A 56,454-nucleotide genomic window follows, 5' to 3' on the forward strand; every position below is an offset into this window, starting at 1 on the left:
GCCGCGTGGCGGGTGAACTGCCTGAAGAGGAATTCCTGCCGCTGCGCCTGCAGAACGGCCTGTACATGCAGCGCCATGCCTACATGCTGCGCGTGGCCATTCCCTACGGCCTGCTGGCATCGAAGCAGATGCGCATGCTGGCCCATATCGCGCGTGAGTACGACCGCGGCTATGGTCACTTCTCCACGCGCCAGAACATCCAGTACAACTGGATGGAACTGGAGCGCGTGCCCGATGTACTGGCCGATCTCGCCAGCGTGGAAATGCACGGCATCCAGACCTCGGGCAACTGCGTGCGCAACATCACGACCGACCAGTTTGCCGGTGTGACGCCGGACGAATCGGTGGACCCGCGCGTGCTGGCCGAACTGCTGCGCCAGTGGAGCACGTTCCAGCCGGAATTCGCCTTCCTGCCGCGCAAGTTCAAGATTGCGATCTCGGCCACGAAGGATGACCGCGCCGTGGTGCAGATGCACGACATCGGCATCTACGCGTACAAGAACGAACAGGGCGAGACGCGCCTGCGCATCCTGGCCGGTGGCGGCCTGGGCCGCACGCCGATCCTGGGCACGATCATCAAGGAAGACCTGCCGTGGCAGCACATGCTGACCTACGTGGAATCCGCGATCCGCGTGTACAACCGCTATGGTCGCCGCGATAACAAGTACAAGGCACGTATCAAGATTCTCGTGAAGGCTATCGGCGCCGAGAAGTTTGCGGCCGAGGTCGAGGAAGAGTGGCAATTCAGCAAGGATGGTCCCGGCACGCTGACGCAGGTCGAGTTCGACCGCGTGGCGCAGTACTTCCAGCCGCCCGCCTATGAAAAGCTGGCCGATACCGATGCCTCGTACGAGAAGCACCTGCTGGAAAGCAAGGCGTTTGCGCGCTGGGTGAGCCGTAACGTGCGCGCGCACAAGGTGCCGGGTTACGCGTCGGTGACGCTGTCGACCAAGCCGGGTCCGGTCTCGCCTCCGGGCGATGCGACGGATGCCCAGATGGACGCCGTGGCCGATCTGGCCGACCGCTACGGGTTTGGCGAACTGCGCGTGGCGCACGAGCAGAACCTCGTGCTGCCGGACGTGCGCAAGAAGGACCTGTTCGCGCTGTGGGAAGAAGCCAAGCTGGCCGGTCTGGCGACGGCCAACATCGGGCTGCTGACGGACATCATCGCCTGCCCGGGTGGTGACTTCTGCTCGCTGGCGAATGCCAAGTCGATCCCGATTGCGCTGGCCATCCAGGAGCGTTTCGACAATCTCGATTTCGTGTACGACCTCGGCGAAGTCTCGCTGAACATCTCCGGTTGCATCAACGCCTGCGGTCACCACCACGTTGGCAACATCGGCGTGCTGGGCGTGGATAAGGATGGCTCGGAGTGGTACCAGGTCACGCTGGGCGGTGCACAGGGCAATGACTCGGCCATCGGCAAGGTCATCGGCCCGTCGTTCAGCGCGGAAGAAATGCCTGAAGTGGTGTCGCGCATCATCGACACGTTCGTGGCCCATCGCGCCGAGGACGAGCGCTTTATCGACACGTTCGCACGCATCGGCATCGCGCCGTTCAAGGAACGCGTGTACGCCGACAAGCAGCGCGAAGAGCGCGCCACGGCCTGACGAACGGGAGAGACTGAACATGGCGAAGATCATTCAACTGCAACGCGATGACGCGGCCCAATTCCGTCCGGTCATCGTGGAAGACAACTGGACCGTGCTGCGCGCCACCGAAGAGCAGCCGCTCGACGATGCCCGCATCGCCGCCGCCGCACAGAGCGGTGACGCCGTGCTGTTCCCGCTGGCCGTGTGGAAGGCCAACGAGGCACTGCTGGCTGGCCGCGATACCGCCATCACCGGCGTGTGGCTGGCCCCGGAAGACGAACCCGGCGATGCCGAGGCGCTGTTCGACCGCGTGTCGCTGGTAGCGGTGGACTTCCCGGTGTTCCGCGATGGCCGCGGCTTCTCGTCGGCCTACCTGCTGCGCACGCGCTATCACTGGAAGGGCCAGCTGCGCGCCATCGGCGACGTGCTGCGCGACCAATTGAACTTCATGAAGCGCTGCGGCTTCGACGCGTTCGCCGTGCGTGCGGATCGCAACATCGATGACGCCATCAAGGGCTTCACCGAATTCACGGTGGCGTATCAGGCTTCGGTCGACGAGCCGCTGCCGTTGTTCCGCCGTGCCCGCGCAGACGTGACCGCGCAAGGTTCGGCATGAGCACGATTTCCGAGATCCCCGTGATCGAGGCCGACGCTGTGCCTCAGGTCTCGTCGCTGCGCCCCCCAGCGCTGTGGACGATGCCGCTGTACACCGGTTCGATCGAAGCCCTCGACGCCAAGGAGCTTGCGCTGGCCGAACGGCTGGCCGGCATCGCCGCGCGGTTCTACCGTGCGCGCTTTGCCACGAGCCTGGCTGCCGAGGACATGGTGCTGACCGACGCGATCCTGCGCGGCAGCGACGCCGTGCGCGCGGGCATTCGCGTGTTCACGCTGAACACGGGTCGCCTGCACGCCGAGACACTGGCTGTGCTGGATGACGTGCAAGAGCACTACGGCTACACCGTGGAACAGTTCACTCCGGACCCGGAAGTCGTGGAGAAGTACGTGCGCGACCATGGCCTGAACGCGATCTACGACAGCGTGGACTTGCGCAAGAGCTGCTGCGGCATTCGCAAGGTGGAGCCGCTGAACCGTGCGCTTTCGCACGCCGATGCCTGGATGACGGGCCAGCGCCGCGAGCAGGCTGTGACGCGCGCCGAGCTGCCGTATGAGGAAATGGACGAGGCACGCGGCATTCCCAAGTTCAATCCGCTTGCGGACTGGACCGAAGCCGAAGTGTGGGCCTACCTGACGCGCCATAACGTGCCCGTCAACGCGCTGCACGCCAAGGGCTACCCGAGCATCGGCTGCGAGCCGTGTACGCGGGCCGTCAAAGCCGGTGAAGACGTGCGAGCCGGACGGTGGTGGTGGGAGAGCAAGGACTCGAAAGAGTGCGGGCTCCACGAGCAGAACATCAAGCATTGAACGAATGACAAGAGGCCGATAACGACATGGGCATCATGAACGACATCGCAGAAGCAGGCGTGGCCGCCAACGTGGATCACTTGCTGCAGGTCCAGAACGACCATCTCGACCGGCTCGAAGCCGAATCGATCTACATCATCCGCGAGGTGGTGGCCGAGTGCCGCAACCCGGCGCTGCTGTTCTCGGGCGGCAAGGACTCGATCGTCATGCTGCACCTGGCGCTGAAGGCGTTCCGCCTGGGCGACCGCAAGGTGGAGCTGCCGTTTCCGCTGGTCCATATCGATACCGGCCACAACTATCCCGAAGTCATCGCGTTCCGCGACCAACGCGTGGCCGAACTCGGCGCGCGCCTGGTGGTAGGCCATGTGGAAGATTCGATCAAGCGCGGCACCGTGCGCCTGCGCAAGGAAACCGATTCGCGCAACGCCGCACAGGCCGTGACGCTGCTGGAGACCATCGAGGCGCACAAGTACGACGCGCTGATGGGCGGTGCCCGCCGTGACGAAGAGAAGGCCCGCGCCAAGGAGCGCATCTTCTCCTTCCGCGACGAGTTCGGCCAGTGGGACCCGAAGGCCCAGCGTCCGGAGCTCTGGAGCCTGTACAACGCACGCATGGCGCAAGGCGAACAGATGCGCGTGTTCCCGATCTCGAACTGGACCGAGCTCGACGTGTGGCAATACATCGCCCGCGAGAACCTGGCCCTGCCGCCGATCTACTACGCGCATCAACGCGAAGTGGTGCGCAAGAACGGCCTGCTGGTGCCGGTGACCCCGATCACGCCGAAGCAGGATGGCGACGTCAGCGAAGTGATGTCGGTCCGCTTCCGTACCGTCGGCGATATCAGCTGCACGTGCCCGGTGGCCAGCGTCGCCGCCTCGCCGGTGGAGATCATCGCCGAGACGGCCGTGACGGAAATCACCGAACGCGGCGCCACGCGCATGGACGACCAGACGAGCGAAGCGTCGATGGAACGCCGTAAAAAGGAAGGCTACTTCTAAGCCGACGCAGCCAAGGAAACCGAATATGTCACACCAATCCGCACACCAGGGCCTGCTGCGTTTCATCACCGCAGGTTCCGTCGATGATGGCAAGAGCACGCTGATCGGCCGTCTGCTGTTCGACAGCAAGGCCGTGCTGTCCGACCAGTTGACCGCGCTGGCCAACGCCAAGAACAAGCGCACGGCGGGCGAGCAGATCGACTTCTCGCTGCTGACCGATGGTCTGGAAGCCGAGCGCGAGCAGGGCATCACGATCGACGTGGCGTATCGCTATTTCTCCACGGCGAGCCGCAAGTTCATCATCGCCGATACGCCGGGCCACGAGCAGTACACGCGCAACATGGTCACAGGTGCGTCGACCGCCCACGCCGCCATCGTGCTGGTGGATGCCACGCGCGTGACGGTCACCAATGGCCGCGCCGAACTGCTGGCCCAGACCAAGCGCCACTCGGCGATCCTCAAGCTGCTGGAAATCCAGCACGTGATCGTTGCCGTGAACAAGATGGACCTCGTCGACTACAGCGAAGAGCGCTTCAACGAGATCCGCACTGCCTACGCCGAACTGGCCACGCAACTGGGCTTGAAGGACGTGCTGTACGTACCGGTCTCCGCGCTGCGCGGCGACAACATCGTGCACGCCAGCGATGCCATGCCGTGGTATCAGGGCGAGTCGCTGCTGCCGGTGCTGGAGTCGCTGCCCGTCGAGGACGTGGCGCCGGAAGGTGATGACGCACTGCGTTTCCCGGTGCAATTGGTCGTGCGCCAGGACGGTTCCGCTGCCGACGATTTCCGCGGCTATGCCGGCCGCGTGGAAGCGGGTACGGTCCGCGTGGGCCAGAAGCTGCGCGTGTTGCCGGCCAACCGCGAAGCCGTGGTGGCTGAAGTGCTGACGCCGAATGGTGCGGCGGATTCGGCCAGCGCTGGTGACACCATCACGGTGCGCCTGGCGGAAGACGTCGATGTATCACGCGGTGATATGTTTGTGGCAGCGGACGCCACGGCAGCTTCGGCCAAGAAGCTGACCGCCGACCTGTGCTGGTTCGACGACGAATCGCTGAACCCGGCACGCAAGTACGTGCTGAAGCACACTACGGCGAGCGTGTTCGCGAAGGTGTCGGCGGTGGATCGCGTGCTCGACGTGCATACGCTTTCGCAAGAGACCGGCCGCCACGAGATCAACCTGAACGATATCGGCTCGGTGCAGATCTCGCTGCAAAAGCCGATCGTTTGCGACACCTATGGCGATAACCCGGCAACGGGCGCATTCGTGCTGATCGACGAAGCCACCAACCACACGGTGGCGGCGGGCATGATCCGTGCGTATGCCTGATATCGTCCTGGACGAACAGCGAGCGTGACGGAAATGGAAATGAACAGGCAGCAGGGCAAGCGTGCGGGCAAGGTGTACCTGATTGGTGCAGGGCCCGGTGCAGCGGACCTCATTACGGTGCGTGGTGCACGACTGCTGGGCGAAGCCCAGGTCGTGCTGCACGATGCGCTGGTGTCCCCCGAGATGCTGGCCTGGTGTCCCCAGGCCGAGCTGATCGAGGTGGGCAAGCGCTGTGGGCAGCGCTCCACGGCCCAACTGTTCATCAACCGCCAGATCGTGGATCTGGCGACCAAGCACGAGCGGGTAGTACGCCTGAAAGGCGGCGACCCGATGCTGTTCGGCCGCGCCGACGAGGAACTGCAGGCGCTGGAAGCTGCCGGTATCGAGTATGAAGTGGTGCCCGGCATCACGGCGGCTCTTGCTGCTGCCAGCGCCATCGGTCGCCCGCTGACGAAGCGCGGTGTGTCACGCAGCGTGGCGTTTGCGACGCAGGCCAAGGCCGCAGACGCCATTGATGTGGAAGCCGACGTCAAGGCCGACACCATCGTCTACTACATGGGCCGCGACCAGGCTGCCGTTATCGCCGCACAACTGATTGCACGCGGCAAGCCCGCTTCGACACCGGCATGGGTGGTGGAAGCCGCCACGACGCCGAAGCAGCGCAGCCATCAGTTCACGCTGAGCCAGATGGCTGCCGGCGAGGCCGCACGCTGGATGGACCCCGTGCAACCGAGTTTGCTGATGATCGGCGAGGCGCTGGGAACGCGGGTGACGGAAGTCGTGGAGTCGGAACGGGCGGCTTGAGGCGGACAGGTTGAATGAAAAAAGCCAGAGGTGACTCTGGCTTTTTTTTCTGGCGATGACGAAATTCCCGCCGCTGGTTTGCTCCCCTCTCCCGCAACGCGGGAGAGGGGCTGGGGGAGAGGGCCGGCGGTGGAATCGCTAACACGTCGCAAATTGCACCTCAGGCCCTCTCCCTAACCCTCTCCCGCAGGCGGGAGAGGGGACCGGCCCGGAAACTGGATAGCATCCACACAAAACCCCGCAATCGCATCCAGCACGCTATCCACTTCGCCCACGGCTGACGTCGCCACGATCTCCACCCCCGGATGCTTCTCCCGGCATTCCTCCACCAACACCGGAAAGTCCCGACGCAGATGGCCGCCCTGGCCGAAGAACACCGGCACCACGGTAATCCGCGCGATACCTGCACCCGCCAGTTCGTCGATCGCATTACTCAGCGACGGCGTCATCAATTCCAGAAACGCGACGCGCACCGCAACGTCAGGCTGTTGCGCCGCCAGCCGGCCCTGCAGCCGGTCGAACGGCTCGCGCCAGCGCGCATCGCGTGCGCCGTGGCCGAAGAGGATGATCCCCTGGGTAGCGCCCATGTTCAGTGCCGATCCACCCAGCGCAGCGCCACCAGCGCCAGCGTCAGGTACAGCGTGCCGGGCACCAGTGCCGAGACAATCGGCGGCCACGTATGCAGCAGGCCAACGTGCGAGAACAGCGTGTTGGACAAGTGGAACGACAGCCCCAGCATGATGCCGCCGAACACCTTCACACCCACCGCGCCGGCGCGTGCATGCAGGTAGGCGAAAGGCAGCGCCAGCGCCACCATCACGAACAGCGTCAGCGGATAGACCACCTTCTTCCAGAAAGCGATTTCGTAGCGCTGCGTGTCCTGCTTGTTGTCACGCAAGTGGCGGATATAGCGGAACAGGTCAAGCGTCGACATCCGCTCCGGCGTCACCAGCAGCACCGACAGGATCTGCGGCGTCAGTTCCGAATGCATCACCATGCTCGGGAACAAGAGCTGTTCGGCACGGAAGTCAGGGGCCAGTGCGTCCTGCTGCTTCGGCGCCATGCCGTCGCGTAGTTCGATGAAGCGCGTCTCGTTCACGTCATTGAGCTGCCACGCCTGGTTGCCCTGGTAACGGCCTTCCTTGGCCACGCGAATCACGCGCAGCCGGTAATCCTTATCGAACTCGTAGATCGTGATGCCATTGATCGTCTGGTCCGGCTTCAGGCCCTGCACGTTGATGAATCGCGTGATTTCGCCAGCGCCATTCGCGGCGGTGTCGCGGTCCCGGTCCTTGACCCAGACGCCAGAGCGGAAGCCCGAAGACACCGTGGCGCCCACGGCCTCCAGCTTGATCTTCTGCGCGTACTGCTCGCCCGCCGGGCTGATGAACTCGCCGAACAGGAAGGTGACGATCACCAGCGGTATCGCCAGCTTGAACAGCGAGAACAGCGCCTGACGCGTATTCAGCCCGGCCACCCGGAAAATCGTGTATTCCGACTGGCTGGCCAGCTGGGAGAACACATAGATCGCACTGATCAGCAGGGCGATTGGCAAGACCTCGTAGATCCGGGTCGGTGCCTGCAGCATCACGTGGATAAACGCGATCAGCGACGTGTAGCCGCCTTGCACGCTCTCCAGCTCGTTGAGCATGTCGAAGAACACGAACAGCGCCAGCACCGCGAACAGAATGAACGCGAACACGCCATAGATCAGTCGAGCGAAATAGCGCTCGTAGACGGCCAGCACCCTCATGCCTTGCCTCCGCCATTCGACTTGCGTTTCAGGCCGAACACGGCGCGCCAGCCTCCCAGGCTACGGTTCTGGCGATAGCGGAACAGCATCAATGCGCAACAGAAGACAAAGACGTGAATCGGAATCAGCGCGGTCCAGAAGCTCAGGGAGCCGGAGCGCACCCAGGCCTGGGCCAGGTTGATCGTGTTGCTGTAGGTGAGATAGATCAGCACGGCGAACACCAGCGGCGTGTAGCGGCCCAGGCGCGGGTTCACGTACGCCAGCGGGATGGCAATCATCACGAAGTTGAACGCCAGGATCGGCAGCGATACCCGCCACAGCAATTCGGCGAGGTTGTCGCGGGTCGGGTCGCGCAGCAGGTCGATGGTGTCGCGGCTCTTGGCCGGCAGACTGGCTTCGGTTTCGGGTGGAGAATTATCCACTTTCACCGCGTATTTATCGAATTCGAGAATCCGATAGTCCAACTGCCCGGGCACGCCCGCATAACGGCGGCCGTTTTCCATGACCACCAGGCGGTCGCCGTTGGGCTGGGTTTCGAACTGGCCCTGATGGGACAGCGCCACGCCGATCTTGCCGGCTTCGGCGTTGGCTACGAAGACATTGCGTGCGTGCTTCATGTCGGCGTCGATGCCTTCGATGAACAGCACGTAGTTGCCATTGGCGGGTTCGATGAAGCGGCCCGAGGCGATCATCGACAGCACGCCGCGTTGCTGGAAGCGGTCGCGGAATGCCGCGCTCTGCTGGTTGGCCCAGGGCCACGCGAACATGCCGAGCAGCAGCGCCATGACAAAGAACGGCGTGGCGAACTGCAGCACCGGCTTGACGAGGTCGCGAAGGGAGATGCCGGCCGAGAACCAGACTACCATCTCCGAGTCCTTGTACCAGCGGGTCAGGACGATCAGCGTGGAGATGAACAGCGTGGCCGACAGCAGGATCGACAGGTAGCCGATAGTGGCCAGGCCAATCAGCATCAGCACGTCGTTGGGGCTGGCCTTGCCATTGGCAGCCATACCCAGAATGCGGATCACGAGCGACGTGAGCATGAACGTCAGCATCACCAGGAACACTGCGCCGGCAGTGTAGGCGAGTTCGCGTCGCAGGGCTTGTTGGAAGATCATGCGGAATCGCTTCCGGCTTCCGGCCGGAACGGGCGATGTACCGGGGGCCGAAGGACTGGCAGGACCGCGTACTGTCAGCTTGCAGGATCGGCGGCGGCAGATCGCGGATGAAAATCGCGGATAATGGGGACTTTCTTTTCGACGAGCCCCTTGAAGGAAGCGCGATGGAATTTAGCACAAAAGCCCTGGATCTGAGCAAAGCCGGCCAAAATGGTTTCCTGGCCACGAAGTCCGACTGTCTCGTGGTTGGCCTGTTCGAGGGGCAGAACCTGGCCGGCGTGGCCAAGGCACTGGACGTCGCCACCAAGGGGCTGGTGGCACGCCTGGTCAAGCTGGGCGACTTTGACGGCAAGCGCGGCACGCACCTGATGCTGCATGAAGTCGCCGGTATCGGCGCCGCCCGCGTCCTGCTGGTGGGCCTGGGCAAGGAAGCCGAGTTCGGTGACCGCGCCTTTGCCGAATCGGTGCGCACGGCCATGCGTGCCCTGGGCGGCACGCGCGCGGCATCGGCGCTGTGGTGCCTGACCCAGCCGCCGCAGCAGCGCGACGTGGCATGGGCCGTGATCACCACGATCACCATCGTGCGCGACGCCGGCTACCGCCTGCTGGAGCGCCATCCCGAACTCAAGCGCGCCCCGCGTGGCGCTGCGGCCGAGAAGCCGGCGCTGCGCAAGATCGTGCTGGCCGTGGAGTCCGGCGACGCCAAGGCCGCCACGCAGGGCGTGGTGCGCGGCATCGCCATCGCCAACGGCATGGAACTCTCGCGCGACCTGGGCAACCTGCCGTCGAACATCTGCACGCCGACGTACCTGGCCAATGCCGCGCGCGGCATTGCCAAGCGCCACAAGCTCAAGGCCGAGATCCTGGGCCGCAAGCAGATCGAGGCGCTGAACATGGGCGCCTTCCTGGCCGTGACCAAGGGCAGCGTGGAGCCGCCGCAGTTCATCGTGCTGCACTACAACGGCGCCGCCGCCAAGGCCGCGCCGGTAGTGCTGGTGGGCAAGGGCATCACGTTCGATACGGGTGGCATCTCGCTGAAGCCGGGCGAGGGCATGGACGAGATGAAGTACGACATGTGCGGCGCCGCCTCGGTGCTCGGCACCATCCAGGCCGTGGCCGAGATGGGCCTGAAGCTGAACGTGATCGCCGTGGTGCCCACCTGCGAGAACATGCCCGCCGGCAACGCCACCAAGCCGGGCGACGTGGTGGTCAGCATGTCCGGCCAGACCATCGAGATCCTGAACACCGATGCCGAAGGGCGACTGATCCTGTGCGACGCGCTGACCTATGTCGAGCGCTTCAAGCCGGCCGCGGTGGTGGACGTGGCCACGCTGACCGGCGCCTGCATCATCGCGCTCGGCCACGTGAACTCGGGCCTCTATGCACGCAGCGACCTGCTGGCGGACCAACTCCTCGACGCCGGCCGCAAGGCCATGGACACCGCATGGCGCATGCCACTGGACGAGGACTACCAGGACCAGCTCAAGTCGAACTTTGCCGACATGGCAAACATTGGTGGCCGTCCGGCTGGCAGCGTGACGGCGGCCTGCTTCCTGGCGCGCTACACCGAGAAGTACGACTGGGCCCACCTGGATATCGCGGGCACGGCATGGAAGAGCGGCGCGGCCAAGGGTGCCACGGGTCGTCCGGTGCCGCTGCTGACGCAGTTCCTGATGGATCGCGCAGGTTAAGCGCACCGTCATCGCAACAAGGCAGCCGGAATGACGCGCATCGATTTTCACAGCAACGTGCCTGACACACTGGCCTATGTCTGCCGCCTGGTCCGCAAGGCCTATGGGGCAGGGCAGAAGGTGGTGGTGTACGGCGCGCCGCAGCAGTTGTCGCAACTCGATGCGCGGCTGTGGTCGTTCTCGCCGCTGGACTTCCTGCCGCATTGCGGGCTCGACAACCCCAATGCGGCGGTGACGCCCATCATCCTGGCCGCCTCGCTCGACGGCGTGCCGCATCACCAGTTGCTGGTCAACCTCGCCCCCGAGGCCCCGGCGCAGTTCGCGAGCTTCGAGCGACTGATCGAAGTCATTGGCAGTTCGCCCGAGGCGCGGGACGCTGGGCGCGAGAGATATCGCTTCTATCGCGAGCGCGGGTATCCGCTGTCGCACCATGACATTGGGCAGGCCAAGGGAGAATCGGCATGAGCGAACGCACGACTTCGCGGGTGATTCCGCGGCTGGCTCCGCACGACAGCGTGCCGCTGTTGACCGAAGTGGTGGAACTGCCGGACGAGGCCTTCACCGAACAGCTTGCAGAACCGTTCGCCGAACCGACCCGTCAGGAAGCCCCCGTGATCGATACCGCGCACATGCCGGATTCGGGCCTGGTGACGGCGGTGGGCGATACCGGCGATGCCGAACCGATTTCTGCTTTCTACGATACCGAGCCACCCGTGCTGTCGGAGGTGGAAGCATTCGTGCCCGCTGAGGAGGATCTGCGCGCGATGCGCACGGAGCTGCTGACGCGTGTGATGATGCGTTTCCGCACCGAATGGCCCCAGGTGGTGGAAGCCCACACCGAAGCCACGTTGCAAGCGCGCCTGGCGCCTTTGACCGCCCAGTTGGCGAGTGAGTTGACGCAGGCGCTGGAGGCGAGGCTGGTGGAGTGGCTGGATGCGACGCTGGAAGAGATTGAGAGGGATCCGGGCGGGGTTTGATCTTTCCGTGTCCCTATGGTTTTGCTCCCCTCTCCCGCTTTGCGGGAGAGGGGTTGGGGGAGAGGGCCAGCAGTGCAGATTGCGACAAGTCAGCAAGCAGACCCGCTTACCCTCTCCCCCGCCCCTCTCCCAGAGGGAGAGGGGAGAAACCCAGCAGCGAGCCTGGGGCCTCAATCCGTCACCGCCCCCTTGCTCGCAGTCGACGCCAGTTTCGAGAACTTCGCCAGCACGCCTCTGGTATAGCGCGGTGCCGGTTGTTTCCATGCGGCACGGCGTTTCGCCAGTTCTTCGTCGGGCACGTTCAGTTGCAGCAGTAGCTGCAGCGCATCGATCGTGATCGAGTCCCCTTCCTGCACCAGTGCGATCGTGCCGCCTACGTAAGCCTCCGGGGCGACGTGGCCGACCACCATGCCCCAGGTGCCGCCCGAGAATCGCCCATCGGTGATGAACCCGACCGATTCGCCCAGCCCCTTGCCGATGATCGCCGACGTAGGCGCCAGCATCTCCGGCATCCCCGGACCACCTTTCGGCCCCAGATAGCGCAGCACGAGAATATCGCCGGGCTGGATGCGGTCGGCGAGGATGGCGTCCATCGCGCTGGCTTCGTCCTCGAACACGCGCGCCGGCCCGGTGATGACCGGATTCTTGAGGCCGGTGATCTTGGCCACCGCGCCTTCTTCCGCCAGATTGCCCTTGAGAATCGCCAGGTGACCCTGTTTGTAGAGCGCACGGTCCAGCGGCATGATCACGTCCTGATCGGCGCGCGGCTGATCGGGTACGTGTTCCAGTTCCTCGGCCAGCGTGCGGCCCGTGATGGTCAGGCAATCGCCGTGCAGCAGGCCGGCATTGAGCAGGATCTTCATGACCTGCGGTATGCCGCCCGCGCGATGCAGGTCGGTGGCCACGTATTCGCCCGATGGTTTCAGGTTGCAGATCACCGGCACACGGCGGCGAATGCGCTCGAAATCGTCGATGGTCCATTCCACCTCGGCCGAGTGGGCGATGGCCAGGAAATGCAGTACGGCGTTGGTGGAGCCGCCTGTCGCCATGATCAGCGACACCGCGTTCTCGATGGACTTGCGCGTGATGATGTCGCGCGGCTTGATGTCGCGCTTGATGGCTTCCACCAGGACGCGGGCCGATTCCGCGGCGCTGTCCACCTTTTCCTGATCGGGGTTGGCCATCGTTGACGAGTACAGCAGCGACATGCCCAGGGCCTCGAACGACGAACTCATCGTGTTGGCCGTGTACATGCCGCCGCACGAACCCGTGCTCGGGCAGGCGTTGCGCTCCACGCCTTCGAAGTCTTCCTCGCTCATGCGGCCGGCAGTGAACTCGCCCACGGCTTCGAACGACGAGACGATGGTCAGATCCTTGCCCTTCCAGTTGCCGGGCCGGATCGTGCCGCCGTAGACATAGATGCCCGGCACGTTGATGCGCGCCAGCGCAATCATGCCGCCCGGCATGTTCTTGTCGCAGCCGCCGATCACGACCACGCCGTCCATCCACTGGCCCTGCGCGGCGGTCTCGATACAGTCGGCGATCACCTCGCGCGAAATCAGCGAGTACTTCATGCCCTCGGTGCCCATCGACATGCCATCCGAGATGGTAGGCGTGCCGAAGATCTGCGGATTGGCGTCGGCAGCGCGGATGGCGTCCACGGCGGCGTCGGCCAGGCGCTGGAGGCCGGCGTTGCAGGGGGTGATCGTCGAATGGCCGTTGGCGATGCCTACCATCGGCTTGTCGAAGTCTTCCTTCTGGTAGCCGAGCGCGTAATACATGGAGCGGTTGGGGGAGCGCGCCACGCCCTGCGTGATGTGCCGCGAACGCTTGTTGAACGCCATGTGACTGTCTCCGGGGGATGGTTGTCGTTGCGTTGTTGTGCGGGAAAGGATGCGCTCCACGTTCCGGGGTGTCAAATAGTTCGATCCCGAGGTGCAAAAACGTTTTATGACATCATTACGCACCATTCGGCACGGCAGAATGCCGGTGCGCGACCCTGTTCGCGCGCGCCAACGATTTCAATCTTTCCATCACGACATGCTCGTTCATCCGCAATTCGATCCGATTGCCATCCATCTGGGGCCGCTGGCCATCCGCTGGTACGGCCTGATGTACCTGGCCGGCTTCATCATGTTCCTGTGGTTTGGCCGGCTGCGCATCAAGCAGCCGCACATCGCCGCGCGCGGCTGGGTGACGCGGGATCTCGACGACATGCTGTTCTATGGTGTGCTCGGCGTGATCCTGGGCGGGCGGCTCGGCTATGTGCTGTTCTACAAGCCGAGCTATTACCTGACCCATCCGCTGGAGATCTTCAAGGTGTGGGAGGGCGGCATGGCTTTCCACGGCGGCTTCCTGGGCGTCCTGGTGGCGATGTGGGTGTTCGGAAAGGTGCGGCGCCGCCACTGGATGGAAGTGACCGACTTCATCGCGCCGATGATCCCGTGTGGACTGGCTGCAGGCCGGATCGGCAACTTCATCAACGGCGAGCTGTGGGGCCGCCCAACCGACCTGCCGTGGGGCATGATCTTCCCGCAGGCCGGTGACAACATTCCACGCCATCCGTCGCAGCTGTATCAGTTCGCGGGCGAAGGTGTGGCGCTGTTCATCATCCTGTGGCTGTTCTCGCGCAAGCCGCGACCCATGGGCGCAGTGTCAGGGGTGTTCCTGATCGGCTATGGCGCGTTCCGCTTCCTGGCCGAATTCGCGCGCGAGCCGGACACCTTCCTGGGCCTGCTGGCGCTCAAGCTGTCGATGGGCCAGTGGCTGAGCCTGCCGATGATCCTGGTCGGCGTGTTGATGGTGCTGTGGGCCTACCGCCGCCAAGCCAACGGCGCCGCAGCCGGCGCCCGTTAAGAGACTTCCCCTCCGGTGTGCTCCCCTCTCCCGCCACGCGGGAGAGGGGCCGGGGGAGAGGGCCAGCGGTTCAAATCTCGACAAACGCCTGCCCACACCCCTCAACCACCCCCACCCCGAATCGCCTCGATCCGCTCCCTTGTCAACGGGTGCGTCGAGAAGAATCCCGATTTCCCGTCATCGTGCTCATCGCTAGCCGCCTGTTTTGTACGACGGCCGCCATGCGATTCCTCCAGCTTCTGCAACGCATCCGCCAGCGCCGCCGGCGGTAGCCGGTTGTCGCGCATGACCTGCACGGCAAACGCATCGGCTTCGCGCTCGTGTTCGCGGGAATAGCGCATTGACAGCACAGCGGCCGGCACGGTGGCGAGCAGCACGGAGACATCGCCGAACAGATAGGTCGACATGGCGCCCACGACAGACGCCTGGAACACCTGCTGCAACCCGTGTCGCTCTGCCACGTGTCCGGCCTCGTGCGCCAGCACGCCCGTCATGCCCGCGCCTGTACCGATCAGATCGACCAGTTCGTCGGTCACGACAATCGTGCCGCCTGGCAGTGCCAGTGCGTTGGCGCCAATCCGGCCGCCCTTGCGAAAGAGAATGCGGTAGTTGTGCCCCGCATCCTCGGGCCGGCGCAGCGCGGCGAAGCTGTCGCGAATGCGCTGCTGGTCGGCGGCAGGCAGGGCGCTGGGCCGCACCAGTTCGTCGAGGCTTTGCAGCGTGGCATTGCCTAGCTGCGCTTCCAGCGTGGACGGTATCGTCTTTGCAACTAGTGCGGCCGTCCACGGCAGCAGATAGAAATACGACACGACGACAAACGCCACCAGTCCCACGAGCGATAGTATCGCCATGCGCCAGCTGTTCTGGGCACGCGACACCATGCCCTCGCGATACCCCGTGGCGGCCAGCATTGCGTCGAAAGCGGCGTGATCGGTGACCTCGCAATAGGCCCCGTCGTCGAATGTCACCAGGCGCGGGCCGCGCCTGATGCGCTCGGAGACGCGCAATGAGGCCAGCGGCGCACGCCGCAGCACGTCGCCCTGGGCGTCGTGCAGTTCGGCGTGGCCTTGCTGCACCTGTATCGTCACAAGGTGGGCGCGCGACGACCGGGTATCGAAGTAGCGCGCGGCAACGCGTTCCGGTGTGGCGCCCGGCATGGCCGTTTCCGTCATTACAGTGCGATGTCGATGTCGTACCAGTCGGCGGTCGCGTCGCCCAGTGCGCCCACCTGCTGCTGCTCGCCGGCAACGAATTCGTCGAGCGGGCTGGCTGCCAGCATCGTCATCGACGCCACACGATACCTGGCCGTGCGCACACGCGCGAACGGGTAGTACAGGCCCAGGGTCAATGCGGTGAGAACCATATTGCCGATCATGATCCCGAACAGCTTGCGGGCCGAAACATTGCTCTGGAAGCGGTGCGGCGCCAGCGTCGTGCTGTTCCAGATCAGGTTCTGCATCTTGGCCTGGAAGATCGGCAGGATCAGCAGCAGGGCGATGTAGAAGGTGATCACACCCAGCACGATGGCCAGAACCGGGTGGGCCAGCGACCCCACGCTGCCGATCACGGCGCCGGCGATCAGGAACAGCAGCGTCAGGCCGGCTGTCATCAGGTAAACGCGGTAGAACGCGCCCGCCGTGGCGTCAAACGCAAACGGGGTGGTCCCGAAGCGCGTGTTGTTGTGCTGGTATTGCTTGAACCGCTGGTGCGCCAGCGGCCCGAGCAGCAGCAGCGAAAGGGCCGTCAACATCGGCCAGACCAGGAAGACCATGAAGCCGCCCTTGTCGTCGCCGGTAAAGGCGAAGCGCAGGCCGCGATAGCTCGAATTCGCCATGCGGAAGCGCAGCGAGCGTACCAGCAGGTAGGGGAAGACGAGCGTCAGCGCCACACCCAGCAGTCCGCCCACCACCGGCGAGATGCCAATCAGCACCTGGTACACCATCGCCACGCCGAACACGATGGCGCGACCTTTCAGGATGGCCTGAGGCTTGCCGTGGTAGTCGAACGTCGCACCGTCCAGCTGCGTGCTCCGATAGAAGTACTGCATTGTGCGTACCTTGGCCCACGCGGAATAGATGCCGAGCGTGACAATGGTCAGCAGCGTATTGACGATCCAGATGCGGAAGAATTCGGAACCCGATCCCGTGAACGAGAACGGCAGGCTGCGAGGTTCGGCGGGCTTCTTCGGCGCGAATTCATCGCTGCCGAAGACGGTTTGGTTGACTTCCCAGTTCATTGATTTGACCTTTTCCTGTTTGACGCGCTTTACAAAGTTAACTCGGCTCTCGCGCGAGTTTCACCTTTGCAACCGTTTTGCTCGGTGCTTTTATGTATGGGGCAGCACATTGTCGCATCCACGGGTGATCTTTATTCCACAAAACGCTGTTGTGGAGGCTCAGACACTGTCCGAGTCGATTTCTGAGGCGTAACGATAGGGAAACATCCTGTTACACGCATTGATCTATGTAACAAGTTCTTGATTGTCCGCCCCAATAAAATCAACAGCTTACCTGCACTGGCATGGTCCTCGCTATTAAGCCTGTTACAAGAATGGTCGGGACTAGGGAGGACCGGCCCGGCGGCGGGAATTCAGGGAAAGTGCGTCCGACGAGGCGCGCAGATACCGCGGCACGATCGAAACAAGGCCGAACGGGAAAAGGCACGGGAAAGTCTGCACCCTGCGATGGGTGCTTGTACGGGGCAGGCGCAGGTTGGCGCCGGCATTGACACCAGCCTACGCACGCTCTCGCAAATCTCGCAGGGCGTCGATGACAAATCGCCACAGCGTTTCTTTCATGCGCGGGCAATCTTCTGCAGGGAGGCAGGGGATTGTCCGCTGCACCTACTTCTACTTCCGCATCCTGAATCTTTGTTGACGCCGCCGTGCGCGGGGTTAACCCCGCTTGCGGCGCGCCCGTCGCACTCCATAATTATGAATTATTGAGGCGTATGCGCCTCTCACGGTGGCTCCTGGATCAGGGGGTGTGATGCGTATCGTTCGGCAGGCGATGTACCTGGAAGTTGCCGACCGTCTGCGGGCGATGATCGACGACCGCACGCTGACGCCCGGTGCGTGGATCGACGAGGTGGCGCTGGCCGCGTCGCTCGGCACGTCGCGCACCCCGATGCGCGAGGCGCTCAAGCTGCTGGCCGCCGAAGGACTGGTGCGCCTGGAGCCCCGGCGCGGCTGCTTTGTCAACGCGCTGAGCGAGCAGGACCTCGACGAGATTTTCCCGCTGATGGCGTTGCTCGAAGGGCGCTGCGCCTACGAGGCCGCGCGCAACGTTACGGCGACGGACCTCGATGCGCTGGAAGGGATGCACGCCGAGCTGTCGCGCTACGCGCAGGACGGCGACATCGACGCCTATTACGAGACCAACTATCAGATCCACGAGGCCATCCAGCGACTGGCCGGCAATCGCTGGCTGTCTGGCGTGGTGAGCGACCTGCGCAAGGTGCTGCGGTTATCGCGGCACAAGAGCCTGAAGCTGCCGGGTCGCATCCATGAATCGTGCGCCGAGCATCTGTCGGTGTTTTCCGCATTGAAGGCTCATGATCCCGAAGGCGCCGAAGCACTGATGAAGACCCATGTGCTGCGCCAGCGCGGTGCGCTGCGCGCGCTGGATCATGCCGAATCCTTGTCCGAAACTGCTCCCGTCCCTCCGGCGCATCTGCGTCTGGCGGGGCAGGGCGGTTGATGGTTTGCATCCCAGTCGATCCCATCGCCAGGAACGTCCATGACTACTTTCGACCCCGCAGACCAACAGAAAGTCAGTGCGCCGCTGGAGGCGAGCGAACCGGTTGGCGACACGCTACTCTCGCGCTTTGGCCGCTGGTGGGGCCGCAAGGGCGACGAGGCCCCGGCGCAGAAACCCGAGAAGAAGGCCGCCGAGGTGCAACCGACACTCTCCGTGCGTGCCATCAAGCGCCAGCGCGAACAGTTGCGCCAGTGCTTCGACGCGCGGCTGACCGACGGTGCCGCGAACGCTGCTGCGCAGGCGTGGCAGGACGAGTATGAGGCGGCGACGGAGCCACTGCGCCAGGCCATGCTTGGCGTGCTGGCCGAGGTGGCGGCGGGGCGCGATGCCGATGGGGTACAGCCGGCCAGTGCCTCGGGTCTGTCGCACGCGCTGTCCAACGCCCGCATCCGCTTCTTCAAACGATTCGCCGCGCAGCATGGCCAACGCGCCAATAGCGCGTGCGGACTGCATTTCCTGATCCAGTTGCGCGCGGACATGCTGCGTTGGCACAAGCGTATTCCGGGCCTGCGCGAACTAGACGAGGACCTCGAAGCGCTGTTCTCGAACTGGTTCGATGTGGGCCTGCTCGAACTGCAGCCGATCACGTGGGATTCCCCCGCGTCCCTGCTGGAAAAACTGATCCGCTACGAAGCCGTTCACGAGATCTCGTCGTGGACTGACATGCGCAACCGGCTCGATTCGGATCGCCGCTGCTACGCGTTCTTCCACCCGCGTATTCCGCGCGAGCCACTGATCTTTGTCGAGGTGGCCTTCGTGCCGGAGATGGCCGCAAACGTGCAGGCGCTGCTCGATGAAGCAGCGCCGCTCGAAGACCTGCGCCGCGTGAAGTGGGCCATCTTCTATTCGATCTCGAATACGCAGGCGGGCCTGCGCGGCGTGAGCTTCGGCAACTTCCTGCTCAAGCGCGTGATCGAGGAACTGCAGCGCGAGTTTCCCAAGCTCAAGCAGTTCGCCACGCTCTCGCCCATTCCCGGTTTTGCGGACTGGCTGCGCAAGCAGGATGGCGACGCGGTGGCACGCATTCTGGGTGACAAGCGGATGTCTCGCTGGAGCGAGCGCCATGGCGATGTGCCAGCGGATGGCGCGGCGTGGTTCGGTGCGTTGCCGGCCGATGCCAGCGACCCGGTGATTCGCGATATCGCGCTGACGCTGGCCGCGCACTACCTCGTACGCGAAGGCGGGAAGGGCATGCCGGCGGACCCCGTGGCGCGCTTCCACCTGGGCAACGGTGCGTGTGTCGAGCGTGTGAACTGGGGTGCCGACCTGTCGCGAAAAGGCCGCGCGCAGGCGTGCGGGATGATGGTGAATTATCTTTACGTGCCCGAGGCGCTGGATGACAATCTGGCTCGCCTCGGTGACGGCAACCCGCGCATGAGCCGCGCGGTGGCCAAGCTGCTTTGAGCCCTGGGTCGGGCAGAGAAATGCGCCGGGCAACCTTTTTTGTCGGGTGTTTTTGCAGTGATATTGGGTAGCAGTACTTCGATTGACTTTCCGTAGTAAGTAGAGAGAAAGAGGAGACAGTACATGTATCGTCAGCGCAGCCTGACCGCGTTCGCTCGCGTGTTGGCAATCACCGGTTTCGTGGCCGGCATCGGGGCCGCAAGCCTCCACGCACCTGCCGCCATGGCAGCGGATCCCTGGCCCAGCAAGCCTGTCACCGTGATCGTGCCGTTCCCGGCCGGTGGCGGCACCGACGCGTTTGCGCGTCCCCTGACCGCGCAGCTCTCGAAGCAGCTCGGCAAGCAGTTCGTGATCGACAACCGCGGCGGCGCGGGCGGCACCGTTGGCGCGAGCCTGGCCGCCAAGGCCGCGCCGGACGGCTACACGATCTTCATCGGCGGCGCACACCACGCTATTGCCCCGTCGTTCTACAAGAAGCTCGATTACGACATCGAGAAGGACTTCATTCCCATCACCGTGATCGCGCAGCCGCCGCAGGTGATCGTGGTGAACCCGACCAAGGTGCAGGCCAACACGCTCAAGGAACTGATCGCGTACGCCAAGCAGCATCCGGGTCAACTGAACTACGCATCGGCAGGCAATGGCTCGGCGCACCATCTGGCGGGCGAACTGTTCAAGCTGGAGACCAAGACCGATCTGGCCCACGTGCCGTACAAGGGTGCGGGTCCGGCGCTGTCGGACCTGATCGCCGGCCAGGTGGACCTGATGTTCGATGGCCTTGGCTCATCCTCGCAACATATTCGTGCGGGCCGCATCAAGGCGCTGGCCGTGGCCTCCAAGACGCGCTCGGCGGCGTTCCCGAACGTGCCGACCGCAGCGGAAGCCGGTGTGCCGAACTACGAAGTGTCCACGTGGTACGCCCTGTGGGCGCCCAAGGGTACGCCGAAGGATGTGGTGGACAAGCTGTACGCCGAAACGGCCAAGGCGCTGAACAGCCCCGAGATGAAGCAGATCTGGCTGCAGAACGGTTCCGACATTCCGCAGTTCACGCCGGAGCAGTTCGCGCAGTTCCAGCGCGCCGAGATCAAGCGCTGGGCCGAAGTGGTGCAGCGCTCGGGCGCCAAGATCGACTGATGGGCGGCACTGTCACGTTCGCGCGCGACGGGGCCGTGGCCCTGGTCACGCTGTCGCATCCGGGCAAGCTCAACGCGATCTCGGCCGGCATGTGGCAGGCGCTGGCCGCCGGGTTTGCAGAGCTGGCTGCGGATACGTCGTTGCGCTGCGTGGTGGTGCGTGGCGCCGACGGCAACTTTGCCGCCGGTGCCGATATCGCCGAGTTTCCGACGGTACGTGGCGACGCGGCTTCCGTGCGCCACTATCACACGCAGACGATTGCCCCCGCGCTGCGGGCCATCGCCGAATGTCCGCATCCCACGCTCGCCGCCATCGAAGGCGTATGTGTGGGCGGTGGGCTGGAGATCGCGTGCCATTGCGACCTGCGCATCGCTGCATCGGGCAGCCGCTTTGGTGTGCCGATCAACCGGCTGGGTTTTCCGATGGCGCCGGGCGAACTCGGCGGCCTGCTGGCCCTGGCCGGGCGTGCCGTGGCGCTGGAAATCCTGCTCGAAGGGCGTGTGTTCGATGCCGACGAGGCCGCGCGCAAGGGTTTGCTGACGCGCGTGGTGGCCGAAGCGGCGCTGCACGATGAAGTCGCCGCCACGGTCCAGCGCCTGTGCGCGGGCGCGCCGCTGGCCGCACGCATCAACAAGGCCACGATCCGCAGGCTTTCGCCCGAACCTGCACCGCTGACGGCCGCCGAGCTGGACGCACATTTCGCCTACGCCACGAGCCGCGACCATGCCGAAGGCGTGGCGGCGTTTCTGGCGCATCGGCCTCCGGATTTCACCGGGGAGTAATATGGCGGCCGGCCCGCTATCATGGCGGGCTGCACGTCATATCCAATCGTTTCCGTATCCATGAACGCCAATCTGTTCGCCCTGTTCGAATCCCGCTTTCCTGCTGACCGTACTGCCTGCTGCATCGAGACGCAGGACGGGCTCTACTACACGTGGGACGATCTCGACCGCGCCACGGCGAAGATCGCCAACCTGCTGACCGCGCTGGAACTGCCTGCTGGCGCACGCGTGGCCGTGCAGGTCGAGAAGTCGGTCGAGGCGCTGTGCCTGTACCTGGCCACGCTGCGCGCCGGACTGGTTTACCTGCCGCTGAACACGGCGTACCAGGAAGCCGAGGTCGACTATTTCGTCGGTGATGCCGAGCCAGCCGTGGTGGTCTGCAGCAGCGCGAACTTCGGCTGGGTGTCGAAGGTGGCGTTCAAGCACAACACGCATCACGTTTTCACGCTCGACGAGAACCGCACCGGTTCGCTGCTGCAACGCGCCGCCCAGCAATCGGACGTGTTCACCACGGTCGAACGCCAGGACGACGATCTCGCGGCCATCCTGTACACGTCGGGCACCACGGGCCGCAGCAAGGGCGCGATGCTGACGCACCGCAATCTCGCATCGAACGCGCAGACGCTCCACGAATACTGGGGCTGGCGCAGCGACGATGTGCTGCTGCACATGCTGCCGATCTTCCATGTGCACGGACTGTTCGTGGCATCGCACGGCGCACTGCTGGCCGGCGCCAAGATGATCTGGGCGCCGAAGCTCGACATGGCGCAGATCCTCAAATTCCTTCCGCGCGCCACGGTGATGATGGGCGTGCCGACTTACTACGTGCGCATGGTGCAGGAGCCGCGTTTCGACAAGGAAGTCTGCGCCAACATGCGCCTGTTCGTGTCGGGTTCCGCGCCGCTGCTGCTGGAGACGTTCGACGCTTTCCGCGAACGCACCGGCCACACGATTCTTGAGCGCTACGGCATGAGCGAAACCGTGATGCTGGTCTCGAATCCGTACGACGAGACGTTGGGCGAGCGCATTGGCGGCACCGTCGGTCTGCCGCTGCCGGGCGTGGAAGTCCGCGTGGTGGATGGCGAAGGCCAGGCATGCGAGGCCAGCGTGATTGGCAACGTCGAGGTCAAGGGCCCGAACGTATTCAAGGGCTACTGGCGCATGCCGGAAAAGACCGCCCAGGAATTCACCGCCGATGGCTGGTTCAAGACCGGCGACGTGGGTCGCTTCGGCGGCGAGGTGGGCGAGCGCAAGGTGCCGGACACCTATCTGACGATCGTTGGCCGCAGCAAGGACCTGATCATTTCGGGCGGCTACAACGTCTACCCGAAAGAGATCGAGAGCTTTATCGATGAAATGCCCGGCGTGGCGGAATCCGCCGTGATCGGCGTCCCTCATGCGGACTTCGGTGAGGCCGTGGTGGCTGTGGTGGTACGCAAGCCCGGCGCGGATATCGACGAGGCCGGCATGATCGGCACGTTGAAGGGCCGCATCGCCAACTTCAAGGTGCCCAAGCGCGTGCACGTAGTGGATGAACTGCCGCGCAACACGATGGGGAAGGTGCAGAAGAATGTGTTGAGGCAGCAGTACAACACCCTCTGAGCTTGTTTGCTCCCCTCTCCCATGAAATGGGAGAGGGGAGAACACCCATCACTTCACCATCTGCACGGCCCCATTCACCGACACCTGTACCTGCGTCTTGCCGCCTTCCACAGGGATCGGTGCGCCGGCGTCGGCGGACATGGCCTTGGCGGCGTACATGCGCGGCATCGGGGGTACCATGCCGCCGCTTTCGTTGACCGAGACTTCGCGGATGGTGTAGCTGGTATAGCCGAACAGCTTCGCGGTAGCCTGGGCCTTGTCGCGGAATGCGGCCACTGCCTGATCCGTCAGTTTCTGTTGCGTGGCCAGGCGGGCCTCGCGCGACAGCGAGAAGGCCACGTTCTGCACCTGCATCTGGCTGGCGAGTTCACCGGCGAGCTTCGACACGGCTGCAAAATCCTTCGACTTCAGGATGACCTCCGAGCGGCCACGCCATGCGCTGATCTTGCCGTTGCGATCGGTGGTGGGGTGAATCGTGAAGCCGCCCGATTGCGCTTCCACGCCCGACGTGCGCTTGGCCTGGTTCAGCACGGCCTGCGTACGGGTGGACAGTGCGTTTGAAATGGCCGACGGCTCCTGGCCTTCCTGCTCCACTGCCAGCGTCAGCTGCACCACGTCAGTCGGCACCTCGGCTACGGCTTCGGCGGACAGTGACAACACGCCCGAGGGCGGCGGCACGGTCTGGGCCGTGGCGATGGCGGCGGTGGTGGACAGCAGCGAGGCAAGCAAGAGTTTCTTCATATTGTTCTCCACATCGAAGTGATGGCCATCTGACGCGCGCCGGGCGGAATTGTTCCTCACGCGGCACAGTGCGCCAGTTTCACGAGATCGCGCAAGACGCGCATGGGGATGAAACGGGAGAGACGACGGGATGGGGTTAAACGGAGTCAAAAAAAACGGCGGACGTTCAGGCTCACCCCCGTGCCAACCTTCACTTCATCAGCTTGCTGGTGATGTAGCGCCACTCGGCGGGCGTGACCGGCGTGATCGAGAGTCGGTTGCCGCGGCGGAGCACGACCATGTCGGCCAGCGCGTCATGCTCGCGTAACGCGGGCAGCGGGATCAGCGCGGACTTGCTGACGAACTTCACATCGACGAGCGACCAGCGCGGGTCTTCCTTCTTCGATGCCTTGTCGAAATAGTCGCTTTTCGCGTCGAACTGGGTGGGGTCGGGGTAGGGCTGCGAGCAGACTTCGGCCAGTCCGGCGATGCCCGGCTCGGGGCATGAGGAATGATAGAAGAGCACGCCGTCGCCGATGCGCATCTGGTCGCGCATGAAGTTGCGCGCCTGATAGTTGCGTACGCCGGTCCAGGGCAGCGTGCCCTTGCTGGCAAGATCGTCGATGCTGGCTTCGTCCGGTTCGGACTTCATGAGCCAGTACTGGCGCGCACGCGTATCGGACATGTGAGGAAGATCAGAAGATTAGCTGATCGAAGGCACAAATGAAAAAGGCGGTGGTTCGTTGAAACCACCGCCTCTTCATCACTTGAAGGGGGTCCCCGCCTCGGCCGCTGGATCGGCATCCTGAACCCAAGTGAGGTTCAGAGTGGCTGCGGAAGTCGTATTTCGGGTACATCGGCCATTCAGGGAGTGTCAGGCAGAACCTGAAACTATGAATGTCGCGACGCGCTCGCCCACACGACATAATCCCGCACCATGCAATGCATATCGGTTCAAGGAGTTTATGACCCTCACGAACCAGGCAGGGAAACTGTCAAACGTCTGACTTTGGTTCCTTCACACAGACACATACAACCTTGTGCTGGGGATGTCAGACGTTTGCCGTTTCAATAGAGATGGGTGGAAACGGCGGCCAGGCACGATAACCCGGCCATTCGGCTGCGTCGGTCGTTTGGGCGCCGCGCAGTGGCTCCACTATACACCGCGCATCTGCGCATACCAAGTCAGACGTGTTGCACCGTTACATTTTCCATCACGACCATGGCAACACTGTCATGGTTGCATGCGAGGCGCGGCATCCGCTTCACATGCACGACATATTGTGGCCACTGCCGCGCAATTCAAGCGCGGTCAGCAGGGTTTTTGGCACGCTGGCGAATCGCTCTAGCGCGTGCCTACATGTGCGTACTGGCGTAGTGCCTCGTCGGCGCGCTCGTTGAGTTCGCGAATGCGCGCACGCACGGCCTCCACGGGAATGGCGCCTTCCTCGTCCTGCTTGTGGCGCATTGCCAGCAGGTCCGAGGCCAGGCTGATCGCGGCCATCACGGCCACGCGTTCGACGCCCTTGGTGGAGACGGTGCCCTTCAGCTTATTCATCTTGTCGTCGACCAGTGCCACGGCTTCGAGCAGCGCGGCCTCGTTGTCGGGCGCGATGGCGAAGCGATAAGGCTGGCCGGCGATGTTCACTTCCACTTGCTTGTTGCTCATGCGTGTTCTCCGGGGGCTTGCTGCGAGCCTTCCGATGCGGCGCGCGGAGCGCCTTCGCCGAGGAGGTCGAGCTGGCGCGCATCGCTGGCCGTGGGCAGCTTGTCGAGGATCGACTGGATGCGCAGTTGCGCTTCCTCGATCTTGATGTTGAGCAGTTCGCGGTCGGCCGCCATGGCTTCACGGTCCGCGCGCAACTGGTTCGCCTCGGACTGCAGGCGGTCGATTTCCGCACGCAGCCGCTGGTTTTCCGCCGCCAGGGTGTCGGCGTGATGCAGCACGCGTCCGATCTTGGCGGCCAGTTGTTCGAGTTCGTTGAGCATAGTGCCTGTCGTGTCCGGTAGGAGTAGTGGTCAGGTTTCGGGATTCTAGCCGATGCACGCGCGAGGTTTACCGCCAACGCGCCCGATGAGACTGGGGTGCCGCACGGAAGTTGCGTCGAAGGGTGCCAGATCGCGGCAATTCGGCGCATTTCGGCATGTCACCCACGGTTAACGGCAGCTTGACGTATCGCATTGACGCAAAACTTGAAACTCCCTACACTCGCGCACGTTCCAGGTGCTCGCGGCACCCGCACACGTCGGGGCTGCAGTTCAACGGGAAACAGGGAGCAGGGAGGGGACGCCATGTCGCCGCCGGCCAACCTGTGCTGCCCCCGCAACGGTAAGCGACCGCGAACGCGCTGTCTCATGTTTCAATCCAGCGTCCTTCGCAGGGTTGGCCTAGCGCCACTGACCGGTTCCGGTCGGGAAGGCGGCCAGCCTGATGTCGTCAGCCCGGATACCGGCCTGTAGAACGCGGGCGTCCGCCCCTAACGCGGCACGCCTCATCGCCATAGGGTCCGCGGGGGAACGGATCCGGCCGTTCTCTTCCATCCTGACTCATGCGTTTCACGCCATCCAGGTCGACCGTTGCGGCAAAGCCGTCGGTTCGCCCTTGCGCGCCTGCCATCCTGGCAGCCGTTGCCGTTGTTTCCACTTCGTCCCTGCCGGCCTTTGCGCAGTCCGCTGCCGAAGCCGCGACCCAGACGTCGCCGCAGTCCTTCGCGCCCGTCGTCGTTACTGCCTCGCGCACCGCGCAGAGTGTGACCGAGGCGTTGCCGCATACCACCGTAGTCACCCACGACGATATCGTCAACTCCCAAGCACCTGATTTGCGCTCGCTGCTGCGCGGGCAGGCAGGTATCGAATTTGCCGCCAATGGCGGCATGGGGGCCAACACCACGCTGTTCATGCGCGGTGCAAACTCGAATCAGGTGCTGATCCTGATCGATGGCGTGCGGATTGCAGGCGTGAGCGGCGGTACCGCGCAACTGGCGAACATCCTGCCGGACCAGATCGAGCGGATCGAGGTGGTGCGCGGCAATGTGTCGGCGCTGTATGGCTCGGACGCGATCGGCGGCGTGGTGCAGATCTTCACCAAGAACGGGGTCGGTCAGCCGCCGGCCGCCAATGCGCAGGTGGAGTACGGCAGCAACAACACGCGGCAGGGCACGGTGGGCTACGGCGGCCAGGTGGGCGACACATCGTTCAACGTAACCGGCTCGATCTTCAAGACCGACGGGTTCTCGTCGGTCAACTACCAGCAATGGGCAGCCGCCAATCCTGCAGCCGTGCGTCGCGGCACGGGTCCGAACCCGGGCGACAACCCGTACGAGAACAAGAGCGTCTCGGGGCAGGTGCGCCACAAGTTCACGCAGGACTGGGATGCCGGCTTCGCGGCGTACTACTCGAACAGCCAGCTTTCGTACGACAGTCTCAGCGGAAAGCCCACCGACGACTATCGGATGGACAGCGAGTTGTACACGCTGTCGGCATTCGTCAATGGCAAGGTGACGCGCGACTGGACCACGCACTTCAAGATTGCGCAGAGCGAGGACCGCGCGGAGACCACGAAGAACAGCCTGTTCGATAGCCTGTTCAGCACCCGCTCGCGCCAGTTCAACTGGCAGAACGAGTACGCGCTGACGGCAGATCACAAGCTGTTGTTCGGCACCGACTGGTTGCAGCAGGAACTCGCATCGAGTTCATACAGCGCACCCACGCGTAACGTGTTCTCGGTCTACGGTGGCTACGAAGGCCGCATCGGCCGGCACCAGTTGCAACTGAACGCGCGCAACGACCACTATTCCGATTTCGGCAACCAGGGCAGCTTCTTCGCGGGCTACGGCTTCAATGTGACCGAGCAGGTCAAGCTGATTGCCAACCTGAGCAACGCTTTCCGCGCGCCGACGTTCAACGAGCTGTATTACCCGGGCTACGGCCAGCCGAACCTGCAACCCGAGCGCGCCAGGTCGGCAGAGGTGGGCGTGCAGGTGGATACGGTGAGCGCCGGCCTGCTGCGCGTGACCGCCTTCGAGACGCGCTACAACGACCTGATCGTCTCCACGCTGCAACCGGGCGGCCTGTATCTGGCGCAGAACGTGGCCAAGGCCAAGGTGCAGGGGATCGAGGCGTCGTGGCGCGCCACGGTCTTCGGCACGGATCTCGGCGCCAGCGTGACGTTCCAGAATCCGGTCGACGAGACCAACAACACGCAGTTGATCCGTCGTGCACGACGCCATGCATCGTTCGATGTGGGCCGCAATATTGGCAACTGGCGTTTTGGTGGCGAGTGGCTGGTGTCGTCGGAGCGGCTCGACAATGGCTCGCGCACGCTGGGCGGATACGGTATCGTCAACCTCAATGCCCGCTACAACATCGACAAGCAATGGTTCGTTGCCGCCCGTGTGGAAAACCTGTTCGACAAGCAGTACATGCTCGCCTTCCCGTACAACACGCAGGGCCGGGCGGGGTTTGTCACGCTGGGATGGCGGCAGAAGTAAGCCATGTCTGAGTTGCGGCGCGCACTGACCGTTTGGGGCGTCCTGGCCTTGGCCGGGGCGGCCGTGTTTGCGCTGTCGCTGGCCGTGGGCAGCGTGACGCTCGATAGCACGCAGCTATGGCAGGCGCTGACCGGCGCCGATACCGGCACGGCTGGCGCCATCGTGCGCGAGTTGCGTCTGCCGCGCGCCGCCGCCGCGTTTGCCTGCGGCGGCCTGCTGGCGCTTTCCGGCGCGCTGATGCAGGTGCTACTGCGCAACCCGCTGGCCGAGCCTTACGTGCTGGGTGTCTCGGGGGGCGCGTCTACTGGCGCGCTGCTGGCCATGCTGCTGACGCTGCCCTTGTGGACGGTGCAGGCCGGCGCTGCAGGCGGTGCGCTGCTGTCCATGCTGCTCGTGGCCACGCTGGCGCGCCGTGACCTGCTGCATCCGCAAGTGCAGGGCGGCCATCACGAAGCCGGTGCGCGTCTGCTGCTGACCGGGGTCATCCTGGCGGCTGGCTGGGGTGCGCTGATCACGCTGATCCTGGCCGTCGCGCCCGAGTCGCGATTGCGCGGGATGCTGTTCTGGCTGACCGGCGATCTGGGTGGTACATCGAGCTACGGCTGGGCACTGGGCATGCTGGTGGTGGCAATGGCGCTGACCTTGCCGATGGCGCGCGCGCTGAACGTGATGCTGCTTGGCGAGACCGTGGCGCAGTCGCTCGGTGTGCGCGTGGGACGCGTGCGGCTGGCCACCTTCCTGATTGCATCGTTCTCGATTGCTGCGGCGATCACCACGGCGGGATCGATCGGCTTTGTCGGCCTCGTGGTGCCGCACATGGTGCGTCTGGCCTGGGGCAACGATCAGCGCATGCTGTTGCCGGCAGCTGTGCTGCTGGGCGGCATGCTGCTGATGGCAGCGGACCTGATCGCGCGCACGGTCATCGCGCCTGCGCAGTTGCCGGTGGGCGTCATCACGGCGCTGCTCGGTGTGCCAACCTTCCTCTACTTGCTGTTGCGGAGGCCGCGATGAACCCATGGCATGAGCCACTCGCCGCATGTCCGCAACTTGCATTGCGCGATGTGAGCCTGCGCGCGGGAAGCCGCGTACTGATGCAACGGCTCTCGATGTCGATTGGCGCGGGGCAACTGTGGTGCATCGTCGGTCCCAATGGCGTTGGCAAATCCACGCTGATGGGTGTGCTGGCGGGCCTGCGCGCGCCCGATGGTGGTGCGGTCGAGGTGGATGGTGTCGCGGCCACGCATGTGCCGCCTGCCACGCTGGCGCGGCAGCGCGCGTATCTGCCGCAGGCCGTGCATGACACGTTCCCGATGAGGGTCGAGGATGCCGTGCGCATCGGTCGTCATCCGCATTTGAGCGGCTGGGGTTGGGGCCGCCGCGACAACGACAGCGTGGTGCGCGACCTCATGACCGCGCTCGATCTCGACGCATTGCGTGGTCGCGATGTGCTGACCCTGTCGGGCGGCGAGCGGCAGCGCGTGTCGTTGGCCGCTGCACTGGCGCAGCAGGCGCCGCTGCTGATGCTCGACGAGCCGGTGGCGCATCTGGACCTGCGCCACCAGATCCAGGTGCTGGAACTGCTTCAGCGTCTGACGCGCGCGGGTCGGCATGCCGTCGTGGTCATCGTGCACGATCTCACCTTGGCGCAGCGCTATGCGAGTCATGCGCTGCTGATGTCCGAGGACGGACAGGCGCTACATGGCCCGGCCTCCGACGTCCTGACTCCCGCGCAGTGCTCCCGTGCACTGCGCACCCCGATTATCCGAATCAGCGATGGCACGCACGCCGCGCTGATTCCAGATGGAAATCCGCAATGAGCGATATGGAAAACAACAATGCCGACGATGGACGCGACGAGCGTCACAAGGCGCGCATGGTGCGCAAGAAAGAAGTGGTCGACGCGAAGATCGCTTCGGCACAGGCCGAGCGCGGCGTGATCGTGATTACCACCGGCAACGGCAAGGGCAAGTCGAGTTCGGGCTTCGGCATGGTGGTGCGCGCAATGGGCCACGGCATGCAGACCGGCGTGGTCCAGTTCATCAAGGGCGCGATCCCGAGTGGCGAGGAAATGTTCCTGCGCCGCTTTCCTGAGCAATGCGAGTTCCACGTGATGGGCGAGGGCTACACCTGGGAAACGCAGGATCGTGCCCGCGATGTCGCCAAGGCCGAGGCCGCGTGGGAAGTGGCGCGCCGCATGCTGCGCGATCCGACCATCGGCCTTGTGCTGTTCGATGAACTGAATATCGCGCTGAAGCTGCACTATCTCGATGTGGAAACCGTGATCGCCGATCTGCGCGCGCGTCCGCCGATGCAGCATGTGGTGATCACAGGCCGTGGCGCGCCGCCCGCGCTGATCGAGGCGGCGGATACGGTGACGGACATGACCCCGGTGAAGCACGCGTTCCAGCAAGGGATCAAGGCACAGCGCGGCGTGGAAATGTAGGGCAACGCCATGAAGCCCATTCTGGCGTCGTTGCACGGCCTTGTCGTACCTGTTGTACTGCCTGCGGCCGCGCGCCTGGCCAGAACCGCTGCGCTTCGCCTTCCTGGCGTTTTCCAAAAGATTTGAAACATATGACCCATTTCCCCGACTACGCCCTGACACTGCCGCCCATCGATGCGCCCGACGAAGCGCTGCGCGCGACGCTGCAGGCAGCTATCGACGACAAGACCAAGCCGCTGGGTTCGCTCGGACGGCTGGAATCGCTGGCGCTGCAGATCGGCATGATCCGTGGTGGGACGGCGCCTGAACTGACGCGTCCCGCAGTGATCGTGTTCGCTGGCGACCATGGCGTGGCCGATGCGGGTGTCAGCGCGTACCCGGCCGAGGTGACGGCGCAGATGGTGCTGAACTTCCTGAACGGTGGCGCGGCGATCAATGTGTTCACGCGGCTGCACGGGCTGGCGCTGGAAGTGGTGGATGTTGGCGTGCGTGCGCCGCTGCCAGCATCGCTGGGACTGGTCAACTGCCGCGTGGCCAATGGCACGCGCAACTTTGTCGAGCAGGCCGCGATGACGCCCGCCGAGACCGGCGCGGCCATCAACGCCGGTATCGTCCGCGTGCTGCGTCATGCGCAGCTGGGCACCAATGTGATCGGCTTCGGCGAAATGGGTATCGCCAATACGTCTGCGGCGGCCTGTGTGATGAGCCGTCTGACGGGGTTGCCGCTGGAAGCGTGCACAGGGCGTGGCACCGGGCTCGACGACGCAGGGGTCACGCGCAAGCGCGAGATTCTGGCGCGTGCGCTGGCACAGCATCCCGACGTCACGGCGCCGCTCGATGTGTTGGCGACGTTCGGTGGTTTCGAGATCGCGGCGATGGTGGGTGCGTTCCTTGCTGCCGCCGCAAGCCGCATGGTGATACTGGTTGATGGATTCATCGCTTCGGCGGCGCTGCTGGTGGCCGCGCGCATTGATCCGAACGTGTTGCACTACTGCGTGTACTCGCATTGTTCGCACGAGCAAGGGCACCGCGCGCTGTTGGCCGAGTTCGGTGGTGAACCGCTGCTTGCACTCGACCTGCGTCTGGGCGAGGGCACCGGCGCCGCGCTGGCATGGCCGCTGGTGGCATCGGCCGCCGCCTTCCTGAAAGAGATGGCAACGTTCAGCGGCGCAGGCGTGACCAACAAATCGGCATAACAGACAGATGGCCGACGAACTCCGCTTCTTCCTGACCGCCCTCGGCTACTTCACGCGCGTGCCGCTGCCGCAGCGGCTGGCCGGATGGGTGGGGTTCGCGCCGCACTATCTCAATGCCGCAGCGCGTTACTTCCCGCTGGTAGGACTGCTGGTGGGATTGATCGCTGCGTTGGTGACGTGGGGCGCGTGGCAGTTGTGGACGCCGTCAGTGGCTATCGTGCTGGGCATGGCTGCGACGCTGCTGCTGACAGGCGCGTTCCACGAAGACGGGCTGGCCGATTGCGTCGATGCATTCGGTGGTGGCTATCGCACCGAGGACGTGCTGCGGATCATGCACGATTCGCGCGTTGGCGCATTTGGTGCCATCGCCATCGTGGTGGCACTGCTGCTCAAGTGGCAATTGCTGGTAGCGGTGGGCGAGGGTGGCGGTATCGTGACGCTGCTGGCCGTGTTGATCGTTGCGCATGGCGCGAGCCGCACGATGGCGATCACGTTCCTCGCCACGCATGAGTACGTGCGGCCCGAAGGCAAGGCCAAGCCCGTCGCGCAGCGTCTGGCGGGCAAGGGGTTGGTGTTTGCGCTGGCATGTGGCATCTTGCCGCTGCTGTGGGTGTCGCCGCTGTTCGCGGGCGTGGCGCTGATCGCGCTGGCTGTGCTGCGCACAGTGCTAGGCGCGTACTTCGTGCGACGCATCGGCGGTTATACGGGCGATTGCCTGGGCATGGCCCAGCAACTCGCGGAACTGACGATCTACCTCGTGGCGGCCGCATGGAAGTGGTACTGATCCGCCATGCACAGCCGGCAGTTGATCCCGGCATCTGCTATGGCAGCCTGGAACTGGCACTGATGGAGCCGATGCAGCCGGCGGCATCGCTGATCGTTGGAGGCATGGGCACGCCGGTTGGCATCATCACCAGTCCTGCAGCGCGAGCACGCGACACGGCTTCGGCCCTGCGGGCCTGTCTGCCGACGCAACCGCCGTGCGAAATCGAACCGCGTCTGCGCGAGATGGATTTTGGAAGTTGGGAAGGCCAACGCTGGGACGCCATCCCGCGCGAGGCACTGGACCTCTGGGCAGGCAATCTCATGACCGCTCGACCCCACGGTGGCGAAACCCCTGCCGAGATGCTGGAGCGAGTGGGAAGCTGGGCGGATTCGCTCGATACGCAATCTGACGCGCGCCTCTGGGTGGTCAGCCACGCGGGCACCATGCGCATGCTCGCCGCGCACTGGCTGGGCGTGCCGCTGTCGCAAACCCTGCAGTGGTCGCTGGGATTTGGCGCGACGTGCAAGTTTGTGCTGGAGGGGAGTGGGGTCAGGTTGGGGTGGTGGAATCGGGTGGTGACGTAGCTGGCTTCCCGCTGGTTTTCTCCCCTCTCCCGCTCGTGGGAGAGGGGCGGGGGTGAGGGCAAGCGGTTCTGCACCGACAAGTCGAAGATTGCACCGCCATGGCCGCACCCCCAACCCCTCTCCCACTGTGTGGGAGAGGGGAGCTAAAACAACAGCGGGAGAGAAACACCTAACTCCGCCGCGACCTCGCCACCTCCAGATCCTTGCAGATCTCCGCCGCCCCCTTCACCACCCGTGGCCCGGCGCGATTCACCAGGTCGCCGTCGATGATGAACAGGTTGTTGCGCGCAACCGCCGTGACCTGCTTCCATTTTTCCCACATCGAGAAATCCGCGAGTGGCTTGTCCGGGCGGGTGGCGCCCATGCCCGCTGTCAGCATGACTTCGGGATTGCCGGCCACGACCGATTCCACCGATACCGTGGGCACTAGCGGGGTTTCCTTCGCAAACAGATTGCGGCCACCGCACAGGGTCAGCAGGTCGCTGATCAGATGCTCGCCGTTGAGCGTCATCAGCGGCTGCTGCCAGACCTGATAGAACACGGTCACGGGTGGACGCGCGGCGTAGGTCTTGCGCAGCGTCTCCACCTGCTGCCGGAAATCGGCGGCGGCACGGTTGGCTACGGTCTCGGTGCCCATCAGCGCGCCGAGCTTCTCGATGTTCTGGGGAATCGATTCGAGCTTGCGGGGTTCGCTGAAGAACAGTGGCATGCCGAGTGCGCGCAGGCGGTCGGTCTGCTTCTGCGCATTGCCATGGCGCCAGACCACGATCAGGTCCGGCTTCAGTGCGGCGATGCGTTCAAGGTCCAGCGACTTGTTGTCACCCACGCGCGGGATGTCCCGCGCTTGCGGTGGATAGTCGCTGTAGCTCACGGTGCCGACGATGCGGTCACCGCCGCCTGCCGCGTAGATCAATTCGGTCACATGCGGTGCCAGCGAGACGATGCGGCGCGCCGGAGCGTTGAGCGTGACGGGCTGGCCGCTGTCGTCGGTGATGGTGATGGCCGCGTGGGCGGAGCCGAGCGTAAGGCACGCTGCGGCGATCAGGAAAGCAAATCTAGTAGCCATCTGGGTTCATGACTTGGGACAGGGTATCGAATGCCTTGGAAATCTGCGCCCAGGCGCGTGGGGAGCCGGGCGGCAGTCCGAAGCGAAGGCCGGGCGGGGAGCCGCCTGCCGCCGGGAAGTAGCGCGTCCAGACCTGATCTGCGGCGAGAACAGTCTGTATCCATTCAGCATCGGGATGCGGCACCCAGCAGAACAGCGAATGGCGCACGGGCTCGAAGCCGCACTCGACCAGGAACTGGCGCAATTTTTCCGAGCGATGGATCAACTGTGCGCGCGTGATCGATTCCCACGACACATCGTCCAGCACGATTCGTGCGACGGCGCGGGCCGGGCCGGACACCGTCCAGTGACCGAGCACTTCGGACAGCGCCGTCAGCAGCGCAGGCGCAGCGAGCACGAATCCGCAACGCACACCGGCCAGCCCGAAGAACTTGCCGATGGAGCGCAGCACGACGAGCCCCTTCAGATGACTGTGCGGTGCAATGGTCTGGTCGGGCGTGCAGTCCATGAACGCCTCGTCCACGAGCAGCGTGCCGCCACGTTTCGCAAGGTCCGCATGCCACTGCAGCAGTGTCTCGGGCGGCAGTTGCCGTGCAGTCGGGTTGTTCGGATTGACGACGACCAGATGGTCGAGCGATGCGCCAAGATCGTCGCGCAGGAAATCGGCTTCGTCGAGCAGCACAACCTCGTGCCCTGCGCGGGCGAATGCCGGGGCGTATTCGCTATAGCCGAGCGCGGCAACGCCTACGCGTCCACGCTTGAGCAGCGTGGGCAGCGCGCGGATGGCCGCTTGCGAACCCGCCACGGGTAATGCGTGTTTGGCATCGTAGTAATGCGCGGCGAATGCGGCGAGGCCGTCTTCATCCTCGGGCAGTCGTTGCCACGCAGAGGCGGGGAGCTGCGGCACGGGATAGCCGTCGGGATTGATGCCGGTGGAGAGATCGACCCAGTATTGGGCGCGACCTCCATACTCCTTCATCGCACGCTGGAGATCCCCGCCGTGTCGAATGGTGTTCGTCATGATGTCGTTATCAGGCTGGTCAGTGGCACGCTCAACATCGCCACACCGAGCCACAGCAACAGCGTGCGTTGCACGAGCCGCAGGCACGCATGCACATGCGTGGCCGCCGGTGTCGCGCCGATGCCGAGCGGCGGTCGTTCTTCCCATTCGCCGTGGTAGTGCGCGCCGCCACCGAGCGCCACGCCCACGGCGCCGGCGCCCGACGCCATCACGGGGCCGGCGTTCGGGCTTGACCATCCGGGTGCCTGCGTACGCCAGCAGCGCAGTGCTTGCGCCGTGGCGCCGAGCAGTGCGTAGGACAGCGCGGTGAGCCGGGCCGGTATCAGGTTAAGCAGATCGTCTATGCGGGCGGCGGCCCAGCCGAACATTTCCCAGCGCGGCGTGCGATAGCCCCACATCGCGTCGAGCGTGTTGGCGAGGCGGAACACGATCACGGCCGGCGCGCCACCCACGAGAAACCAGAACAGCGCGCCGAAGATCGCGTCGTTGCCGTTCTCAAGGGCGGATTCGCAGGCCGCGCGCGCCAGCGCCTCGGTGTCGGCATCGGCGGTATCGCGCGAGACGATACGCGCGGTCAGCGTGCGGGCGGTGGGCAGGTCATCGCGATCCAGCGCATCGGCAATCGGCGCGATGTGTTGCGCGAGACTCTGCGCGCCCAGCGCGAAGTAGAGTGCCACGGCGTTCAATATCCACGCGAGCAGGGGATGCACGGCGTTGGCCCGCGCGACAATCCACCACGCCAGGGCGGCAGGTCCCAGCACGATCAAAGTCCACGCAAACAATCCGGCGAGTCGTTGTCGAGGCGCGCTGCGTGCGGGACGATTCAGGGCATTGGCGACGGCGGTGGCCACGCGACCAAATCCGACGAGCGGATGCCAGCGGCGTGGCTCGCCAAGCCAGCGGTCCAGCAGCACGCCGGCGAGTGCGGCCGCCACGCAGGCGGCCCAGGACAACATGATCATCGCGCGTGATTGCCGCGGGCAGGGGAAGTGGGGGAGGCAGGATCTTTGACGGCCACCGGGATGCCGGCTACGAGCAGGCGCACGCGATCGGCGGCGGCGGCCAGCTTCTGGTTCAGGCGTCCCAGCTCATCGACATAGAAGCGCGTGATGGCACCCATCGGCACCACGCCGAAGCCGATCTCGTTCGAGACCAGGATCACGTGGCCGGGCAGCATCGGCAGCGCGGTCATCAGCGCGTCGATTTCCTCGGTGAACGCAGGCGGCGGCGTGATGACGCCGTGGTCGGGATACTCGCGGCCATCGCCGAAGATCAGGTTGTTCAACCACAGCGTTACGCAATCCACGAGGATGCAGCCATCGTGCCGCGCGTGGGCGTAGAGCGCGTCCGCCAGATGGACCGGCTCCTCGACGAGCGTCCAGTCAGCCGGACGACGCGCGCGATGCAGTGCGATGCGCAGCTCCATCTCCTCGTCGGCGGGTTCGGCATCGTGGCGCGCGGTAGCGATGTAGGTGACGGGCCCGCGCATCAGGGCGGCGTGATCGGTGGCAAGCTGCTCGGCGAAATGGCTTTTACCCGAGCGCGCGCCGCCCAGTACCAAGGTCAGTTCGCGCGCCGGCCCCGGACTGGACGGCTGTGGTTGCGCGGCGGTCTCGGTGACCGGATCGCTGGCCGTGGCGGCGCCTGCCGCAGCCGGTTCGGCGGCAGCCGTGATATTGAGCGCCTGAGGGGGGGCCTGGGTGTTCATCCGGCGTATTGTAGCCGTCGCATCGCGCCGCCGCATGCACGGAACTTGCAGGCTGGCGATCCATTTCGCCGCGCCGGAAGCCGGGGCTGCTGCGATAATCTCGCGATGCGAAACGATTCCGCCGCCAACTTCCCGATTCCCGATGCCGCGCGTGCCCTGCGCGGCACGCTGATGGTCCAGGGCACCACATCCGATGCCGGCAAAAGCACCATCGTGGCCGGACTGTGCCGCGTACTGGCGCGTGCCGGGGTGCCGGTGGCGCCGTTCAAGCCGCAGAACATGGCGCTCAACAGCGCGGTGACCGTCGACGGCGGGGAGATTGGCCGTGCGCAGGCGCTGCAGGCGCAGGCGGCCGGGCTGGCACCGCATACCGACATGAATCCCGTACTGCTCAAGCCGAGCAGCGACATCGGCGCTCAGGTCATCATTCACGGCCGTGCCCGCATGGACCTCGACGCACGCGCGTATCACGCCTACAAGCCGCAGGCGATGGCGGCGGTGCTGGAAAGCCATGCGCGGCTGACCGGGGCCTACAACGTGGTGATGGTGGAGGGCGCGGGAAGCCCCGCCGAAGTGAATCTGCGCGACCGCGACATCGCCAATATGGGTTTCGCGGAGCGCGTGGATTGTCCGGTCGTGATCGTGGCAGATATCGACCGGGGCGGCGTGTTTGCCCATCTGGTGGGCACGCTCGATTGCCTGTCCGAATCCGAGCGGGCGCGCGTGACGGGCTTCATCATCAACCGCTTCCGGGGCGATATCGCGCTGCTGCAACCGGGGCTGGACTGGCTGACTGCGCGCACGGGCAAGCCGGTGTTCGGCGTGCTGCCCTACCTGCACGGCCTGCACCTCGATGCGGAAGACGCCATTGCCAGCGGGCAGGTGGCGCGTGGCGATGGCGATGCCGAGGTGCTGCGCGTGATCGTGCCCGTGCTGCCGCGTATTTCGAACCATACGGATTTCGATGCGCTGCGCGCGCATCCGCAGGTGGACCTGCGTTTCATCGGACCCGGCATGCCGATTCCGCCTGCGGACCTGGTGATCCTGCCCGGCAGCAAGAGCGTACGGGCCGACCTGGCATTCCTGCGCGAGAATGGGTGGGATCGCGCCTTGCAGCGGCACTTGCGCTATGGCGGCAAGCTGGCGGGGATCTGCGGTGGCATGCAGATGCTGGGTCGCCTGATCCACGATCCCGATGGACGCGAAGGTCCGGCGGGCACGAGCGAAGGGCTTGGGCTGCTGGACTTCGAAACGACGTTGGCGTCTGACAAGCAGCTGCGGCGGGTCAGCGGGCGGCTGGCGCTGATGGAGGGCGAGGGCGCGGCTGTGCAAGGCTACGAGATCCACCTCGGCGTGACCGTCGGCGCCGCGCTCGATCGTCCTGCGCTTTGGCTGGACGATGGCAATGGCGGCAACTGTGCCGACGGCGCGGTGTCCGCCGACAACCAGGTGCTGGCTACCTATTGCCACGGCCTCTTCGACCAGCCGGATGGATGCGGTGCGCTACTGCGCTGGGCCGGGCTGGCGCATGCCGAAGGGGTGGACCTCGATGCGCTGCGCGAGGCATCGATCGAGCGGCTGGCCGATAGCATGGCCGCCAACCTCGACCTTGGCGCGATGTTCGCGCCGCTGGTGCAGCCTTAACGGGACAGGTCGTCAGGGTCCCGGCGCAAGCCGGCTGACCAGCGCGTCCGCATCCTCCCAGGTCACGCGGCGCACGGCCACCATGAAGTCTGTGCCGGGAAACGGGTCGTTGAACATGTCCGATTCCACGCCGCCGAGCCGACGATAAAACTCGCGCGCCTGCACATTGCCATCGAGCACGTAGAGAAACAGCGCCTTGCCCGGCCACTGGCTGGCCGCGCGGCAGGCGCAATGGGACATCAGCGTCTTGCCGTAGCCACGTCCGTGATACTGCTGCATCACGTGAAGGTTGTCGACGTAGATGCCATAGCCGGGTTCGGCAAGCGGCATCAGGCATGAGAAGCCAGCCGGCTGGCCGTCCACGCGCAGGATCGTGACTTCGATGGGCGCTTCGGCACCGTCCAGCATGCGGGCACGCCAGGTGGCCAGGCGTTCGTTCACGGCGTGGACGTCAAGGTATTCGTTGGGAATCAGGCCGGCGTAGGCATGGCGCCAGCTATCCGCGTGCATCGAGGCCAGCAGGTCGGCATCGGCCGACGTGGCAGGAACCAGTTCAATCAGGGGCATGACGGAGGCGCGCAACGCGCCGGATAGAGGAATCAGGGGGCGAAGCCGATCTTAACAATGCACTGTTAGAATCGCGAATTCTTCGCATTTGCATTTGCGCGCTGGCGCACAGATGCGACGCCGAATGCCCTCAAAAAAGGGCGCTGCAGGGGGCAACCGGCCTCAGCGGCCAGAAAAACGCCTTTCAACAATTGCCCTCGCCATGGTCTCCGGCCGACTTCGCACCGTACTCCGCAAGCTACACCTTTACATCGGGCTGGTCTTCGGACTGCTGTTCATCATGCTGGGCCTGACCGGTACGGCGATTTCCTGGCGTGACGAACTCGACAGGTGGCTCAACCCCGATCTGCTGCAGGCTGTTTCCGCCACGCGCATTCCCGTGGGCGCGGCCACCGTGGAAACGGTGACCGCGAGACTGCTGGCCGATCCCAAGTACGGCAAGCCGAACCTGCTGATGCTGCCGGTGGACGAGCATGACGTGTTCATCGCCTATTACCCCATCCATGGCGAACAGGCGGCGGTGGGACGCTCGCGGCAGGTCATGATCGATCCCATCACGCTGGCCGTGAAGGGCGAGCGGCTCTGGGGCGTGCCGGGGCTTTCGCGCCCGCAGTTGCTGCCGACGATGTTCCATCTTCACCGTTACCTGCTGTCGGGCGATACCGGCAAGACGATCATCGGCGTGACCGGGATGATGCTGCTGTTGTCGGTCCTGCTGGGCATTGCGCTGTGGTGGCCCAAGGCCACGCAGCGTGCTTGGAAGCAGGCGGTGCGGATTACCCACGGTGGTTCGTGGTCGCGGTTCAACTATTCGTTCCACCGCGCCGCCGGGATTTTCGTGGCGCCGGTGCTGGCCATCACCGCGTTTTCGGGCTGGTATCTGAACCTGCCGAAATGGGTCACGCCGATCATCGCAAGCGTGGCCACGGTGAGTCCCCAGGTGAAGCACCAGTCCGAGACACCGCCGCCCGGCACCCGCGCAATCACCCCGGCCCAGGCCATGACCGCCGCGCAGCAGCAGTTTCCCGACGCACTGGTGACGCGCGTGGGCCTGCCGCGCAAACCTGGCGATGCGTATGAGGTGCGCCTGCGGCAGAACGCAGAGATCCAGGGCGGCAGCGGCGCTACGCGCCTGTGGCTCGACGCCTATACCGGCCGCCCGCTTGGCGTGCGCGACCCGCTCAATGGCGCGTCCGGCGATACGCTGATCAGCTGGCTCTTTCCGCTCCACACCGGCGAAGCGTTCGGCAGCTACGGCCGTGCGTTCATCACCGTGTTCGGCTTGATGCCGCTGGCGTTTGCCGTGACCGGGGTGCTGATCTGGTGGAAACGCCGCAGCGGACATCGGCGGCATCTGGAGAGGGAGCGGGGGAGAATTGTTCCCCTCTCCCGCGGGCGGGAGAGGGGTTAGGGGAGAGGGCCGGAGGGTCTGCTTGCCGACCGCTCGCAATTTGCACGGCTGGCCCTCTCCCCCGCCCCTCTCCCACTTCGCGGGAGAGGGGAGCAAACAAGCTGGAGCGAGTTAGATCTCGAGGTTATCAATCAACCGCGTATTCCCCAGCTTCGCGGCCGTCAGCACCACCAGCGGTTCTCCTGCCGCGAATTCCTCGCGCGTCGGAGGTTGCAGGTTGTCCTGCTTGCGGATCGACACATAGTCAGCCTGCCAGCCACGGCCCTGAAGCTTCGCCAGCGCATCGGCTTCCACCTTGAGCAGGTCCACATTGCCGTTGCCGAGCACGGTGTCGCGCACTTCGTGCAGTGTCTTGTAGAGGATGGGGGCCTCGGCGCGTTCGGCTTCGGTCAGGTAGCGGTTGCGTGACGATAGCGCCAGGCCGTCTTCCGCACGAACGGTCTCGGCCGGGATGATGTCCACGGGCAAGGCGAACTGCTTGGCCATGCGGCGCACGATCATCAACTGCTGGTAGTCCTTCTTGCCGAACACGGCCACGCGCGGCTGCACGCAGCAGAACAGTTTCATGACCACGGTGCAGACGCCCTTGAAGAAGCCGGGGCGGAACTCGCCTTCCAGGATATCGCCCAGATCATGCGGCGGATCGACGCGGTACTCCTGCGGCACCGGGTACATGTCGCGCTCGGTCGGGGCAAAGAGTACGTAGACGCCTTCGCTCTGCAGCTTCTCGATATCGTCCTGCAGCGTGCGCGGGTACTTGTCGAAATCCTCGTTCGGGCCGAACTGCAGCCGGTTGACGAAGATCGACGCTACCACCGGGTCGCCGTGCTGGCGCGCCAGACGCATCAACGACAGGTGGCCCTCATGCAGGTTGCCCATGGTGGGAACGAATGCCACGCGGTTCTGGCCGCGCAACTGGTCCCGTAGCGCCTCGATCGAAGAAATGACTTTCATGAATGTGGTGAGCGGTCGTGGTAGGAGCGTCCCGGCCGCCGTGCTTCGGGGCGGGGCCGGGTGTGCCGGACTCTCATGTGGGTGCGTGGGCCGGCTGTCGGCGGATTGTAGAGCATCCGCGCCGGTTCAGGCCTGGGGATGGGCCTCGGTACGTCCGCCAGGCGGGACAGTCAGGCCGGCGTGTACGCCAATCGCACATAAACCGGTGCGAACGGCTCGGCCTGGGTGATTTCCACAAGCGACTCGCGCGACAGTTCGAGCATGGCGATGAAGTTGACCACCACCACGGGCACGCCCTTGCCGGAACGGATGGCGTCCTCGAACAGCTCGGTGAATTCCATGAACCTTGCGTGTTGCAGCCGCCGCAGGATCTGGCTCATGTGCTCGCGCACGGAGAGTTCCTCGCGCGAGATCTTGTGATGCTGGTTCAGCTTGGCACGCTTGAGCACATCGGCCCAGGCGGCCTTCAGGTCCACGGTTTCCACATCGGGAAAGCGCGGTGCCAGGCTCTGCTCGATGTAGACCTGCGAGCGAAGGAAATCGCGGCCCAGTTGCGGCACGGTGTCCAGCCGCTGCGCGGCCAGCTTCATCTGCTCGTATTCCAGCAGGCGGCGCACCAGTTCGGCGCGCGGGTCCTCGGCCTCGTCGTCGCTGTCCGCCTTCTTGACCGGCAGCAGCATGCGCGACTTGATCTCGATAAGCATCGCCGCCATCAGCAGGTACTCGGCCGCCAGTTCCAGATTGGTCTTGCGAATCTGGTCAACGTACGAAAGGTACTGACGCGTCACCTGGGCCATCGGAATGTCCAGGACGTTGAAGTTTTGCTTGCGGATCAGGTACAGCAGCAGGTCGAGCGGACCTTCGAAGGCTTCGAGGAAGATCTCCAGCGCGTCCGGCGGGATATAGAGATCCTGCGGAAGCTTGAACAGCGGCTCGCCATACAGGCGCGCGAACGCCATGCCGTCGATCATGTCGGCGGGATTGGCGGCGCTGCCCATGGGGGCCACGCTGGGCAGTTCCACCGGCAGGCTCAGCTTGTCCTGCGGGTGCTGCTCCAGCGGATCGCTCGATGGCATGCGGGGAGAGGGCGAGGGACTGACCGGCGCGAGCCGATCAGTTGTCCGACGAGTAGACGTAAGGCTTCTGGGCCACGCGCGATTCGTCGGCGCGGGCGCGTTCCTCGAGGTCGATCGGCGCCTTGTCCCACAGCAGGTTGCGGCCCTGGCGCTGCTCCGCCTCCAGGGCAGGGCGTTCCTGCTTGAGCGTCTTCAGGAACTGGGTGATATCCGATTCGTACATGGCCATGGCGAAACCTGAGCCCTTTCCGGGCGGCGTTGGGGGTAACGGGGCGAGATTTTACCGTATCGGCGCGGCCACCCGCCGTGGCGGCCAATGAATCTTTATTTTTGCGGACGGGAATGGCGTGTCGTCGCCGACGGTGTGGTCAAATAGCGACTTGTTTCTGGACCCCAAGGACGGATGAGCCTGGTTTTTGGCCACATGGCCGGACTGATCGCCGCAGGCAGGACGCGACGCCCCGGCTCGGGTGGCGCTCTCTTCACGCGCGCGTGTTCCTGCCTTGTCACCTTGCTGCTGGCCTGCGCGGTCTGGATACCCGACGCCCAGGCCAAGGACGCCTACAAGGTCGAGATCGACGCCCCCGATCCGCTGAAGGACATCCTCAAGGAACACCTCGACCTCTCGCGCTACCGCGACCGCACCGATATTTCCGACGACCAGTTCCATTACATGGTGGAAACCGTGGGCGACCAGGTGCGCCAGTTCGCGTCCACCGAAGGCTGGTTCGATCCGGAGACCACGGCTACCGTGGAAGGCGAGGGCGACCAGCGCGTGGTCAAGATTAAGGTGGTGCCCGGCGCGCGCACTGAAATCCGGCGCGTGGACCTGAGCGTGACCGGCCCGGCGGCCACACAGTCGCCCAGGCAGATCGAAGAGATGCGCAAGAAATGGGGTCTGCCGGTGGGCGACCCCTTCCGTCAGGCGGACTGGGACAAGGCCAAGGAGGATGCTCTCGTCCAGTTGCAGAGCCACACCTACTACGGCGCGAGGATGACCGCGTCGCAGGCGCGTGTCGAGCCCGAGGAACATGCCGCCGATTTGTCGGCGAAGTTCGAGAGCGGCCCGGCCTATGTACTTGGCCCGCTTGAAATCGAAGGCACGCGCCGCTATCCCGCCCGCATCATTCAGAACGTGAATCCGCTGTCGCAAGGGGAGCCGTACCGCGTGGAGCGACTGCTGGAGTTTCAGCGCGCGGTGCAGAACCAGCCGTATTTCTCGAACGTGCAGGTTGATCTGCTGGAGCCGCCGGCGGCAACCTCCGCCGAGGCCGCCGCGCAGCAGGAGACCGTGATCGCGCCCGTGCGCGTCAGGGTGCGCGAATATCCGACGCACCGGCTTAGTTCCGGTGTGGGCTACACGACCGATACCGGCGCCCAGGTGGAAGGCCGCTATTCCTACTACAACCTGTTCAACCGCGCATGGGTGTTCGATTCGCAGGCGCGGATCGAGCAGAAGCGCCAGTACGCGTTCGTGGAAACGGCGATGCCGCCGGATACCCACACTTACCGCAACAGTATCTACGGCAGCTACGAGCGCACCATCGACATCGAGAGCACCGACCTCACCAGCTGGCGCGGCGGCCTCAAGCGGTCCCGCTCGCGCGAGAAGTACGACACCACGGTCTCGCTCGATTTCTACTACGACAACCTCACGCCATACGGGCAGCCCTCGCAGATATCGAAGGCGCTGGTGCCGGCCTTTGCGTGGACGCGCCGCGATGTGGATAACCCGGTCTTCCCGCGCCGGGGCAACGTGATCAACACGCAGGTCGGCGTGGCGGCCAAGAACGTGCTCAGCGATGCCACATTCCTGCGCCTGTATGGCCGGATTCGGCAGTACGTACCCGTGGGCAATCGCGACCTGTTCATCGCGCGACTGGAGCTGGGCGCAAATATCACGTCGAGCGATCCCGCGCTGATTCCGGCGTCGCTGCGCTTCCGCGCGGGGGGCACCGACTCGATCCGGGGTTACAGTTACCAGTCGATCGGTACGCCTAACGGCGCCAGCGTGCTGCCGGCGCGCTTCCTGGGCACGGGTAGCGTCGAATACCAGTACTGGTTCAAGCCCGAGTGGGGCGCGGCGGTGTTCTGGGACATGGGCACGGCCACCAACAACCTGGCTGGCGTGAAGATCTATCACGGCGTGGGCGTGGGCGCGCGCTGGCGCAGCCCGGTGGGTCCGGTGCAGCTCGATGTGGGCTACGGCATCCAGGAGAAGCAGTTCCGGCCGCACATCTCGCTCGGGGTGGCGTTCTGATGAGTATTCCGGACATGCCCCCCGTGCCGCGTGACGACGAGAACACGCCGCGCGCGCCCCGCAAGCCAAAGCGCCACCGCGTCTGGAAGGTCCTGGCGTGGCTCGTCGGCCTGCTTGTGCTGCTGCTGGTGGCGATTGTGGTCACGGTGGTGGCGGCGCTGCGCACGGAGGCGGGTACGCGTCAGGTGTGGAATCTCGCCACGCGTTTCTCGGCGGGCATGCTGGCGGGGCAGCTTGATGGGGGCACCGTGGCCAGCGGGCTGCGCATGCACGATCTGGTGTTTGCCAGCGGCGACACACGCGTGACCATCGACCGCATCGACGCCAAATGGCAGATGTCGTGGTCGCCCCGTCGCCTGCATGTGGAATGGCTCAAGCTCGGCAAGATCGATGCGCGGCTGCCGGCGTCGGCGCCCAGCACCGAGCCGGCGAAGATGCCCGAGTCGCTGGAACTCCCCCTTGCTGTCGATATCGATACGCTGACCGTGAGCGAGTTGTCGCTGCTGCAGGGGCCGGCGGCCACGTCGAGCCCACTCGTGCTGTCGGACCTCGCCGCCACGCTGCATAGCGATGGCCTGCGGCACCGGCTGACCGTGGACCGGCTGACTACGCCTTACGGCAAGCTGCAGGCCAATGCGCAGATTGCGGGGCAGAAGCCGTTTGCGCTGTCCGCCGAGGCACTGCTCGAAGGCAAGTGGAAGGAAGAAGCGTACGCAGTGTCCGCCAGGGCCAATGGCTCGCTGGATCAACTGCGTGCCGATGTCGACGCCACCGGAGACCGTATCCGCGCGCGCGCCAATGCTGATGTCACGCCCTTTGGCCGCGTGCCATTCACGCACCTGCTGATCGACGGCGAGCGCATCAATCCGCGCCTGTTCAGCCCCACGGCACCGCAGGCCAATCTGACCGTGCATGCGGAATTGCGCCCCGTGGAAGCCGTGGCGCCGCCGCCGCGCGTGGCCGCGCCGAAGCCCGGCGAATCGACGGCCAGCGCGGTGGAAGCTGCGTCCGCGGCATCGGCTTCCGCGCCCGTGCCGACGCCTGCCGCGCCAACGTCGAATCCCCTCGCCGTAGCGGGCGAGGTCACGATACGCAACCTCGATCCCGGCCCCATCGACCGCGAGCGCTTGCCCGTCCACAGCGTGACGGCGCGCGTGGAACTCAGCGAGAAAACGCAGACGCTGCGCGACCTGCGCATCGCGCTGCCGGGTCGTGCCGAGATCGTCGGCCAGGGCGCGCTGCAGGATGGGCGCGGCGGCTTTGACCTCGACGTGCGGCGGCTCGACGTGGCCGCGCTGTACACCACGCTGGTGAAGACCAATCTGTCCGGCCCGGTGATCCTGCGGCTGGAGCCGGGGCGCCAGAGTGTGGCACTTGACGTGGCGGGCGGCGAGATCAAGCTGTTCGCCGATGCGAAGATCGACGAGGAGTCGGTCACGCTGTCCGCGCTGCGCGCCGGACTGGGTAGCGGCACGCTGACCGCCGATGGCAAGCTCGGTCTCAAGGGCGAGCAGACTTTCGACTTCAAGGGCAAGCTTGCCAATTTCGATCCGTCGCGGCTCGCCAAGGTGGCGCCGGGGCGTATCAATGCCGATTTCTCGACCAAGGGCTCGCTGGCAAACGTGCTGCGCGTGGCGCTCGATTTCGCGCTGGGCGAGAGTGAATACGCAGGGCTGCCGATGACTGGCAAGGGGCGGGTCCGGCTGGAAGGCGAGCGGTTGCTGCCGAGCGAGGCATCGCTGCTGATGGCGGGCAACCAGGTGAACCTGAACGGCAGCTTCGGGGCGCGTGGGGATCGGCTCAAGGTCAATGTCGACGCGCCGCAACTGGATCGGCTCAAATTCGGCGTGGCCGGCAAGGCCAAGCTCGATGCCGAGGTCACTGGCACGTTGAAGAAGCCCGAGATCGTGGGCGACTACAGCGCGCAGTCTCTGGTTGTGGGTCCGCACAAGGTGGCGAATGCCAGCGGCCACGCCGAACTGCGCGGCGGTCTGGATGGCACCGTCAATGTCCAGCTCGCCGTGCGCGACTATCAGGGTCCGCAGTCATCGGTGCGTACGCTCGATGCCAACCTCAAGGGCACGCAGGCCAATCACGCCTTCGATGCCAAGGCGGCTGGCACGATGAACGGGCAGCCACTGCAACTCTCGCTGGCCGGGCAGGGCGCGTGGCGTGGCGACCAGGGCTGGAACGGCACGATCCAGACGCTGGACGAGCGGGGCACCGTCAACGTGCGCCTCACCGCGCCCGCGCAATTGCTGGTGGCGGATCAGCACATCCGGCTCGGCCAGACGCGTTTGCAGTTTGCCAAGGCCACGATGAACATCGAGGGCTTCGAGTTCGACCATGGCCGCATCCGCTCGCAGGGACGCATGGATGGCGTGGAAGTCGCCAACATCCTCAAGCTGCTGGAGACATTCACGGGCGATGCGCCGCCGATCCGCTCGGACCTCGTGCTCGATGCCAGCTGGAACCTGAGCCTTGCCGAGACGGCCACCGGGTTTGCGGACATCCGGCGCCGTAGCGGCGATGCCTCGATCAACGCGGGCCGTGGATGGACCGCGCTGGGGTTGGGCGAGACCGGCCTGCGCGCCGAGTTCTCCGGCAACCGCGTGACGCTCCGCGGCGGCACCACGGCGCAGCGGCTCGGCAAGCTGGTCGTCGATGCTTCGGCAGGACTCATCAGCGAGCAGGGAATGCTGACAGTGGGGCCGGCCTCGACGCTCGGCGGTACGGTCACGGCCGACATGCCGCGCCTGAAATCCCTGGAGGCGCTGGCGGGGCCGCAGTACGCGCTCGATGGCAAGCTGGCGGCGGCGCTGCAACTCGCCGGTACGGTGGGCAATCCGTTGCTGACGGGGTCGATCGATGGCAGCGGCATCGGCATTACGCTGTACGACCTCGGCATCCGCTTGACCGATGGCGTGGTGCAGGTGGTGCTGGACCAGAATACGGTGGAGCTGAAGCAGGTGCATTTCCGCGGCGGCGACGGCACGCTGACGGCTACCGGTGCCATCAAGCTCGGCGAGACCGATCCCAACCTGACGGGCAAGATCGTCGCGGACAAGCTGCAGTTGTTCGCCAGCCCCGAGCGCACGCTGATCGTCTCGGGCGAGGCAGGCATCGCCAACGAGAACAAGCAGATCGCGATACGCGGCAAGTTCCGCGTGGATCGCGGGTTGTTCGATTTGCCGAAGGCTGGCGCGCCGGTGCTCGGCGACGACGTGGTGGTGGTGCGTCGCAGCGACCAGCGCGAGGTCAAGACGGCGGCCACGCCTGTCGTACCCGAGTCGAAACCGGCCAGCCGCTTCAGTCCGCTGATCGACGTGGCGATCGACCTCGGTGACAACTTCCGCTTCCGGGGCGCGGGCGCCGACATCCTGCTGGCCGGTACGCTGGGCATCAAGAGCGAGCCGCTGGCGCCGATGCGCGCTACGGGCACGGTGCGCGTGGTGGATGGCACCTACGAGGCGTTTGGCCGCAAGCTCAACATCGATCGCGGCATCATCAATTTCAATGGTCCGGTGGACAACCCGAACATCAACATCCGCGCGATGCGCCGCAACCAGGAAGTGGAAGCGGGCGTGGAGGTGACCGGCACAGTGCGGATTCCGCGTGTGCGACTGGTGTCCGAGCCAAACGTACCCGACGAGGACAAGTTGTCATGGCTGATGTTCGGCTACGGCGCCGAAAGCGCGGGAACAAGCCAGCAGCGGCAGTTGAGCGGGGGCGCACTCGGTGGCGCGGCGCTCGGCATGATCGGTGGGAAGGCGGGAAAAAGCGTGGTCTCGCACTTCGGCATCGACGAATTTTCCATCGGACCGAGTACCGCCGGCCTGAACGACCAGCAGGTGGTCAGCATCGGCAAGGCGGTCTCTGACCAGATCTCTGTGGGCTACGAACAAAGTCTGACCTCGGCATCGAACGTGGTGAAGCTCACCTGGGCGTTCTCGCGGCGCTGGTCGCTGATTGCCAAGGGTGGTTCGATCAATGGCCTGTCCGTCTTGTTCAACCGCCGGTTCAACAACTGGAGTACGCTGTTCTCCGGCGGTTCGGGCCGGCGTACCGCCGACGCCGATCCGGCCGCGCAGGGCGCCAGCGCTCCGGCTGGCGATCCCGTCGAAGCGATCAAACGATAGGCCGATGATGACTCGATTGACCCGATTGACTCATGCGTCCGCGCGACGCCTTACCGCCATGGGACTGATTGCGAGCGTGCTTGCCCTGTTCGGTTGCGACCAGCAGAAGGTGGACGAGACGATGAAGAAAGCCGGTGACGTGGCCCGGAACACGTGGAACAGCGTGAAGCCTGACAGCCAGTTGTTCAAGGGCATCGAGATCGGCAAGTCCACCGAGGACGATATCCGCCGTCAGGCCGGCAAGCCCGAGATCGTGTGGGAGGAACCGGACGGCGGCCGCCGCCTGGAATATCCGCGCGGCCCCGAAGGCACTACGACGTGGATGGTCACCACCAATGCCGATGGCACGGTGCGCTCGATCGAGCAGGTACTGACCGCCGAGAATTTCGCCAAGGTGCGGCCCGGCATGAACAAGGACCAGATCCGTCGGCTACTGGGCAAGCCGACCAAGGTCGAGGCGTTCCGCCTGAAGCAGGAAGAGGTGTGGGGCTACCGCTGGATGGAAACGAGCATCGACCGCGCGTTCTTCAACGTGCATTTCAACCCGGACGGCACGGTGAGTACGACGTCGCGGAGTGATGATCCGTCGCGGAGGCAGGGGGGCTGAGTTTTACTCCCCTACCCATTGTTTTCTCCCCTCTCCCGCTTGCGGGAGAGGGGCGGGGGTGAGGGCAGGCAGTTCAAGCAACGACAGGTCGCAATTTGAACCGCAATACCCTCACCCCCAACCCCTCTCCCACGTTGTGGGAGAGGGGAGCAAGACATCGTGCGGGATCGATTCTGTGACTTACCGAATCCGCATCCCCGGCACCGCGCCACTGTGCGGTTCCAGAATCCACAGCCCCGGATTCGCCTTCTCGTCTGCTGCCGACGCTGCCAGCACCATCCCTTCCGACATCCCGAACTTCATCTTGCGCGGCGCCAGGTTGGCGACCACCACGGTGAGCTTGCCCTTGAGCTGTTCTGGCGTGTAGGCCGACTGGATGCCCGAGAACACGTTGCGCGTCTTGCCTTCGCCAACATCCAGCGTCAGTTGCAGCAGCTTGGTCGAGCCTTCCACCTTCACGCAATCGACGATCTTCGCTACGCGCAGGTCGATCTTCACGAAGTCGTCGATCGTGATCGTGTCGGCGATCGGTTCGATGGCGGCTTCAGCCGGTGCAGCAGCGGGGGCCGCGGCAGCTTGCAGCGAATCGCGGTTGGCGGCCAGCAGGGCGTCGATCTGCTTGGTATCGACGCGCGTCATCAGATGCTGGTAAGGCTGCACCGGACGATCCGCCGACAGTTGCGTGTCGATGGCACGCCAGTCCATCGATTCCACGTTCAGGAAGCGCTCCACGCCAGCAGCCATCTCCGGCACCACGGGCTTCAGGTAGACGGTCAGCAGGCGGAAGGCTTCGAGCGAGACCGAACAGGCCGCGTGCAGGGCATCGCGCTTTGTCTCATCCTTGGCCAGTTCCCACGGCTTGTTGGTATCGACGAACGCGTTCACGGCGTCGGTCAGTTCCATCACCAGGCGCAGCGCCTTGCTGTATTCGCGGCCTTCGTAGTACGCAGCCACCTGCGGGGCGGCCTGGCGCAGTTGCTCCAGCAGCGGATTGGCCAGAGCGGCCTCATTGACCTTGCCGTCGAAACGCTTGACCAGGAAGCCCGCTGCACGGCTGGCGATGTTCACGTACTTGCCGATCAGATCGCTGTTCACGCGGGCGACGAAGTCGTCCAGGTTCAGGTCCAGGTCTTCCATGCTCGCGTTGAGCTTGGCGGCGAAGTAGTAACGCAGCCACTCCGGGTTCATGCCGGTGTCGATATAGCTTTGCGCGGTGATGAACGTGCCGCGCGACTTGCTCATCTTGGCGCCATCGACGGTCAGGAAGCCGTGAGCGAACACGTTGGTCGGTGTGCGGTAGCCCGAGAACTTGAGCATGGCCGGCCAGAACAGCGTGTGGAAGTACAGGATGTCCTTGCCGATGAAGTGGTACTGCTCGGCGGTGGAGTGCGGGCCGACCCAGGCGTCGAAGTCGATGCCGCGCTTGGTCGCCAGGTTCTTGAAGCTCGCGTAGTAGCCGATCGGGGCATCGAGCCAGACATAGAAGTACTTGCCCGGCGCGCCCGGGATCTCGAAGCCGAAGTACGGCGCATCGCGCGAGATGTCCCAGTCGGACAGCGTCGAGGCTTCGCCTTCGGCGCCCAGCCACTCCTGCATCTTGTTGCTGGCTTCGGGCTGGGCCAGGTCGGCCACCCACTCGCGCAGGAACGTCTCGCAGCGCGGATCGGACAGGCGGAAGAAGAAGTGCGTCGACGACTTGCGCACCGGCGTGGCGCCCGACACCACGGAATACGGGTTCTTCAGGTCAGTGGGCACATACGTCGTGCCGCAAACTTCACACGAATCGCCGTACTGGTCCTTGGCGTGGCACTTTGGGCATTCGCCCTTGATGAAGCGGTCCGGCAGGAACATTTCCTTGACCGGGTCGTAGAACTGCTCGACATCGCGCTCGGCGATCAGATCCTTGTCTTTCAGCGACAGGTAAATCTTCTCGCAGAGTTCACGGTTTTCTTCGGCGTCCGTGCTGTAGTAGTTGTCGAAGGAGACCAGGAAGCTGTCGAAATCGCGCTTGTGTTCGGTCCAGACGCGGTCGATCAACTGCTTCGGCGTGATGCCTTCCTTTTCCGCGCGCAGCATGACCGGCGTGCCGTGGGTATCGTCGGCGCCCACGTAATAGACCTCGTTGCCCATCATTCGCTGGAAACGCACCCAGATGTCGGTCTGGATGTACTCCACCAGGTGGCCGATGTGAATCTGGCCGTTGGCGTACGGCAGGGCAGAAGTAACGAGGATGCGGCGTGCGGTCATGAAAAAGCCGTTCAGAGGGGTGGGAATGCGTGTCCTGCGGAGAGCGGGACGAAGGAACCGGCTATTTTAGCAACTGCGGGGGAGACGTGCCTGTTCCGGGGTGGAACTGGCCGCAATGTCGGCGAAATGACCGCGAAATGGGGGCGTTAGGGAGCGAAATCGGCGCCGATCACCGTGAATTCACTTTGAAAAAGCCAAAAAAAAGCGCCGGTTAGACACCGGCGCAGCTTTCCACAACGGAAAAGGAGGAGAAATCAGGCACCGCCCGGGAGGTCAGCCACCCATCGCGAGCCAGCAACGGTGGCAAGCGGTACCTGAACTCTATGACTGCTTACCCAGAAATTGGTTTCAAGAAAATTTCGACTCGGCGATTCTGGGCGCGTCCCTGCTCCGTGGAATTGTCTGCAACCGGCTGCGTCTGGCCCCGGCCTTCGGCGGTCAGGCGGTTGCGCGCCACGCCGCGATCGCCCAGATAGGCGGCCACGCTCTGCGCGCGGCGCTGGGACAACTGCATGTTGTAGCTCGGGTTGCCGGTACTGTCGGTATGGCCCACGACATTGGCCACCACGTCCTGGTGCTGGCCCAGCGTCTGGGACACCTGGTCGAGCACCGCGCGGAACGACGGCTTGATCGTCGCGCTATCGGTATCGAAAGTCACCTGGCTCGGGATGTTCACCTTGAGCGAGCCATCGGGCTGCTCGGTGATCGTGGTGCCGGTTCCGGCCGTATCCTTGTTCAGTTTGCCGCGGATCGCGTTCCAGTTGTAACCGGTGGCACCGCCCACTGCCCCACCTACGGCCGCGCCGACCAGCGTGCCGGTGGTGTTGCCGCCGATCAGGTTGCCAAGGCCGGCGCCCACTGCCGCGCCCACGCCGGTGCCGACAGCGGTATTGGTGCCTTGTTCGGTAGCACAGCCGGCCAGTGCGGCAGCAGCCACGATCGAAACGGTAACGAGCTTGAAGTTCATGCGTTCTCCTTCTGGAAATTCCCGTAAATGTTCTGCCAACAGCATGCCGCATGGTACTGCCTGGCGCCATGCGCCGGACCCGCTGCAAACAAGTTTCAACATTGTGTTTGAAAACGCGCATGTAGCGGTATCGGACGGCGTCCGATACCCGGCGTTCACGCCGGCCGCTATCGCTGTCCTTCGGGCGGCCGCTGCAAGTTGGCGCACTACAATAGGCAGATGGCGGTAGGGGCACAAGACACAGAGTGTGAGAGATGTAAATGTCTGTAATCCCCCACATCGGGCAAGGTGTGGCGCCGCCTGATACATTACCCCCACATTTTCAGAATATTCCCAATCCCCATCCAGAGCGGAGTCCGACTTGAGCCTCACCACTGAACAGGTAACCGAAACCCTGCGCACCGTCATTGATCCCAATACGGGCAAGGATCTCGTCTCCACGCGCTCGGCGCGTAATGTGCGGGTCGACGGCGGCAATGTCTCCGTGGAAGTCGAACTTGGCTATCCGGGCCGCAGCCAGTTCGAACTGATCCGCCAGAAGGTCATCGATGCCGTCCGCGCCTTGCCTGGCGTGGCCAATGTCAGCGTGGCGGTCTCGATGAAAATCGTCGCGCATGCCGTGCAGCGTGGCGTGAAGCTGCTGCCCGGCGTACGCAATGTGATTGCAGTGGCATCCGGCAAGGGCGGGGTGGGCAAGTCCACTACGGCCGTGAACCTGGCGCTGGCCCTGGCGTCCGAGGGCGCACGTGTGGGCATGCTCGACGCCGATATTTACGGCCCGAGCCTGCCGATGATGCTGGGCATCAGTGGTCGCCCCGAGTCATCGGATGGCCAGACCATGCAGCCGCTGGAGGGCCACGGCCTGCAGGCCAACTCGATCGGGTTCCTGATCGACCAAGACAATCCCATGGTGTGGCGCGGCCCGATGGTGACCTCGGCGCTGGAACAACTGCTGCGCCAGACTAACTGGTCGGACCTGGATTACCTGATCGTCGACATGCCGCCGGGCACCGGCGACATCCAGCTGACGCTGTCGCAGAAGGTGCCGGTCACGGGCGCCGTGATCGTGACGACACCGCAGGACATCGCGCTGCTGGACGCGCGCAAGGGTCTGAAAATGTTCGAGAAAGTCGGCATCCCCATCCTCGGCATCGTCGAGAACATGGCGGTCTACTGCTGCCCGAACTGCGGCCATACCGAGCATATCTTCGGCGCTGGCGGCGCGGCCAAGATGAGCACCGACTACCACGTTGACGTGCTGGGCAGCCTGCCGCTGAACCTTTCGATTCGCGAGCAGGCCGATTCGGGCCGGCCGACCGTGGTGGCCGAACCCGACGGGCAGATCGCGGAGATCTACCGCGAGGTGGCGCGCAAGGTGGCAATCAAGGTGGCCGACAAGGCGCGCGACATGACCAACAAGTTCCCCAGCATCGTGGTCCAGAACACTTGAGAATCGGGCATTGTCCGACATTGCCGTCGCGATCACCTGACCTACAATCCACACGGCATACCACGCGAAAATACAACGCGAACACACCAAGGGAGGAAGCGGCATGAAACGGGTACTGTTTGGACTGGCAATCGGCGCGTCGGCCATCGCGATGGCGGGCTGCGCGGGGTCGGACAAGAGCGCGACGGCGGCCACGGCTGCGCCGTCCGCCATGGCAGCTTCGGCGTCCGGTGGCGGCTCCACCAAGGCGGCGGCCACGCTGGCGGCCAAGAGTGGCACCAACACGGCGGGCCGCGTGACCTTCGACCAGCAATCGGGTGGCGTGCTCGTGGGCGTGCTGGTAACCGGCCTGGCGCCGGGTAGCGTGCATGGCTTCCACGTCCATGAGAAGGGGGACTGCTCGGCCCCGGATGGCATGAGCGCGGGCGGCCACTTCAACCCGGGCGGCAAGCCGCACGGCCAGATGACCGGCGGCGGCGACCACCACGCTGGCGACATGAACAACCTGACGGCGGATGCCAGCGGTAATGCCCGCGTGCAGTTCCTGATGCCTGCCGTCACCGTGGCGCCTGGTGCAAACAGCGTAGTCGGCAAGGCCGTGATCGTCCACAAGGACCCGGACGACTATCGCACGCAGCCTACGGGTAACGCGGGCGGCCGGATCGCCTGCGGTGTGATCGCGGCAAGCTGACAGGTAGCTGATCGATGCATGGCCCCCTTTTGCCGGCTTGCGGCAAGAGGGGGAGTCCGCCGGCAATATGGTTGTACAATGCGCCCCAAATCGCATGCGGCGCCCCGATTGGCGGGCCTGCCGTCCGTCCATCCTGCCACGCCCTTATGAGTATCAAATCCGACAAGTGGATCCGCCGCATGGCGGAGCAGCAAGGCATGATCGAACCGTTCGAGCCCGGCCAGGTACGGGAATCGGACGGACGCAAGATCGTTTCCTACGGCACGTCAAGCTACGGCTACGACATCCGCTGCGCCAACGAATTCAAGATCTTCACCAATATCAACAGCACGATCGTCGATCCGAAGAACTTCGACGAGAAGTCGTTCGTGGACTTCAAGGGCGACGTCTGCATCATCCCGCCGAACTCGTTCGCGCTGGCCCGGACGATGGAGTACTTCCGCATTCCGCGCAGCGTGCTGACGATCTGCCTGGGCAAGAGCACGTACGCGCGCTGCGGCATCATCGTCAACGTGACGCCGTTCGAACCCGAGTGGGAAGGCTACGTGACGCTGGAGTTCTCGAACACCACGCCGCTGCCCGCCAAGATCTACGCGGGCGAGGGTTGCGCGCAGGTGCTGTTCTTCGAGTCCGACGAAGTCTGCGAGACCTCGTACAAGGACCGTGGCGGCAAGTACCAGGGCCAGCACGGCGTCACCCTGCCGAAGACCTGACACACCTGTCATCTTCCCGAACTAGAATGCCGGCGTCTCATCCACGCCGGGGGTGCCACCGGCCATGAACCGGTACGGCGCCAGACCTGACGAATGAGCCACATGTCGCCGCTGCGGGAAACTTCCGCCGGCCATGTGGCTCAGTTCTTTCCAAGTACGCTCAACACCCAAGGATTTCCGATGAAATTCCGCTTCCCCGTCATCATCATCGATGAAGACTTCCGTTCCGAGAACATTTCGGGCTCGGGTATTCGCGCACTGGCCGAAGCCATCGAACGCGAAGGCATGGAGGTGATGGGCCTGACGAGTTACGGCGACCTGACGTCGTTCGCACAGCAGTCCAGCCGGGCTTCCACGTTCATCGTGTCGATCGACGACGACGAGTTCGTGCGGGCCGACGACCAGCCCGAAGCCGCAGCCATCGAGAAGCTGCGCGCGTTCGTGTCCGAAGTCCGCCGCCGCAATACCGACCTGCCGATCTTCCTGTATGGCGAGACGCGCACGTCCCGTCAC

At 64.6% G+C, this 56,454-nt stretch carries 51 protein-coding genes, 1 other RNA gene and 1 riboswitch (2 of these 53 running past the window's edge); of the genes, 31 read left to right on the plus strand and 21 right to left on the minus strand.

The features are described 5' to 3' along the window. The 6 genes in view from ABDB81_RS00255 to cobA are tightly spaced (at most 39 nt apart) and all read left to right on the plus strand, a layout consistent with a single transcriptional unit that may run on beyond the window. Positions 1-1,610: the 3' portion of a nitrite/sulfite reductase gene (locus ABDB81_RS00255; protein WP_137926140.1), read on the plus strand. Its footprint begins 73 nt before the window's first position; only the last 1,610 of its 1,683 coding nucleotides appear in the window; its start codon lies off the left edge, out of view; its stop codon occupies positions 1,608-1,610. Between the two features lie 19 nt (positions 1,611-1,629). Next, complete coding sequence (locus tag ABDB81_RS00260; protein ID WP_137926141.1) at positions 1,630-2,208, plus strand: DUF934 domain-containing protein; 579 nt, start codon at positions 1,630-1,632, stop codon at positions 2,206-2,208. Next, positions 2,205-3,014: a phosphoadenylyl-sulfate reductase gene (locus tag ABDB81_RS00265; RefSeq protein WP_160472906.1), complete on the plus strand. Its 810-nt coding sequence runs from the start codon at positions 2,205-2,207 to the stop codon at positions 3,012-3,014. The genes ABDB81_RS00260 and ABDB81_RS00265 overlap by 4 nt, the downstream gene beginning before the upstream one ends. Positions 3,015-3,040: 26 nt before the next feature. Next, a complete protein-coding gene (gene cysD, locus ABDB81_RS00270; protein WP_346809268.1) occupies positions 3,041-4,012 on the plus strand; it encodes a sulfate adenylyltransferase subunit CysD in 972 nt (323 codons plus the stop codon). 25 nt (positions 4,013-4,037) lie between these two features. Further along, complete coding sequence (locus tag ABDB81_RS00275) at positions 4,038-5,342, plus strand: sulfate adenylyltransferase subunit 1 (protein ID WP_137926144.1); 1,305 nt, start codon at positions 4,038-4,040, stop codon at positions 5,340-5,342. 39 nt (positions 5,343-5,381) lie between these two features. After that, positions 5,382-6,146: a uroporphyrinogen-III C-methyltransferase gene (gene cobA, locus ABDB81_RS00280; RefSeq protein WP_137926145.1), complete on the plus strand. Its 765-nt coding sequence runs from the start codon at positions 5,382-5,384 to the stop codon at positions 6,144-6,146. 173 nt (positions 6,147-6,319) lie between these two features. Here the strand turns inward: cobA and ABDB81_RS00285 are convergent, their stop codons facing one another. The 3 genes from ABDB81_RS00285 to lptF are packed head-to-tail and all read right to left on the minus strand — an operon-like array spanning position 6,320 to position 9,017. Then, positions 6,320-6,733 carry a CbiX/SirB N-terminal domain-containing protein gene (locus tag ABDB81_RS00285; RefSeq protein WP_137926146.1) on the minus strand — a complete coding sequence of 138 codons (414 nt, stop codon included), beginning with the start codon at positions 6,731-6,733 and terminating at the stop codon, positions 6,320-6,322. Between the two features lie 2 nt (positions 6,734-6,735). Beyond that, positions 6,736-7,899, minus strand: coding sequence for an LPS export ABC transporter permease LptG (lptG, locus tag ABDB81_RS00290; protein ID WP_137926147.1), 1,164 nt, complete (start codon positions 7,897-7,899; stop codon positions 6,736-6,738). Further along, the gene (lptF, locus tag ABDB81_RS00295) at positions 7,896-9,017 is read right to left on the minus strand and encodes an LPS export ABC transporter permease LptF (RefSeq protein WP_137926148.1); all 1,122 of its coding nucleotides are present in this window, start codon (positions 9,015-9,017) and stop codon (positions 7,896-7,898) included. The genes lptG and lptF overlap by 4 nt, the downstream gene beginning before the upstream one ends. 164 nt (positions 9,018-9,181) lie before the next feature. On the opposite strand from lptF, the gene ABDB81_RS00300 reads away from it, so the two are divergent. From ABDB81_RS00300 to ABDB81_RS00310, 3 genes are read left to right on the plus strand one after another with little or no spacing between them, the layout of a single operon-like run. Next, entirely contained in the window at positions 9,182-10,708 is a 1,527-nt protein-coding gene (locus ABDB81_RS00300) for a leucyl aminopeptidase (RefSeq protein WP_137926149.1), read from the plus strand. A 30-nt stretch (positions 10,709-10,738) separates the two neighbouring features. Beyond that, positions 10,739-11,173, plus strand: coding sequence for a DNA polymerase III subunit chi (locus tag ABDB81_RS00305; RefSeq protein WP_137926150.1), 435 nt, complete (start codon positions 10,739-10,741; stop codon positions 11,171-11,173). After that, positions 11,170-11,685, plus strand: coding sequence for a hypothetical protein (locus ABDB81_RS00310; protein ID WP_160472904.1), 516 nt, complete (start codon positions 11,170-11,172; stop codon positions 11,683-11,685). The genes ABDB81_RS00305 and ABDB81_RS00310 overlap by 4 nt, the downstream gene beginning before the upstream one ends. Positions 11,686-11,855: 170 nt before the next feature. Here ABDB81_RS00310 and ilvD read toward each other — a convergent pair whose 3' ends face one another. Then, entirely contained in the window at positions 11,856-13,529 is a 1,674-nt protein-coding gene (gene ilvD / locus ABDB81_RS00315) for a dihydroxy-acid dehydratase (RefSeq protein ID WP_160472903.1), read from the minus strand. A 196-nt stretch (positions 13,530-13,725) separates the two neighbouring features. Here ilvD and lgt point away from each other — a divergent pair, with 196 nt between their 5' ends. Then, on the plus strand, positions 13,726-14,541 hold the full coding sequence (lgt, locus tag ABDB81_RS00320) for a prolipoprotein diacylglyceryl transferase (RefSeq protein ID WP_137928631.1): 816 nt from the start codon (positions 13,726-13,728) through the stop codon (positions 14,539-14,541). A gap of 101 nt (positions 14,542-14,642) precedes the next feature. Here the strand turns inward: lgt and ABDB81_RS00325 are convergent, their stop codons facing one another. Both ABDB81_RS00325 and ABDB81_RS00330 read right to left on the minus strand, forming a co-directional pair. Continuing rightward, positions 14,643-15,698, minus strand: a complete 1,056-nt coding sequence (locus ABDB81_RS00325; protein ID WP_346809270.1) for a M48 family metallopeptidase — start codon at positions 15,696-15,698, stop codon at positions 14,643-14,645. Between the two features lie 14 nt (positions 15,699-15,712). Next, positions 15,713-16,777 carry a YjgN family protein gene (locus ABDB81_RS00330; protein WP_346809272.1) on the minus strand — a complete coding sequence of 355 codons (1,065 nt, stop codon included), beginning with the start codon at positions 16,775-16,777 and terminating at the stop codon, positions 15,713-15,715. A 751-nt stretch (positions 16,778-17,528) separates the two neighbouring features. On the opposite strand from ABDB81_RS00330, the gene ABDB81_RS00335 reads away from it, so the two are divergent. From ABDB81_RS00335 to ABDB81_RS00355, 5 genes are all read left to right on the plus strand, one after another. After that, a complete protein-coding gene (locus tag ABDB81_RS00335; protein WP_137926951.1) occupies positions 17,529-18,239 on the plus strand; it encodes a GntR family transcriptional regulator in 711 nt (236 codons plus the stop codon). A gap of 39 nt (positions 18,240-18,278) precedes the next feature. Then, positions 18,279-19,703 carry a malonyl-CoA decarboxylase family protein gene (locus ABDB81_RS00340; protein WP_346809273.1) on the plus strand — a complete coding sequence of 475 codons (1,425 nt, stop codon included), beginning with the start codon at positions 18,279-18,281 and terminating at the stop codon, positions 19,701-19,703. 123 nt (positions 19,704-19,826) lie between these two features. Beyond that, positions 19,827-20,837: a tripartite tricarboxylate transporter substrate binding protein gene (locus ABDB81_RS00345; protein WP_137926918.1), complete on the plus strand. Its 1,011-nt coding sequence runs from the start codon at positions 19,827-19,829 to the stop codon at positions 20,835-20,837. After that, the gene (locus tag ABDB81_RS00350) at positions 20,837-21,619 is read left to right on the plus strand and encodes an enoyl-CoA hydratase-related protein (protein ID WP_346809275.1); all 783 of its coding nucleotides are present in this window, start codon (positions 20,837-20,839) and stop codon (positions 21,617-21,619) included. Before ABDB81_RS00345 ends, ABDB81_RS00350 begins: the two co-directional genes overlap by 1 nt. Positions 21,620-21,679: 60 nt before the next feature. Then, positions 21,680-23,221, plus strand: coding sequence for a malonyl-CoA synthase (locus ABDB81_RS00355; RefSeq protein WP_346809277.1), 1,542 nt, complete (start codon positions 21,680-21,682; stop codon positions 23,219-23,221). Between the two features lie 48 nt (positions 23,222-23,269). Here ABDB81_RS00355 and ABDB81_RS00360 read toward each other — a convergent pair whose 3' ends face one another. The 5 genes from ABDB81_RS00360 to ABDB81_RS00380 all read right to left on the minus strand — a co-directional run bounded on the left by ABDB81_RS00360 (position 23,270) and on the right by ABDB81_RS00380 (position 25,930). Beyond that, a complete protein-coding gene (locus ABDB81_RS00360) occupies positions 23,270-23,962 on the minus strand; it encodes an SIMPL domain-containing protein (RefSeq protein ID WP_137926921.1) in 693 nt (230 codons plus the stop codon). A gap of 190 nt (positions 23,963-24,152) precedes the next feature. Beyond that, positions 24,153-24,626: an EVE domain-containing protein gene (locus ABDB81_RS00365; protein ID WP_137926922.1), complete on the minus strand. Its 474-nt coding sequence runs from the start codon at positions 24,624-24,626 to the stop codon at positions 24,153-24,155. An 88-nt stretch (positions 24,627-24,714) separates the two neighbouring features. Then, a non-coding RNA gene (gene ssrS / locus ABDB81_RS00370) (6S RNA) lies at positions 24,715-24,934 on the minus strand. 352 nt (positions 24,935-25,286) lie between these two features. Continuing rightward, positions 25,287-25,610, minus strand: a complete 324-nt coding sequence (locus tag ABDB81_RS00375; RefSeq protein ID WP_137926923.1) for a cell division protein ZapA — start codon at positions 25,608-25,610, stop codon at positions 25,287-25,289. After that, entirely contained in the window at positions 25,607-25,930 is a 324-nt protein-coding gene (locus tag ABDB81_RS00380; protein WP_137926924.1) for a hypothetical protein, read from the minus strand. Before ABDB81_RS00380 ends, ABDB81_RS00375 begins: the two co-directional genes overlap by 4 nt. A 216-nt stretch (positions 25,931-26,146) precedes the next feature. Next, a riboswitch (cobalamin riboswitch) is annotated at positions 26,147-26,414 on the plus strand. A gap of 76 nt (positions 26,415-26,490) precedes the next feature. On the opposite strand from ABDB81_RS00380, the gene ABDB81_RS00385 reads away from it, so the two are divergent. From ABDB81_RS00385 to cobC, 7 genes are all read left to right on the plus strand, one after another. Beyond that, positions 26,491-28,431, plus strand: a complete 1,941-nt coding sequence (locus tag ABDB81_RS00385; protein WP_346809279.1) for a TonB-dependent receptor — start codon at positions 26,491-26,493, stop codon at positions 28,429-28,431. 3 nt (positions 28,432-28,434) lie between these two features. After that, entirely contained in the window at positions 28,435-29,442 is a 1,008-nt protein-coding gene (locus ABDB81_RS00390; RefSeq protein ID WP_137926926.1) for an iron ABC transporter permease, read from the plus strand. Further along, positions 29,439-30,248: an ABC transporter ATP-binding protein gene (locus ABDB81_RS00395; RefSeq protein WP_346809282.1), complete on the plus strand. Its 810-nt coding sequence runs from the start codon at positions 29,439-29,441 to the stop codon at positions 30,246-30,248. Before ABDB81_RS00390 ends, ABDB81_RS00395 begins: the two co-directional genes overlap by 4 nt. Then, positions 30,245-30,874 (plus strand): cob(I)yrinic acid a,c-diamide adenosyltransferase, encoded by a 630-nt coding sequence (gene cobO, locus ABDB81_RS00400; protein WP_346809283.1) that lies wholly within the window; start codon positions 30,245-30,247, stop codon positions 30,872-30,874. The genes ABDB81_RS00395 and cobO overlap by 4 nt, the downstream gene beginning before the upstream one ends. Before the next feature lie 131 nt (positions 30,875-31,005). After that, entirely contained in the window at positions 31,006-32,070 is a 1,065-nt protein-coding gene (cobT, locus tag ABDB81_RS00405; RefSeq protein ID WP_346809284.1) for a nicotinate-nucleotide--dimethylbenzimidazole phosphoribosyltransferase, read from the plus strand. A gap of 7 nt (positions 32,071-32,077) precedes the next feature. Further along, on the plus strand, positions 32,078-32,854 hold the full coding sequence (locus tag ABDB81_RS00410) for an adenosylcobinamide-GDP ribazoletransferase (protein WP_346809286.1): 777 nt from the start codon (positions 32,078-32,080) through the stop codon (positions 32,852-32,854). After that, positions 32,839-33,420 (plus strand): alpha-ribazole phosphatase family protein, encoded by a 582-nt coding sequence (gene cobC, locus ABDB81_RS00415; protein WP_160472894.1) that lies wholly within the window; start codon positions 32,839-32,841, stop codon positions 33,418-33,420. Before ABDB81_RS00410 ends, cobC begins: the two co-directional genes overlap by 16 nt. 169 nt (positions 33,421-33,589) lie before the next feature. Here cobC and ABDB81_RS00420 read toward each other — a convergent pair whose 3' ends face one another. Genes ABDB81_RS00420 through cobU form a run of 4 tightly spaced genes read right to left on the minus strand, consistent with a single transcriptional unit; the run spans position 33,590 to position 37,215 of the window. Further along, entirely contained in the window at positions 33,590-34,486 is an 897-nt protein-coding gene (locus ABDB81_RS00420; RefSeq protein ID WP_137926932.1) for a cobalamin-binding protein, read from the minus strand. Continuing rightward, positions 34,476-35,507 carry a threonine-phosphate decarboxylase CobD gene (gene cobD, locus ABDB81_RS00425; protein WP_137926933.1) on the minus strand — a complete coding sequence of 344 codons (1,032 nt, stop codon included), beginning with the start codon at positions 35,505-35,507 and terminating at the stop codon, positions 34,476-34,478. The genes ABDB81_RS00420 and cobD overlap by 11 nt, the downstream gene beginning before the upstream one ends. After that, positions 35,504-36,469 (minus strand): adenosylcobinamide-phosphate synthase CbiB, encoded by a 966-nt coding sequence (gene cbiB, locus ABDB81_RS00430; RefSeq protein WP_346809288.1) that lies wholly within the window; start codon positions 36,467-36,469, stop codon positions 35,504-35,506. The genes cobD and cbiB overlap by 4 nt, the downstream gene beginning before the upstream one ends. Then, positions 36,466-37,215, minus strand: a complete 750-nt coding sequence (cobU, locus tag ABDB81_RS00435) for a bifunctional adenosylcobinamide kinase/adenosylcobinamide-phosphate guanylyltransferase (RefSeq protein ID WP_346809289.1) — start codon at positions 37,213-37,215, stop codon at positions 36,466-36,468. Before cobU ends, cbiB begins: the two co-directional genes overlap by 4 nt. Before the next feature lie 105 nt (positions 37,216-37,320). On the opposite strand from cobU, the gene ABDB81_RS00440 reads away from it, so the two are divergent. Further along, positions 37,321-38,859 carry a cobyric acid synthase gene (locus ABDB81_RS00440; RefSeq protein WP_346809291.1) on the plus strand — a complete coding sequence of 513 codons (1,539 nt, stop codon included), beginning with the start codon at positions 37,321-37,323 and terminating at the stop codon, positions 38,857-38,859. A 12-nt stretch (positions 38,860-38,871) separates the two neighbouring features. Here ABDB81_RS00440 and ABDB81_RS00445 read toward each other — a convergent pair whose 3' ends face one another. Further along, complete coding sequence (locus ABDB81_RS00445) at positions 38,872-39,426, minus strand: GNAT family N-acetyltransferase (protein WP_346809293.1); 555 nt, start codon at positions 39,424-39,426, stop codon at positions 38,872-38,874. A 202-nt stretch (positions 39,427-39,628) separates the two neighbouring features. Between ABDB81_RS00445 and ABDB81_RS00450 the strand changes: the two genes are divergently transcribed. Beyond that, complete coding sequence (locus ABDB81_RS00450; RefSeq protein WP_137926937.1) at positions 39,629-40,837, plus strand: PepSY-associated TM helix domain-containing protein; 1,209 nt, start codon at positions 39,629-39,631, stop codon at positions 40,835-40,837. 111 nt (positions 40,838-40,948) lie between these two features. Here ABDB81_RS00450 and panC read toward each other — a convergent pair whose 3' ends face one another. The 3 genes from panC to ABDB81_RS00465 all read right to left on the minus strand — a co-directional run bounded on the left by panC (position 40,949) and on the right by ABDB81_RS00465 (position 43,096). Continuing rightward, a complete protein-coding gene (gene panC / locus ABDB81_RS00455) occupies positions 40,949-41,791 on the minus strand; it encodes a pantoate--beta-alanine ligase (RefSeq protein WP_346809295.1) in 843 nt (280 codons plus the stop codon). A 170-nt stretch (positions 41,792-41,961) separates the two neighbouring features. Then, positions 41,962-42,867: a ScpA family protein gene (locus ABDB81_RS00460; protein ID WP_137926939.1), complete on the minus strand. Its 906-nt coding sequence runs from the start codon at positions 42,865-42,867 to the stop codon at positions 41,962-41,964. Between the two features lie 37 nt (positions 42,868-42,904). Beyond that, complete coding sequence (locus tag ABDB81_RS00465; protein WP_137926940.1) at positions 42,905-43,096, minus strand: DUF3460 family protein; 192 nt, start codon at positions 43,094-43,096, stop codon at positions 42,905-42,907. Between the two features lie 174 nt (positions 43,097-43,270). Here ABDB81_RS00465 and ABDB81_RS00470 point away from each other — a divergent pair, with 174 nt between their 5' ends. Genes ABDB81_RS00470 through bamE form a run of 3 tightly spaced genes read left to right on the plus strand, consistent with a single transcriptional unit; the run spans position 43,271 to position 49,873 of the window. Continuing rightward, on the plus strand, positions 43,271-45,127 hold the full coding sequence (locus ABDB81_RS00470; RefSeq protein WP_346809297.1) for an autotransporter assembly complex family protein: 1,857 nt from the start codon (positions 43,271-43,273) through the stop codon (positions 45,125-45,127). Further along, entirely contained in the window at positions 45,127-49,266 is a 4,140-nt protein-coding gene (locus tag ABDB81_RS00475) for a translocation/assembly module TamB domain-containing protein (protein ID WP_346809299.1), read from the plus strand. Before ABDB81_RS00470 ends, ABDB81_RS00475 begins: the two co-directional genes overlap by 1 nt. 58 nt (positions 49,267-49,324) lie before the next feature. After that, positions 49,325-49,873 (plus strand): outer membrane protein assembly factor BamE, encoded by a 549-nt coding sequence (gene bamE, locus ABDB81_RS00480; protein WP_137926953.1) that lies wholly within the window; start codon positions 49,325-49,327, stop codon positions 49,871-49,873. A gap of 180 nt (positions 49,874-50,053) precedes the next feature. Here the strand turns inward: bamE and metG are convergent, their stop codons facing one another. Both metG and ABDB81_RS00490 read right to left on the minus strand, forming a co-directional pair. Continuing rightward, a complete protein-coding gene (gene metG / locus ABDB81_RS00485; protein ID WP_346809300.1) occupies positions 50,054-52,120 on the minus strand; it encodes a methionine--tRNA ligase in 2,067 nt (688 codons plus the stop codon). Between the two features lie 331 nt (positions 52,121-52,451). Further along, the gene (locus tag ABDB81_RS00490; RefSeq protein WP_346809301.1) at positions 52,452-53,087 is read right to left on the minus strand and encodes an OmpA family protein; all 636 of its coding nucleotides are present in this window, start codon (positions 53,085-53,087) and stop codon (positions 52,452-52,454) included. Positions 53,088-53,448: 361 nt separating this feature from the next. On the opposite strand from ABDB81_RS00490, the gene apbC reads away from it, so the two are divergent. The 4 genes from apbC to ABDB81_RS00510 form a co-directional block, all read left to right on the plus strand. Then, the gene (apbC, locus tag ABDB81_RS00495) at positions 53,449-54,537 is read left to right on the plus strand and encodes an iron-sulfur cluster carrier protein ApbC (RefSeq protein ID WP_160472888.1); all 1,089 of its coding nucleotides are present in this window, start codon (positions 53,449-53,451) and stop codon (positions 54,535-54,537) included. Between the two features lie 103 nt (positions 54,538-54,640). Continuing rightward, positions 54,641-55,228: a superoxide dismutase family protein gene (locus tag ABDB81_RS00500; protein ID WP_137926946.1), complete on the plus strand. Its 588-nt coding sequence runs from the start codon at positions 54,641-54,643 to the stop codon at positions 55,226-55,228. A gap of 146 nt (positions 55,229-55,374) precedes the next feature. Then, on the plus strand, positions 55,375-55,941 hold the full coding sequence (gene dcd, locus ABDB81_RS00505; RefSeq protein ID WP_137926947.1) for a dCTP deaminase: 567 nt from the start codon (positions 55,375-55,377) through the stop codon (positions 55,939-55,941). 180 nt (positions 55,942-56,121) lie between these two features. Continuing rightward, positions 56,122-56,454, plus strand: the start of a protein-coding gene (locus ABDB81_RS00510; protein WP_137926948.1) for an arginine/lysine/ornithine decarboxylase. Its footprint extends 1,932 nt past the window's final position; the window shows 333 of its 2,265 coding nt (coding positions 1-333); it begins with the start codon at positions 56,122-56,124; the stop codon falls past the right edge of the window.

This window comes from Cupriavidus sp. DL-D2, from assembly GCF_039710735.1.
Taxonomy (GTDB): Bacteria; Pseudomonadota; Gammaproteobacteria; order Burkholderiales; family Burkholderiaceae; genus Cupriavidus.

Excerpts from the sequence above, each read along its gene's own strand:
- ABDB81_RS00260 (WP_137926141.1), top strand. The coding sequence starts at position 1,630 with ATGGCGAAGATCATTCAACTGCAACGCGATGACGCGGCCCAATTCCGT.
- ABDB81_RS00265 (WP_160472906.1), top strand. The coding sequence starts at position 2,205 with ATGAGCACGATTTCCGAGATCCCCGTGATCGAGGCCGACGCTGTGCCT.
- cysD (WP_346809268.1), top strand. The coding sequence starts at position 3,041 with ATGGGCATCATGAACGACATCGCAGAAGCAGGCGTGGCCGCCAACGTG.
- ABDB81_RS00275 (WP_137926144.1), top strand. The coding sequence starts at position 4,038 with ATGTCACACCAATCCGCACACCAGGGCCTGCTGCGTTTCATCACCGCA.
- cobA (WP_137926145.1), top strand. The coding sequence starts at position 5,382 with ATGAACAGGCAGCAGGGCAAGCGTGCGGGCAAGGTGTACCTGATTGGT.
- ABDB81_RS00285 (WP_137926146.1), bottom strand. The coding sequence starts at position 6,733 with ATGGGCGCTACCCAGGGGATCATCCTCTTCGGCCACGGCGCACGCGAT.
- lptG (WP_137926147.1), bottom strand. The coding sequence starts at position 7,899 with ATGAGGGTGCTGGCCGTCTACGAGCGCTATTTCGCTCGACTGATCTAT.
- lptF (WP_137926148.1), bottom strand. The coding sequence starts at position 9,017 with ATGATCTTCCAACAAGCCCTGCGACGCGAACTCGCCTACACTGCCGGC.
- ABDB81_RS00300 (WP_137926149.1), top strand. The coding sequence starts at position 9,182 with ATGGAATTTAGCACAAAAGCCCTGGATCTGAGCAAAGCCGGCCAAAAT.
- ABDB81_RS00305 (WP_137926150.1), top strand. The coding sequence starts at position 10,739 with ATGACGCGCATCGATTTTCACAGCAACGTGCCTGACACACTGGCCTAT.
- ABDB81_RS00310 (WP_160472904.1), top strand. The coding sequence starts at position 11,170 with ATGAGCGAACGCACGACTTCGCGGGTGATTCCGCGGCTGGCTCCGCAC.
- ilvD (WP_160472903.1), bottom strand. The coding sequence starts at position 13,529 with ATGGCGTTCAACAAGCGTTCGCGGCACATCACGCAGGGCGTGGCGCGC.
- lgt (WP_137928631.1), top strand. The coding sequence starts at position 13,726 with ATGCTCGTTCATCCGCAATTCGATCCGATTGCCATCCATCTGGGGCCG.
- ABDB81_RS00325 (WP_346809270.1), bottom strand. The coding sequence starts at position 15,698 with ATGCCGGGCGCCACACCGGAACGCGTTGCCGCGCGCTACTTCGATACC.
- ABDB81_RS00330 (WP_346809272.1), bottom strand. The coding sequence starts at position 16,777 with ATGAACTGGGAAGTCAACCAAACCGTCTTCGGCAGCGATGAATTCGCG.
- ABDB81_RS00335 (WP_137926951.1), top strand. The coding sequence starts at position 17,529 with ATGCGTATCGTTCGGCAGGCGATGTACCTGGAAGTTGCCGACCGTCTG.
- ABDB81_RS00340 (WP_346809273.1), top strand. The coding sequence starts at position 18,279 with ATGACTACTTTCGACCCCGCAGACCAACAGAAAGTCAGTGCGCCGCTG.
- ABDB81_RS00345 (WP_137926918.1), top strand. The coding sequence starts at position 19,827 with ATGTATCGTCAGCGCAGCCTGACCGCGTTCGCTCGCGTGTTGGCAATC.
- ABDB81_RS00350 (WP_346809275.1), top strand. The coding sequence starts at position 20,837 with ATGGGCGGCACTGTCACGTTCGCGCGCGACGGGGCCGTGGCCCTGGTC.
- ABDB81_RS00355 (WP_346809277.1), top strand. The coding sequence starts at position 21,680 with ATGAACGCCAATCTGTTCGCCCTGTTCGAATCCCGCTTTCCTGCTGAC.
- ABDB81_RS00360 (WP_137926921.1), bottom strand. The coding sequence starts at position 23,962 with ATGAAGAAACTCTTGCTTGCCTCGCTGCTGTCCACCACCGCCGCCATC.
- ABDB81_RS00365 (WP_137926922.1), bottom strand. The coding sequence starts at position 24,626 with ATGTCCGATACGCGTGCGCGCCAGTACTGGCTCATGAAGTCCGAACCG.
- ABDB81_RS00375 (WP_137926923.1), bottom strand. The coding sequence starts at position 25,610 with ATGAGCAACAAGCAAGTGGAAGTGAACATCGCCGGCCAGCCTTATCGC.
- ABDB81_RS00380 (WP_137926924.1), bottom strand. The coding sequence starts at position 25,930 with ATGCTCAACGAACTCGAACAACTGGCCGCCAAGATCGGACGCGTGCTG.
- ABDB81_RS00385 (WP_346809279.1), top strand. The coding sequence starts at position 26,491 with ATGCGTTTCACGCCATCCAGGTCGACCGTTGCGGCAAAGCCGTCGGTT.
- ABDB81_RS00390 (WP_137926926.1), top strand. The coding sequence starts at position 28,435 with ATGTCTGAGTTGCGGCGCGCACTGACCGTTTGGGGCGTCCTGGCCTTG.
- ABDB81_RS00395 (WP_346809282.1), top strand. The coding sequence starts at position 29,439 with ATGAACCCATGGCATGAGCCACTCGCCGCATGTCCGCAACTTGCATTG.
- cobO (WP_346809283.1), top strand. The coding sequence starts at position 30,245 with ATGAGCGATATGGAAAACAACAATGCCGACGATGGACGCGACGAGCGT.
- cobT (WP_346809284.1), top strand. The coding sequence starts at position 31,006 with ATGACCCATTTCCCCGACTACGCCCTGACACTGCCGCCCATCGATGCG.
- ABDB81_RS00410 (WP_346809286.1), top strand. The coding sequence starts at position 32,078 with ATGGCCGACGAACTCCGCTTCTTCCTGACCGCCCTCGGCTACTTCACG.
- cobC (WP_160472894.1), top strand. The coding sequence starts at position 32,839 with ATGGAAGTGGTACTGATCCGCCATGCACAGCCGGCAGTTGATCCCGGC.
- ABDB81_RS00420 (WP_137926932.1), bottom strand. The coding sequence starts at position 34,486 with ATGGCTACTAGATTTGCTTTCCTGATCGCCGCAGCGTGCCTTACGCTC.
- cobD (WP_137926933.1), bottom strand. The coding sequence starts at position 35,507 with ATGACGAACACCATTCGACACGGCGGGGATCTCCAGCGTGCGATGAAG.
- cbiB (WP_346809288.1), bottom strand. The coding sequence starts at position 36,469 with ATGATCATGTTGTCCTGGGCCGCCTGCGTGGCGGCCGCACTCGCCGGC.
- cobU (WP_346809289.1), bottom strand. The coding sequence starts at position 37,215 with ATGAACACCCAGGCCCCCCCTCAGGCGCTCAATATCACGGCTGCCGCC.
- ABDB81_RS00440 (WP_346809291.1), top strand. The coding sequence starts at position 37,321 with ATGCGAAACGATTCCGCCGCCAACTTCCCGATTCCCGATGCCGCGCGT.
- ABDB81_RS00445 (WP_346809293.1), bottom strand. The coding sequence starts at position 39,426 with ATGCCCCTGATTGAACTGGTTCCTGCCACGTCGGCCGATGCCGACCTG.
- ABDB81_RS00450 (WP_137926937.1), top strand. The coding sequence starts at position 39,629 with ATGGTCTCCGGCCGACTTCGCACCGTACTCCGCAAGCTACACCTTTAC.
- panC (WP_346809295.1), bottom strand. The coding sequence starts at position 41,791 with ATGAAAGTCATTTCTTCGATCGAGGCGCTACGGGACCAGTTGCGCGGC.
- ABDB81_RS00460 (WP_137926939.1), bottom strand. The coding sequence starts at position 42,867 with ATGCCATCGAGCGATCCGCTGGAGCAGCACCCGCAGGACAAGCTGAGC.
- ABDB81_RS00465 (WP_137926940.1), bottom strand. The coding sequence starts at position 43,096 with ATGGCCATGTACGAATCGGATATCACCCAGTTCCTGAAGACGCTCAAG.
- ABDB81_RS00470 (WP_346809297.1), top strand. The coding sequence starts at position 43,271 with ATGAGCCTGGTTTTTGGCCACATGGCCGGACTGATCGCCGCAGGCAGG.
- ABDB81_RS00475 (WP_346809299.1), top strand. The coding sequence starts at position 45,127 with ATGAGTATTCCGGACATGCCCCCCGTGCCGCGTGACGACGAGAACACG.
- bamE (WP_137926953.1), top strand. The coding sequence starts at position 49,325 with ATGGGACTGATTGCGAGCGTGCTTGCCCTGTTCGGTTGCGACCAGCAG.
- metG (WP_346809300.1), bottom strand. The coding sequence starts at position 52,120 with ATGACCGCACGCCGCATCCTCGTTACTTCTGCCCTGCCGTACGCCAAC.
- ABDB81_RS00490 (WP_346809301.1), bottom strand. The coding sequence starts at position 53,087 with ATGAACTTCAAGCTCGTTACCGTTTCGATCGTGGCTGCTGCCGCACTG.
- ABDB81_RS00500 (WP_137926946.1), top strand. The coding sequence starts at position 54,641 with ATGAAACGGGTACTGTTTGGACTGGCAATCGGCGCGTCGGCCATCGCG.
- dcd (WP_137926947.1), top strand. The coding sequence starts at position 55,375 with ATGAGTATCAAATCCGACAAGTGGATCCGCCGCATGGCGGAGCAGCAA.